This is a genomic window from Cecembia lonarensis LW9, assembly GCF_000298295.1.
GTDB classification, from domain to species: domain Bacteria; phylum Bacteroidota; class Bacteroidia; order Cytophagales; family Cyclobacteriaceae; genus Cecembia; species Cecembia lonarensis.
Map to the genome: position 1 here is coordinate 1 of NZ_AMGM01000010.1, position 57,671 is coordinate 57,671.

Consider the following 57,671-nt stretch of genomic DNA (forward strand, 5'->3'; position numbering starts at 1 on the left):
ACTTGCCTCTTGCTTCTTACTTCTTATCTCTTACCTCTTCTTCCTAAATCCTCGCCTGATAAGTATACAACTGATAATACCTCCCCTGCTTCTCTATCAATTCCTCATGCTTACCCTGCTCCACGATCTTTCCTTGTTCTATGACCAGAATCTGATCCGCTTGCCTAATGGTACTCAAGCGGTGCGCAATGACAAAAGTGGTCCTGCCCCTCATCAATTCCTTCAAACTCGCCTGAATCAAAGCTTCACTTTCCGTATCTAAGTTGGATGTAGCTTCATCCAATACCAGAATCTTCGGATCCGCCAAAATGGCCCTTGCAATGGCGATTCGTTGTCTTTGACCGCCGGATAACTTCACCCCTCTTTCACCGATCAAAGTATCCAAGCCGTCTTCAAAGCGGTTGGTAAATTCATTCACATGGGCAGCTTTAACTGCCTGCATCAGTCTTTCTTCATTCGCGTCAGGACGGGGAAAAAGAATATTTTCCCTGATGGTCCCCTCAAACAAAAAGTCATCCTGAAGCACTACACCCAATTGAGCGCGGTAGCTTTCCAGGGTGATATTTTTTAAATCCACGCCATCCACCGTTATCTTTCCTGAATCTGGATTTAAAAAAGAAGCTGCCAAGCCCGCTATGGTTGTTTTTCCCGAACCGGATGTACCTACCAAGGCGGTCACAGATCCTTCGAGAGCTTGAAAAGAAATACCTTTGACTACTTCTTTACCTTCTTGATAAGCAAAGCTTACATTTTGGAAACGGATATCTCCTTTAATGAGCGGCAATTGGATGGTTCTTTCTTTAGCATCACTCTCCAAAGGCATATTCATGATTTCTTCTGTCCTATCCAGGCCTGCAAAGGCCTCTGTAAACTGACTGCCAATATTGCTCATTTGCACAATGGGAGCGATCATAAAGCCCAGATAAAGTGTGAAAGCCAGAAAATCACCAAAGGTCATTTGTTCTTCCATGATCATATAGCCACCGATACCCATGATCCCGGCGGATGCCAAACCTAAAAGAAACGTGGCTGCAGAGGTTACAAAACTCGTAGCAGTCAAACTTGCCTTTACGTTAAGAAACAAACGCTCCACACCAATTTCAAAACTTTTGATTTCCTGAGCCTCTGCATTAAAACCCTTGATTACCCTGATGCCCCCCAATGTCTCGGTCAACCTCCCGGTTACTTCTGCATTGATTTTCCCTCTTTCCCTGAATATTGGACGTATTTTACCAAATGCCTTTAATGAAATAATTCCAAAGATGATGACAGGAACCAAGACATAAAGGGTCATTAAGGGGCTGATATAAATGAGCAGGGCAAGAGAAATAACAGCAGTAAGAATTCCTCCTATCATTTGGGCAAAACCGGTACCGACCAAGTTCCTTACCCCTTCCACATCTGTCATGATTCGGGATACCAATTCCCCCGTTTTGGTATTGTCAAAAAAACGGATGGGTAATTGGATAATATGCTTTTGCACCTTAGACCTCAATTTGGCAATCAGGTGCTGGGCTTCCACACTTAGGATCTGGGTCAGGGCATAGGAAGTGCTCGCCTGAATGGTAATGGCTGCAACTACCACCAATACCAGCCACTTGAGATTTTCCAAATTACCGGAGGGTATTACGTCGTCAATCAAAAATTTACTTGCACCGGGAAGAACCAGACCTGAAAGCCTGGATATGATGATCAAAAATAAGCCAAGAAACAGATGATTCTTTCTGGGCCAAATTATGGTTTTGAAGACATGGGCCATTGTGACCCTGTTTTCATTTTTTTGTGCACTTGACATGGGTCAAAAATAAGGAATACTTTTATTCTCTTCTCACAAAACCTATATTTGCAGCTTTAAAAACCGAAAAACACATGAATGATTTTATAGATGAATTGCAGTGGAGAGGAATGCTCCAGGATATGACGCCGGACATAGAACAGCACCTTAAAGAAGGCATGCGTTCTGCTTATCTGGGTTTTGATCCTACTGCGGATTCATTGCATATCGGTCACCTTGTGGGTGTGATGACCTTACTTCACTTCCAAAGGGCCGGACATAAACCTTTTGCACTCGTGGGCGGGGCGACAGGAATGATAGGAGATCCAAGTTTCAAGTCTGCCGAAAGAAACCTGTTGGATAAAGCTACGCTTGATCACAATGTGGCATGCCTAAGAAAACAGCTTTCCAAATTTCTAAATTTTGAAGAGGGGATGGCGAATAAGGCTGAACTGGTAAACAACCACGATTGGATGGGAGAATTTTCCTTTTTGGACTTTATACGTGATGTGGGCAAGCACATTACGGTCAATTATATGATGGCCAAAGACTCTGTAAAAAGAAGGCTGGAAGAAGGTAGCGGGCTTTCTTTTACTGAATTCACCTACCAACTTATCCAAGGCTATGACTTTTTCCACCTCTGGAAAAATGAGGGAATCAGCATACAGTTGGGAGGCTCTGACCAATGGGGAAATATTGTGACAGGAACTGAATTGATCCGTAAAATGGAAGGCGGCCACGCTTATGCCCTAACCGTACCTTTGATTACCAAAGCGGATGGCTCTAAATTCGGGAAAACCGAGAGTGGATCAGTCTGGCTGGATCCAGAAAAAACATCCCCTTATGCCTTTTATCAGTTTTGGCTGAATGTTTCCGATGAAGATGCCAGTAAATACATCCGGATATTTACGCTTTTGGATCATAAAACCATAGAACAACTTGAAAAGGAACATCTCGAGGCGCCTCATTTAAGGATTTTACAGAAAGAAATTGCCAAAGAAGTCACCACCATGATCCATGGAAAAGAAGAATATGAAATGGCGGTCAAAGCTTCCAGTATTCTTTTTGGGAAATCTTCCACAGATGACTTAGCAGCTTTAGACGAAAGGACATTTCTCCAGGTCTTTGATGGCGTACCACAGGTGCAACTCAGCAGAGAAATTTATGAAGAAACAGGAAACCTTGTGGACCTGCTTTCTGATAAGTCTGAGAATCTTATCTTCTCATCAAAAAGTGAAGCCAGAAAAATGATCCAAGGTGGCGGTGTATCTATTAATAAGGAAAAACTCACAGATCCAATGGGTGCTGTTGACCATACTTTGCTGCAGGATAAATACCTTCTTGTGCAAAAAGGCAAAAAACAGTATTTCATTATCTCCGTAAAGTAAAGTTAAAAAACCATCTCATTTCCATTATTATAGGTCTGAAAATCAAATTTTTAGGTTTGATTTTCAGCCGAAAAATAATATTTAATTTTAGATGGTTTTTTTTAAATTTTTCATCTTTTCTTCATCTGTTTTTTATAATTTGTCTGTTTATTAAGCATTATTTCTTATGAAAAGCCCTGTAAAAATATTCCTCATATTGGCTGTCTTTAGCTTTATAGTATTTTCCTGTCAGGAAAAAGAAGACAGTCTGACCCAGAGAATCAACACTGAAATTGATACCGTTGCCGGTATGTTGGCAGAAGAATTGCTTACTGTGGAAATACAAGGCGGGGATGAAAATAGGTCTTTTGGTTTTAGGGTTTTGGAAACTGAATTTAAAACCCAAAGCGATGCAGGCAAAAATAACAACATCCAACAGGAATGGCACAAAAATCAAGTGCAGCAGAGCAGATTGATCAAATGTTTACAGGATTTAGACCTTGATGCGGATCAAATCAGAGAAAGCAGAAACCTTATTCTTGGCATGGTGGAATGCCGAATAGATGCCTTTCAATCACTTAGGGAAGAATTGACAGATATCATTTTGGCCATGGAAATCCAACGCTTAACCTTATTGGAAAAACTCCTGAAGAGGGAAATCAATAGGGATGAATTTATGGCCGGTTTGCAAGGTATTAGGGAAAGCTTTAAAAATGAAATTCAGGAAATCCGAAAAAAACACATTGACCTTATAAAACCCTGTCTGCGGGATATGGTCTCCAACCTACGGGAATTAGTAGGTGAAGAAAAATGGAATTCCCTCTATGATTGTGTAACAAGTTAAAGTTGAGCTTATTGGTCATTGAAAGTGTATTTTTTTCCACTCATTCAATCAAAATTTGACTGGCGTTTAATATCTTTGACTAAAAGTCAATAAATTATTTTGTTATGCCTAATACAGCAAGGGAGAAAAAAACCAAATTGATTCTAGATGTAGCCATTAAGTTATTTACTGAAAAGGGATATGCAGCCACCACCATGGAGGACGTGGCCAAAACAGCAGGCATCAGCAAGGGTTTAAGCTATTTTTATTTTAAGAATAAGGAAGACCTGTATATGGCCGTTACCAAAAAGGCTTTTGATGAATTGAAAAGTATTTTTCGTGAAATTTTCAAACAAAAAGGCAGATCAGGGCTGGAAATGTTAACGGATCTCGCCTCTGCCTATATCGTTTTTGCTAAAAGCCACCACATGTACAATGATGCCATCCTGAATTTTATGGGGATCATGCAATTGTATACCCAAGAACAAGGTAGAGATAAAATCCATCCTTTAATTCTTGAAAGTGAACATTTCCAAAAATTACTGGACATTCATCATGATTGCGGTAAACTTGGTATTCAGATGGTTTCCCATGGAATCAAGGACGGAAGCATACGTCCTGAATTACAACCTGAAATCACCTTCTACACCGTTTGGTCCATGATTATCGGTTATGAGCGCCTTACAGGACCTGTTGCCTATGAGGAAAAAGAAATAAAAATCCACTTGGACAATTGGAAACCCGGCTTTATAAAACTCCTTCAGGACATGCTGAAAGGTACCATTCAGGCACAAAAACCTCAGGTCGTACAAACTTCTCTATTTTAATTCCCACTCCGGGAATGCTGTAAAATAGTAACAATCCCCGAGTGGAAATTTTTCTTGCCATGATCAGGAAGTAAGAATAATTTTCCCATTCCTGCCTTCTATCTCATAAGCGGCTAAGGCCTCTTTGAACTGCTCCAATGGATAAGTGCCTTCTACATCCACTTTGACTTTTTGGGAAAGTAAATGGGTAAACACTGTCTTAAAAGCTGTTTGTGTGGCCTCAGGACTGAGACTGTTCATCCATGTGGTCAACCAAAAGCCTTCCACTTTCAAATCTTTAAAAATCAATAATCCTGAATTCAGCGGAATATTTTCCAAACTCAGCAAACCAAAAACCATCATCTTCCCTCCTGTTTTTAAGCTGGCCAATGCCCTCGCCCCCAAAACACCACCAACAGCATCAAATACCACATCTACACCTTCACCTGTTTTTTCCATGACCACTTTTTGGAGTTTTTCATTTTCAGTGTTAATGACCAAGTCCGCTCCCAATTTTTCAAGGATTCCTTTTTGCTCTTCCCTTCTAACTGTACAGGCTACATTGATCCCTTTTTGTTTGGCCATTTGAATGACCAATTTTCCATAAGCAGAAGCACCGGCGGTTACCAATAGCCACTGCCCTACCTTTAATCCACTACTTTCCAACATACCGTAAGCAGTCAAAGGATTGACAAAAGCCTGGCAGGCCACTTCATCACTCATGCCTGCAGGACTTGGAATCACCAAATGTGCCGGCACGCAGACATACTCTTTCCAAGTACCTATGGAAGTAAAAATCACCTTTGTCCCTGTTGGAACAGTCCCTTTTTCATCGGATTTATCCACTACACCTACTGCCTCAAATCCAGCAGAACTGGGTAGTTTTGGAGTGATTCCGTACATTCCACGGACAAACATGATATCAGATGGGTTGATATTTCTGGCAGTAACTTTTATTCTTACTTCATGTGGTTTTGGTTCAGGCATGGCAACTTCCTCCAGCTGCAATACCAGTTCAGGCATCCCGGTTTCATAAAAAACTACTTGTTTCATTTCTTGCTCGAATTTTTAAGGTTATGGATCGGAAGATAGAAAAAAATACTCGGTATGCATAACATTTTCCGTGTTTCCATTGGCTTTCATGGGCAAAATTCTTATTCTTGTTAAGGAACACAAACGCAAAAATTTATAAAAATGGACCTTTCGACGTTATTTTCTCTCATGGGCAAAGTAGCCCTAATTACCGGAGCCAGTAAGGGCATCGGATTTGCCATTGCTGAAGTATTTGCTGCCGCAGGTGCCAAAGTGGTCATCAGCAGCCGTAAACAGGAAAGCTTGGATGAAATGGCCAACTTATTAAAATCTAAAGGTTATGAAGTCACTGGAATAGCCTGTAATGTAGGTAAGATGGAGGACTTGCAAACTTTGGTATCAAAAACCATTGAAACCTACGGAACCATAGATGTACTGGTAAATAATGCGGCCTCTAACCCGGTTTTTGGACCAGTACATGACACCTCATTGGAGGCCTATGATAAAATTATGGATGTCAATGTGAAAGCACCATTTCATTTGATGAAGTTGTGCTTTCCTTACCTCCGTGAATCATCCAACGGGTCAGTCATAAACATTGCTTCCATAGGAGGTCTTTCTCCTGAAACTGGTTTGGGTATCTACTCAGTCAGCAAAGCAGCTTTAATTTCGCTGACCAAAGTTTTTGCCAAGGAATGGGGAGACCATAAAATCAGGGTCAATGCCATTTGTCCAGGCTTGATCAAGACAAAATTCTCGGAAGCCCTTTGGAGCAATGATAAGATAATGGCCCATATGATGAAGGCATTGCCCATCAAACGGGTGGGTGAGAGTGAAGAAATCGGAGCCGCAGCCCTTTATTTGGCCTCACCGGCATCATCTTATACTACAGGAGCAGTATTGACTGCAGATGGAGGCTTTACGATTTAAAAACAGATCTTATGGAACTCAACGTAGATAGCAATAATACTGAGATTAAAAACCTGCTGAACCGTTACGAAGATTTTTTAACACAGCAGGTTTATCCTCTTGAAATGGAAGCCATATATGGAAGTTTTAAATCAACACTTCCCAAATTGCAAGAGTTAAGAAAAAAAGCGATAAATGAAGGTCTTTTTGCTCCCCATTTATCCCCTTCCGAAGGTGGTTTGGGACTGAGCTTGCAGGAGTTTGGCAGAATCTCTGAAATTTTGGGTAAAAGCCCATTAGGGCATTATGTTTTTAATTGTCAAGCGCCTGATATCGGAAATATGGAACTCATGCATCGATTTGCCAGCAAGGAGCTAAAGGAAAAGTACCTCAGTCCCCTCCAAAAAGGGGAAATCAGAAGTTGCTTTGCCATGACTGAACCTGAAAATGCCGGCAGCAATCCTGTGCATCTTTCAACCACGGCCGTAAGAGTGGGAGATGATTACATCATCAACGGGCATAAATGGTTTACATCTTCTGCTGATGGAGCAGCTTTTACAATTGTCATGGCGGTAACGGACCCACAACATCCTAACCCTTACCAAAGGGCAAGTATGATATTGGTACCCTTGGACAATCCCGGATATCAGTTTGTCCGGAATATTCCTATCATGGGTGATGTGGGAGAAGACTACATGTCCCATGCTGAGGTGAAATTTGTGGACTGCAGGGTACCTGCCAGCAACCTGATCGGAGAATCGGGTCAAGGCTTTGCTTTGGCTCAGGAAAGACTTGGACCGGGAAGGATTCACCATTGCATGCGCTGGATTGGTATTTGTGAGCGTGCCATAGAAGTGATGTGTAAAAGAGCTTTGAGCAGAATGCTGGATCCAGGAAGGCCCTTGGCCCAACAGCAAACCATTCAAAACTGGATAGCTGAGTCTGTGGCAAGCGTGAAAGCCTCCAGATTAATGGTGCTGGCCACAGCAAAAAAAATCGACGAGGAAGGTGCCAAAGCTGCGAAGGAAGACATTTCCACGATCAAATTTTTTGTTTCTGATGTACTGATGAAAACCCTTGACCGTGCCATTCAGGTACATGGGGCTTTGGGGATAACAGACGACACCTTACTTTCCTTCTGGTACAGACATGAACGTGGCGCAAGGATATATGATGGACCGGATGAGGTGCACAAAACGGTACTGGCCAAAAGGATACTCAAACAATATGCTGCAAAATGATGAACAAAGAACCCAAAGGTTTGGAAGGTCTTTTCCCATACCTTGAAGCTGAACTTCACCTTGAGCCGAGTTCAACCGTTATTACCCAATTTAAAGGGGGGTATTCCAATCTCACTTATTTAATAACTTCTCCTGAAGGCGAATTTGTATTAAGAAGACCACCTCTGGGATTAAAGATCAGTAAGGCACACGACATGGTCCGGGAATTCATGGTCCTTGAGGCCTTAGAAAGGGCGGGTTATACCAAAATACCCAAGCCTATTTTAGTTTGTGAAGATGAAAGCCTGATTGGGGTCCCATTTTTTATCATGGAAAAAGTGAACGGCCTGATTTTAAGAAATAAAATCCCTGAAGGCATGGACCTTGATTCAGATTTCTTTGTTAAATTAAGCATGTATTCTTTAGATGGACTTTTGGCCCTACACCAATTGGAATTGAGCTCATCTGGACTTTTGGCACTAGGAAAACCAGAAGGTTATGTGGAAAGACAGGTAATAGGTTGGTCTGATAGGTATTTTAACGCCAAAACTGATGAAATTCCTGAGATGGAAAAGGTATCGGACTGGTTAAAAGAAAACATGCCCGCTAAAGAAAATGTGGGCTTTATCCATAACGACTACAAGTATGATAACTTGGTGCTCGCTGGACCTGATAACCCGGAAATTAAAGCGGTATTAGATTGGGAAATGGCTACTGTTGGTGATCCTTTGATGGATTTAGGTACCAGTTTGGCATATTGGGCAGAGGAAGGGGATCCTGATATTCTGAAAATGTTTAACCTGACCTATCCAAAAGGTAACATGAAAAGGGCAGAAGTGATTGAATATTATGCGCAAAACAGCAGGTTGGACTTGAGCGACATGCTGTTTTATTATGTTTTTGGAGTTTTTAAAGTGGGTGTTATCGCCCAACAGATTTATAAGCGTTATTCTTTAGGATTTGCACAGGATCCAAGGTTTGCAGCCCTGATTCATGTGGTCAAAGCCTGTGGAACTACTGCCATGAAAAGTATACTAACCCATAAAATTTGAACGGATGAAAATCAAAAGAGTATGCATTTTAGGAGCTGGCACACTGGGTACCCGTGTGGCCCTCCAAGCTGCCCTATCAGGCTATCAGGTTGCCATTTTTGACATCAGCCCAAAGGCTTTGGAAACCTCACAGAAATTAATGGAGAAAATAGTACAGCATTTGGCGAAGGGAAGCGGTATGGATGATACAGCTGGACGAAATGCCATTGCAGCCATTACTTTTACCGATAATCCCAATGTGGCCATTTGGGATGCTGATCTGATCAACGAAAGTGTTACCGAAGATGTGGAAATCAAAAATGCGGTATGGGAGCAATTTGGCAAAATTGCCCCGGAAAAAACCATTTTCACCACCAATACCTCTTTCCTGCTCCCTTCTATGTTTGCAGAAATTTCAGGCAGACCGGAAAAATTCTGTGCGCTTCACTTCCATGATGTTTTTTACTCCAAAGTGGTGGATATTATGCCCCATCCGGGAACCAACCCTTCACTGATTCCTGTCCTGATGGATTTTGGCAAAAGCCTGGAGCAGGTTCCGGTTTTGGTGAAAAAGGAAAATCACGGCTATCTGTTCAACAGCATGTTAATGGCCTTCATTGGGGCTGCCGGTAAGCTTTTGACTGGAGAAGTGGGCTCTGTGGAAGACATCGACAAGTCCTGGATGGTCAATTTCCATATGCATATGGGGCCATTTGGTATATTAGATTCCATTGGTTTGGATACTGCTTGGCATGTGACAAAAAATTTACCTGATAATGCATCCCAAAGATTTGCCGCCCTCCTTAAATCCTACATAGATGAAGGGAAAATGGGTGAGAAATCCGGTCAAGGTTTTTATAAATACCCTAATCCGGCATACAAGCAACCAGGTTTTTTAGATTAAACCCTAAACCAAAAGCAATTTGTATATGCAGAGAAATATGGATTACCCGATGGTTCCGGATATGGGTTTATCATGTTGAACAAAAACTTAATCAGGTTGGAAGTGCTTAACTATGAAAATGATCCGGAAGGTAAGTTTCGAAAAGTGAGACTTGGCGATGAAACGATTGAAGTTTGGCTAAATCTTGATATTATCAAATATCCGGATCCTGAGGTACTGTCAGTAACAGGAAACATACAAATACATAAAGAGGGTCAACCTGTTTTAACCGAAAAGATTATCGGGACCTGTGGATGTTGATTCCAAAAACTGGAATCAAATGATATCCTGTTCATTGATTCATCACATATCATACATTAAAATTTAAAGAATGTATTCGCCAGTTGGCGTTTTTCAGCACGCCCTAAATACAACAATAAAAGACCAGAGCAGTAATACCTTAAAATAATACCGCTCTGGTCTTTTTCACTTTTAAACTTTTCTGGGAGGCAGATCGAATGCTACTGCCTCATGCTCAAATTTACCTCTATGTGAACCATCACAAAAAGGCTTATTATTGGAATGTCCACAGCGGCAAAGGCCCAGGGTAGTTCTTCCCTGAAGTCCATAAGCATTGCCTTGATTGTCAACAATTTCAAAATCCCCTTCAATTTTCAATGATCCATTGGGGTTAACAGTGATTTTTGTATTGGCCATATTTAATAATTAGGTTTGGTTAACAATTAAAAATTAACATACACAAAAATCAAAAAATTCAAAAATATCCTTACCTGAAAATAAAACCCTTTATCCTTTTTCCTTTTGCCTTGGCTCTTATTATTCCTCACCTGCATCCTGGCCCCTCACTACCCCAAAGCTTTCGGGGGTCCCCTGGATATTTTCTTAACGTCCGGTCCTGAAATCCACTTTAATTGCACCCTTATCTCAACCTACCCACCATAATTCCGGATTGGGATTTAAAAGAAGCCAAATAATCACTCAATGGCTTTTCCGAAACCTCAACCTGCATGGTTCCAGAACTTGCATGCATTAAATGAATCCTGCCGTTTATTTCCATGGCAAAGCCTACATGCACCATGTCAAGGTTACTCATTGTTGCCGTGATAGCGATCAAATCTCCAGCCTGAATCAAATGCTCCCGCTGCCTTATTTCTTCTTTCGGGATGTAGGAATAAGTTCTACTAGCAATGGTCTTTTCCGATGCTTTAATCTGAGTTACATAACCTGGATTGCTCAAGGGTGGATAAAATTGTGGATTGGAGGACATAAAAGTTGGATGATTGGGATAAGGCTTTCCTCCAATGTTGGCGGTAACATCTTTAATGATACCTTTTTTCTCATTTTCAAACATCCAATCTGAAAAGTAGTGTAAACGGGAAGGGTAACCTGTATTGACCGAATTCCGGTACCTTATCTTTTCCAGTTCAGCCTCATAAGCTTCAAAGGTTAATTTAGATTTTGAAACCAACCTGCTTAGGGTGACCACCGTTTCCAGAAAGGTGGTACAATCTAAGCCCTGAAGATTGATCACCAGTTTTTCTTCACCAGGAATTTCCAGGGTTTTTTCTACATAAGGCGTTCCTAAAAACCATTCTCCAATTTCTACATTAAGGGTATTCAAAGACTTTCCTGAGTGATCTTTTTGAGACAATTCAAATAAGAGTCGCTCAAGTCTTTCTCTACTCTCGGGTGAACAGACCGTTTGTGCATTGGAAGTAAATGGAAAAAAGAGTAGCAGGAATAAAATAGCACGCATAAGGGTAGCAATGATTACTTTTGAAATTTGAGTCAATTTCACTTATCTTCTGTTCCCATCAAAACCTATTCCCAATTCTTTTATCTGCAGCGTGTAATGATCGGTACTGTCTGGAATATAAATTTGCATGGTGTGGTTGCCATTTAGTTCCTTGATGGGCATATTGTATTGAATGGCTTCACCAATGTAAAAATCTTTACCCTTTAGTGCAGGGTCAATGATGATCTCCTTTGGTAAAATGGATTTCAATTTTATTGAATCGTTTTGGTTGTCAGATTCAATGGGAGCAATAAGTATGGAATTGAAATCTGATTGATTAGAATCTGATATTACCAATTTCTTCTTGGAATCAATTGTAATATTTTGAAATTGTCCATAGCTTTCTCTTATGGTCATTACCATAACCATTATAAAAAATACGATTTGCATTTTTTTCATAACGATAAATTTTTGATTAATATTCTTCTTCATCTTCATAAGCTTCAGACGCCTCCACCAATCGGTCCATGGTATCCTCCGCCCAAGCCACAATCAATCGACGCTGCGCATCAGTTAACTTTGCCTCCCGATGCATCTTCACATAAATATCCATGGGCATTCGACCTTCATCTACCTCTATAGCTATATCATCTAATTTTCCCAATTGCTGCATCAGATTTAAATCTTCCCAGTGGGAAAAATTCAAAGATTCCCTTCCTTCCTTGACATCCTTGGCAACCAACCAGGAACTTGGAGCCACTTTAGCATACCAAGGAAAGTGAGTTTCATTGCTATGGCAATCATAACAGGCAGTCTTCAACAAGGCAGCAACATCTTCACTTACCAGTCCCGATTGGATCAAATCCCCGGAATTATAAATATGTACCTCGGGCAACTCATTGGGCACAAGTTGGATTCCTAATAAAAGCAGGGCCAAGAGGCCCAGCAGATAAGTCCCCCACTTCATTGTTTGGGGGCCCTCTTTTTACCCGAACTCCAATCCAATAAGGTCTGTAATTCTTCAGGACTCAATTTTCCTTCCGGTTTGCTTTCCAAAAATTTCGCAGGAGGCATTTCTCCCTCTACCAAGGTCTCATTGATTTTTGCCATGGTCGCCAACTGCTTGGCCTTTCTGGAAGATTCAAAATCATCCCAATCCAACTTCTTTTTTCCTTTTTCATTTTTTGACTCTGCATTATGGCAACCATAACATTTTTGGTCTATGACAGCTTTTACATGAGCCGGTATTTCATTGTCAAATTCCACGGATACAATTGTGGTTTCATTGGCCTCCTTGGATGTGGCCTGTAAAAAGAGAAAGACAGTCAAAGCCAATGCAGGAATAAGAAGTAATTTTTTCATAGTGTGAGAGGTTAAGGTTGAATGGGAAATTTGCACATTTTGCCATGAAAATGCAACGAAAATGTGATGATTTAAATCCTGATCAGTATAAAGTCTGATGCAATCTGCGCATGGCTTCTACAGGGAATTTGATCACCTTCCTATCGTAAGTCATTAAGCCATTGACCTCAACTTCCACATCAGTGGTTTGGGTATAAACGGCAGCCGCCAAACCCTTTGGCATCAGGTATTTTAGATCAGCAATAAGCTTTTGATACCGGGTCCATAGTTCCTCTTCATTTTTAAAACTCTGATAACCCCAATTGTCTTTTTCCTGCCAGGTGTGGCCTTCTACAGGTAATCCCAATCCTCCATATTCTCCAAGTACAAGAATATTTACCTTTCCAAACAAATCAGGGGATGGCATCACCGGATCGGGGTAATTGTGCACATCAAATATATCGCCGACCAATTTGTTACCTTCCAGCTCAAAGTTTCCTCCAGATGCGGAATTGACCAATCGACTGGGATCATAAGCCTGAGTCCATTCAGTGATTTCCTTGGTTTTGAACTGCCCCCAAGCCTCGTTAAAAGGAACCCAAACCACAATGGAAGGAAAATGGTGGAAAGCATCCATGATGGCCTTCCATTCTCTTGTGAATATGGCTTCTGATTCAGGTGTCCTTTCCCTATCCAAACCCTTTCTGTAAATTCCCGGTTTTGGTTCCCATACATTGCCCATATCTCCACTGGGCATGTCCTGCCATACCAACATGCCCAAGCGGTCACAATGGTAATACCAACGGGCCGGTTCTACTTTCACATGTTTTCGGATCATATTAAAACCCAATTCCTTGGTTTTCTCAATATCAAATAACAATGCCTCGTCCGTTGGCGCAGTGTAGAGGCCATCAGGCCACCAACCCTGATCCAAGGGGCCATATTGAAACAAGGCTTTCCCGTTTAGAGCCATCCATTGCATGCCGTTTTCATCATAAGTGACCTCAATTTGCCTTAAAGCCCCATAGGATTTCACCTCGTCCACTACCCTATTTCCTCTCATCAACTTGACCTGAAAATCATACAGGTGGGGATCATCAGGAGACCAGGATTTGGGGTCATTGATTTTTAATGTAATGGCTTGATCTGATCCAGCCTCTCCCTGTCCTACCAATTTTTCCCCATCAAAGGCCTGAACCAGCCACTTCAGGTTCTCTTGAACTGTATTCAAATCCGCTTGGATAACAAATGCTCCATTGTCCCAATCAGGGCTTACCTTTAAAGCCGAAATATGGGTTTCCGGTACAAACTCCAGCCAAACGGTTTGCCAAATTCCTGTAACCGGTGTATACCAAATCCCCCGGGGCCTATTGACCTGCTTGCCCCTGGGTTGAGGTCCTTCATCTGTCGGATCCCAAACCCTGACCACAATCTCTTGTTGTTGACTTCTATTCAAATAGTCGGTAATATCAAAGGTGAAAGGGTCGTAGCCTCCTTGATGCTTACCGGCAGATTTTCCATTGACAAATACTTCCGCCTCCCAATCTACGGCGCCAAAGTGCAACAGTACCTTTCCTCTCCTTTGGCTATTGCTGACTTGAACTGACTTTCGATACCACAACTCCTTGCTGGCCCCTACGGGTTTCATCACACCAGAAAGGTAGGATTCCACAGGATAGGGAACAGTAATTTTCCCCTGAAATTCAGAGGGTAAGGCAGTGCCTTTCTCCAAAATGGCATAATCCCAAGATCCATTCAAATTACTCCAATTATCCCTGACCATTTGAGGTCTTGGGTATTCGGGAAGTGGATTGTTAGTATCCACTTTTTCTGCCCATGGACTGAGAATGGGATTGGTATTTAATTCTTGGGCATTTGTCAAGAAGTTGAAGCAACATGCCAGCAATAGGCCAATAGCTAAGTTTTTCATAGTAATCTGTTTATGCTAGGTTATTTAGGTTATAGATCTTCGAAAGTAATCCTCAGTTTGATGCCAAAAGCCTGATCTCCTCCATGACTCACGGCCCTGATTTTATTCCCACTTGGCCCCATGGTTTCAGGACCGGCAAACTTATTTCCTATGGGACTGATCTGATGAAGAAAATTGAGATCACCTTCAGGCATTTCAGGGGTAACACCTGGTGTAGCATGCGGTGAATTTTCAGGGTTATATAACTTGAAATACATGCCCGGACTTTTAGATACAATTTGGATGATCCCTTCTTCGGTCAGCAACTGAAGGGCGTATAAATTGGCATGATAACCCTTAAATTCAGGATAAACCAAATTGTCATAGCTGTATCCGGTGATGGTATTGTTATAAGCCTTCTCCCAAAGTCCAAACTCGACACCTTTTTCACGGTTTTTCCATACCCTGTATGGTCCATTTCCAATCCATTTAACTCCTTTTACTTTGTTTTCAGGATAGGTAAATGACAAACCTAAATAGCTTACCATCTGACCGTTCAATAATGGCCCATCCGCTTCTAATTCTAAGGTACCATCCGGTAATACCCTCCAGGTACTTCTTTTAGGATAGGAAGTATAGCTGCTTTGGATATTGATACTGCCATCAGGGTCTGTCTCCCAATTTACCCCTTCCACCTCAGAATTGACCCCAACTGCGATTGGACCATCCTTGAAGGCAATATCCTTATCATTTTTCTGCACAAGCTTCAATTGACCGTCATTCAAGGAAAACTCAAAATACATCTCCCCTGCCTTAACCTTCAAAAGCCCATCTTCCTCATCCACTTCTGTTAAACCGTACATATCAAATGAGGAGGCAGACAAACGGTCAGCAAACTCACTGATACCGGAGATAGCCCAAGACCAGGTATAAAGCTCCATTCCGTTCCAATCATATGCAGCCACTCTCAAAAAATCAGCTTCCTCAAATTCCGCCGAAAGGGGAATTTTAACCCTTTTCCTTTCTCCCAATCCAATATCCGGTAAATACAATTTTCCTTCGTCCAGATTTATTTCCTTGTCAAAACCTTCCAGCTTATGCAAGCTCCATTCTAATCTGCAGCCTGTCAAAGAGGAATAGAGGTAATGATTTTCTATCCATAAATTCCCATCAAAATGCCTATTCATCACAAAAGGAGCAATCTGAATGGGAGACCAAATATTTTTAATGGTATAAAAACTTCCCTCTTTTTCTTTGTATGGGCCTAAAATTCCATCCGGAGCATGGTTCCCATCGGCATCCAATGCTCCATCCCTATCGGTTCTGACCACAGCTTCATCAGCAAATACCCAAAGAAAGCCACCTGCAGCCACAGGATTACGCATAAAATCCCGCCAATAATCCTCCAGTCCTGCACCGTGCCCACCATCATATAGCCCATGCATAAATTCAGTGGGGAAAAAAGGAGTTATACCATGGGTCAACCTTTGTACACCTGCATTGTATTGAAAGTAATGATGGGTATCCACCCCATTTCGAATAAGCCAAGGATAAATTACCGGACGCTTTTGAATGTCATATTGGTGAAACCACTTTTCATTCTCAAAATCCCAACCTCCTTCATTGCCATGGTCCCATATAATCACAGAAGGATGGTTGGCATCTTTCCATACAGTCGCCTTAATCACCTTTGGACCTATCTCAGTATCATAGCCCTGTTGCCAACCGGCCACCTCATTCAATACAAAAAGCCCCAAGGAGTCACATAAATCCAAAAATCTTTCATCTGGAGGATAATGGGACATGCGGACAGCATTCATATTCATCTCCTTCATCAATTGAATATCCTCTAAATGATTGGCATCTGATAGGGCTCTTCCCGAACTGGGATAAAAAGAATGCCTATTTACTCCTTTAAAAATTACCCGCTTACCATTCACATATATGCCATCCTGTTCCCGAAGTTCTACTGTCCGGAAACCAATCTTTTCAGATTTCTCAAAAACAGTTTTTCCCTTTTCTTTTAAACTTAATACTGCTTTATACATTTTCGGTGATTCAGGATTCCAGGATTGAATCCCTTCAAATACCCCGTCAATTTGGATTTCCTCTCCTGTAATTGGTGTATTGATTTTGCCCAGTGATTTTTCATCTCCTAATTCAAATAGTTCTACCTCCAATAGCCCATCTTCTACACTTTTATTCAATACCACCAAAGCCTCAAATTCCCCATTGGCTTGCGGGTTTACCGCCACCCGCTGAAAATGCAATTCGGGCAATATCTCCAAATACACCGGGCGGTAAATTCCTCCAAAAATCCAATAATCTGCTTCCCTTTCTGCCCGATTGACCGAGGCATTTGCAGAATGCTTGGCCACTTCCACTTCCAAGAAGTTTTCTTGACCAAAATTCAAGAGCGGTGTAATGTCATGACTGAACCTGTAAAAACCTCCTTGGAAAACATCTCCGGCAACTTTCCCATTTACCTTCACTTCAGTATCAGTCATGGCCCCTTCAAAGACCAATTGGACAACCTGTCCTTTCCAAGCATCCGGTGCATCGAATTCCAGTTTATAAAACCCCTTTTCCTTTCCCAAAACCCTATCAGAATTTCTATGGTCATGTCCATAATTATAGGTTCCAAAACCATGCAGCTCCCAATTGGAGGGCACGGGAATCTTCGCCCACTCTCCTGCCCTGCGGCCACCATCTACCATAAAATCCCAGGCTACAGCTGTGGCCGCATCTTTTCCAGATAAATAATGTCTTTCATAGACTTGGGAGTAAGCATTTGTTTCAAAAAGAAAAAAAGCAATGGAAGACATCAAAATGGGTAGCCAAACCGTGTAATGGAAGGACTCATTGGTCTGTTTTAAACATTTTTTATAGGTCATTTTATTGGCAAACTGGCTTCTGATCAATGGATTATTTGTCTTTATCAAGATAATTCCTAATTTAAAAAATTTAAATTTGAAAATACCCAAAACACGAAATCGATTTCGTAAGTATTGGCTGTAGTAATTAGAAATTTTGGGTGAAATAAAGAATTTCAACACATTGGAAATTTACTAACACTTAAACCCCAAAAAATGAAACCAAAATATTTTAGCTACTTTCTCATTAGTCTTGCGATGGGGCTATTTTCTTGTCAAACCAGTACAAATGATAAAAAAGAAGAAAACTGGACCAATTTATTCAATGGCGAAACCCTGGACGGTTGGAAAGTTGTGGGCGGCAAAGCAGAATTTGAAGTGAAAAATGGAGAAATCATAGGCTATGCAGTAGCCAATACACCAAATACCTTTTTGATTACAGAGATGGATTATTCCGACTTTATCTTGGAATTGGAATTGAAAATTGAAGATCTGAGCAGCAACTCAGGGGTAATGGCAAGGGGACAGTTTGATCCAACAGCCAGAGATGGACAAGGGTTGGTATATGGTTATCAGATAGAAGCCGACCCCAGCCCAAGGGCTTGGTCAGGTGGCTTATATGATGAACAAAGAAGGGGTTGGCTGTATCCTTTGGACCTTAATCCAGCGGCCAAAGCTGCTTTTAAAATGGGTGAATGGAACCATTACCGCATTGAAGCCATAGGCAATGAAATCAAGTCCTGGATCAACGGACAGGAAGTAGCCTATGTGGTCGATGACATGGACAGTAAAGGGCATATTGGACTTCAGGTCCATAGCATCAGAAGTGCAGAAGATGAAGGAAACAAAACTTATTTTAGGAATATCCGCATTCAGACAGATAACCTGCAACCTAAACCCTTTACTGGGGATGTTTTCGTGGTCAGCACAGGCCTAAATGAGTTGACTGAATTAGAAGAAAACAATGGTTGGAGGTTACTTTTCAATGGAGAAAATACTACAGGTTGGAAGGCTGCTTACAAGGAGGAATTCCCCTCTGAGGGATGGTTTGTCCAGGACGGCATTCTTACCATCAAAGCTTCTGATGGCAGCGAGTCCATGAGCTATGGGGACATTGTCACTACAGAGAAATTCAGTGCCTTTGATTTGGCCTTTGATTTCAAATTTACAGAAGGAGCCAATTCCGGTGTTAAATATTTTGTTACCTTGAGTGAAGGAAATGTGGGTTCAGCCATTGGCTTGGAGTATCAGATCCTTGACGATGAGCGCCATCCAGATGCCAAAATGGGCCGTGAAGGCAATAGAACCTTGGCTTCCCTGTATGACCTGATCAAAGCCGATAAAAACCCTAGATTTATAAAGGGACCCGGTGAATGGAACAAAGGAAGATTGGTTGTTTATCCGGACAACAGGGTAGAACATTACCTCAACGGGGTGAAAGTTGTAGAGTACCTGAGGGGCTCTCAAGCCTACAGGGAACTGGTGGCGAAAAGCAAATACCATATCTGGGAAAACTTTGGAGAGGCAGAAGAAGGATATATTCTGCTTCAGGACCATGGTGATGAAGTGCATTTTAAGAACATAAAAATCAGGACATTACAATAAAATCCTTAACGAAATGGACAAAGAAATGAACAATCGAAGGGAGTTTTTGAAAAAATCCACCTTAGCTACAGTAGGGCTCTCTTCCTTGGGTGCACTGGGCTTTTCTGCCAAGAGCTATGGCAATATCATTGGAGCCAACGACAGCATGCAGGTGGCTATTGCAGGTCTTGGAAGAAGATTAGGCGCCTTTTACGCTCCAATTGCCAGAAAGGAAAGCAATGTACGCTTACACACCCTATGCGATGTGATGGAATCCCAGCGAACCAAGGCTGCTTCCAGTTTTTCAAAACACATCGACTACAGTCCCCTGTTGGAAAACAGCATCATAAAGGTCATCGAAAACAAAGAGATCGATGTACTGATCAATGCTACTCCAGACCATTGGCATGCACCGGGGACATGGATGGCTGTAGCCGCAGGAAAACATGTGTATGTGGAAAAACCCTGCAGCCATAATCCCAGAGAAGGAGAATTGCTGATTGAATTCAAAAACAAGTACAATAAGGTCATTCAAATGGGAAACCAGCAAAGATCCTCTTACCATACCATTGAAATCATCAAAGAAATCCATGATGGTGCCATAGGGAAGCCCTACCGAGCAGTGGCTTTTTATGCCAATAATAGAGGACGGGTTCCCAACCAAGTGGAGCAAGCTCCTCCAGTAGGATTGGACTGGGAATTATTCCAAGGTCCTGCACCAAGAAGAAAATATACCCATGATACCTGGGACTACAATTGGCATTGGTATGGATGGGACTATGGAACAGCAGAAACAGGCAATAATGCCACCCATGAACTGGATGTTGCCAGATGGGCACTTGAGGTAGAGTTTCCTAACCATGTTGGGGTAGATGCTGGTAAATACCATTTTTTGGATGATGGCTGGGACATGTACGATACCATGTATGCCACTTTCAAGTTTGACGATGATAAAACTATCGTTTGGGATGGACAAAGCCGCAATGGTTACTTGACTTATGGGGCTGATAGGGGTACCATCATATATGGTACAGAAGGTTCTGTTTTTGTCAATAGAGGCCTTTATAGGCTTTTTGACAAAGGAGGAAAAATGATCCGTGAAGTCAAATCAAGAGGAGAAGAAGGCAGCACCAACTTAGGTGGTGGGGGCGATAACACCACAGACCATGTGGTCAATTTCTTTGAGGCTATCCGAGGGAAGCAGAAACAAAATTCCACCATTGAAGAAGGCGCAGTATCCACTTTGCTCTGTCATCTGGCCAATATTTCTTACAGGATTGGGGAAAACTTTGACTGTAATCCAGCCAATGGCCATATCTATAACCGAAAAGGTATGGAGCTTTGGTCCAGAGAATATGAGAAAGGATGGGAGCCCAAACTTTAAATGGAAAGAATTTTGGTATATAATTTCTCATAACAATACATCCAAAAAAGGCTGCTTTTTAGACAGCCTTTTTTAGCTTTCCATAATTTCTTTTAACCTGTTCAGACCAAAATCTAAATTCTCTCCTACCATTTTCCCATATTCATTATCAAAAGCAAGACTTTCATGGGGTTATTCATTTTGCCAACAAAATTCCATTTCACCAATGTCGCATTATCATTAAGTAAAGTGGTAGTGATAAAGGCTACAGATCTAGACTCGAAAGGCTTTATAAACCACAATTCATAATCGATCCTTTCTCTATCTATGATTCCAATTATTTCCTGTACTCCCTCCCCCAACTCATCATTTCCTTTCCAAGAGAATATGAATCCAATGGTTCCATCCGTTCCATTATATAATGTTTTTTGGTTTGGGTCTAAGGTTGCCCATTTGCTAAAATTTTGTTGGTCTTTTAGATGTTTCACATCATCAAAATCATTACATAAGATTTTTTTAATATTTACCACTCTTTCTTCAACATAATCTCTAGCTGTAGAAAGTGACAATATGAAGGGAATAGTAATCAAAAGAATAGTTGTTCCTAAAATTTTTTTTAAATTTTCATAGTGTTGGTTGATTTTGGGTGAAAATATATACCGCAAACCATTGAATTTCAATAAGTATAAGTAATCGTATTGTAAGCTCAAACTTATAATTTTTATTATGTTTTTTGTAAGTGCAATCGATTCCGTAAAATAAAAACAGAAACAAGTCGCTTTTCGGAATTATTTTACAAATTTCGGTAAATCAACATAATAAGATAATCCATTTTATAGGGAATATAAAATAATATTCCAAGGAGTATCTTTTTGTCTAATCTAAATATAGACCAACCTTTTAATTAAACAATAAACCTAAAATTCTATGAAACGGAAGTTTTACCAGATTGCAGGATGTTTACTGTTCCTGTTAATTCTGCACCAACAAAGCTTTGGACAAAGCAGAGTTGTCCAAGGAAAAATTACAGATGATACCGGTGAACCCATTCCCGGAGCCACAGTGCTTTTGAAAGGAACTACCTCTGGTACTGCAGCGGATTTGGATGGGAATTATTCCATCACAGCACCTGAAACAGGAGTTCTTATCTTCTCTTTCATCGGTTTTATGCCAATGGAAGTAACCGTTGGCAATCAAAGCACCATCAATGTAACTTTAAAACAAGACCTTTCTGATTTGGAAGAGGTAATTGTAGTAGGTTATGGTACCCAAAAGAAAAGCCAACTAACAGGTGCTATTTCTTCAGTTGGTGCCAAAGAAATTCAAGAATTGCCGATATCCAATGCGAGGCAGGCCTTACAAGGAAGAGCTGCCGGTGTGGATGTTACAATAGCAGGTAGTAAACCTGGAGCAGGTCCTCAGGTTAGGATACGGGGTAGAAGGTCATTTACAGCGGGCAATGATCCCTTGTACGTAGTAGATAATATTCCCATAGTTGGAAATATTGATGATATCAACCCCCAGGATATTGTATCAATGGAAATCTTAAAAGATGCCTCAGCTACAGCAATTTACGGTTCCAGAGGAGCTAATGGTGTAGTACTTGTAACTACCAGAAGAGGTAATGTCGGAAAAACTGTTGTTTCCTTCGACATGTTTACTGGTTTTAACGAATCTCTGGGCAGGATTGAGGTTTTTGATGGACCACAATTTGCCGAATATAAAAGAGAATCAAGAAGAGCCACTGGTAATTATCCAGAAGGCCCTGCAACGCCAGAGGCAGATGCCACATTGTTTGAGCCCGTTGAATTGGATGGAATAGCTAGGGGAAGAACCACAGATTATGTTGGGGCTTTATTAAGAACTGGAGTAATACAAAATTATCAAGTAGGTGTTCAAGGCGGAAGTGATAAAACCACATTTTTTGTTTCTGGAAACTACTTTAAAGAAACGGGAGTAGTAAAAAATCAGGATTTTTCCAGGTATACTTTTAGAATAAATTTAGATCATAAAATTACTGATAAAATTTCAATAGGAACTTCGACGCTTTTGGTAAATAGTTTGAGAAATGGGGAAAACTTCAATCCAATCGGAGGGGCCATGCAGGAAAACCCCTTGGGTATCCCTTTTGATGAAAACGGAAATTTGATATTCCTACCGACTAACGATGGCTTAAGAACAAACCCTTTTGCTGAAATCGTACCGGGAGCACAATTAGATGAGGTTCACAGATACAGAATGTTCAACAGTATCTACGGCGTATATAAAATAACTGATAACCTGACTTTCAGGACAAATTTTGGCCCGGATTTCTCCTTCCAAAGGGCGGGTAGATTTACAGGATCACAAACCAATGCCAGAAGGGGGGCACCTCCAACAGGCAGTATCAACGAAAGATGGGATTTCAATTATACTTTGGAAAACATCCTTACCTATGATAAGAAAATGGGTGACCATGCTTTGAATTTGACGGGACTCCAGGCCATCCAGCAAGACCGGTCAGAAAGAACCTCAATTTCTGTATTGGGAATTCCGGCGGCTTCTCAGCTTTACCATAGATTGGGTGATGCAAGTCAGATTACAGGTGCCAACACAGATTTGATTGAATGGGCACTCTTATCCTACATGGGCCGTATCAATTACAGCTATAAAGAAAAATATTTACTGACTGCAACAATGCGGGCAGATGGTTCTTCACGGTTTGGTGCGAATACTAAATTTGGCTATTTCCCATCCGTTGCATTTGGATGGAATATTACCAATGAACCATTCTTGGTAAACTCAGGGATTGATTTATTAAAGTTCAGAGCAAGTTACGGATCTATTGGAAATCAGGCCATATTTCCTTATCAAACCCAGCCATTACTTGGTAGAACGGTATATGCTTTTGGTACTACGCCAGCATTCGGGTATAGACCCAGTACCATTGGAAACCCTGATTTGAGATGGGAATCCAGTACTACCTTGAATATAGGTTTGGATTTTGGAATATTTCAGGGAAAATTGGGAGGTAGCTTGGAATTTTACCAAACAGAAACCAGTAACTTATTGGCACCGCAGCCATTACCCAATTCCATTGGTTTTGGTGCTTTTACGACCAATATTGGGGTCACTAGAAATACTGGATTTGAAGTCACTTTGAACTCTATCAACATAGATAAATCGAGGTTCAGATGGTCCACTGACTTGATATTCAATACAAATAGAGAGCAAATCCTCAGTTTGGCCAATGGAAGAGTAGACGATATTGCTGCAGGAAGATTTATCGGACAGCCGATCACAGTTTTTTATGATTTGAAAAAAGTAGGCATTTGGCAGACTAATGAGGCTGATGTAGCAGCCTCTTTTGGAGATAGGCCTGGAGAGATAAAAATTGAAGATTTTAACGGTGACGGCAGAATCAATGCGGATGATAGACAAATTTTAGGTTCTCCTGTTCCTAGGTTCATCCTAGGCGTTACCAATAGATTTACCTATGACAACTTTGATTTTTCCTTCTTTGTATTTGCAAGGGTGGGGCAAATGTTACGTAGTCAGTTCCATGATGCCAATAATTCCCTCTTTGGAAGGTACAATAATTTGGCCATTGATTACTGGACTCCCAATAATCCGACCAATGATTTTCCAAGACCCAATCAGAATCAGGAAAGGCCTAAGTATGCATCTTCTATGACTTATTTTGACGGAAGTTTTGTAAAAATCAGGAACATTAATTTTGGATATACATTTCCAAATGTAGTTACCAAAAGGATGAAAATGGAAAGTTTAAGGATCTATTCCAGTATTCAGCAACCATTCATTTTCGCAGAATACAGATCTAGGTATAAAGGTATTGATCCAGAGACCTTTATTGACAGTGAACAGGGAATAGAAGGTGGTGCAGTAAGTGCCAATGTGGCACCGGCCATTACCACTTATACCATTGGAATTAATGCAAGATTTTAATTTCAAATAAAAGAGCCATGAAAAAAATAAATAACATAAAACTAAATTATATAAAGCTGTTCACAGTAATCAGTTTGTTAACAGGTGCTTTCTCATGCCAGGATATCTTGGAAGAAGATGTCATTTCGAGAATTGGCAATGATTATCTTAACACCCCTAATGGTTTTAATGATGGGGTTAATGCAGCGTATAGTACCCTAAGGATGTGGTATGGAACCGAAGCAGGTAACAACTTTACTGTTTTTGGTACTGACACCTACAGGATGGGTTCAGATGGCAGTTGGAAGTTTATCAACGAGTATACCAATCAGTTTGACTCAAGAACAGGCCAATTAAACCAAATTTGGGATGAATTTTACAGAGGAATCAACACCTGTAATGCAATCATCGAAAGAGCTCCGGATGTACCTAATGTTCCAGATGCTACAAAAAGATTGCGGGTAGCTGAAGTAAAGTTCCTCCGAGCCCATCATTACTTTATTCTTGTTCAATTATTTGGTGGGGTTGACCTAAGACTTACCGAAACACTTGTTCCTACCAAAGAAGCTAGCAGAGCAAGTGTACCACAAATCTATGAGGCTATTATTAGGGATCTTGAAGAGGCCATTGCCGATCTACTTCCTGAGATGAGGTCCAATAATTACGGTCGTGTCACGAGGCCAGCCGCAGAACATTTATTAGGCAAGGTCTATCTAACCAAAGCCACTTCAGAAGCAGGTTCACCTGATGACTACAGCAAGGCTGAAGTTTTGTTAAAAAAAGTAATTTCTGATTATGGCTTTATCCTTCTTCCGGATTTTGAAGATGTGCATAGATTTAACAATGAAGTCAATGATGAAGTGATTTTTGCAGTCCAATACACAAGAGATCCTTTGACAAATGGAGGGGGCAACAATGGTCACGTTTTCTTCTTAATGGAATATGATATCCAGCCAGGTATGAGGAGAGATACCCAAAATGGCCGGCCATTTAAGAGATATCGTCCTACTGATTATACACTAAATGTAATCTTTGCAGATAGGGAAAATGATTCTCGGTATGACAAATCATTTAAGCATGTTTTCTTTTCCAACAGGCCAGGAAATTTCAATACTACTTTTGATACTTCCAAACCTGAAGTTAGCTTCAGTGAGGGAGATACGGCCATCTATCTTCCAGGAGTAGAATGGTCTGAAGCAGAAAGGGCTGCAAAGCCTTATCAGGTACTCACTCCTAGCCTTTATACAGATAAGCTTTATCCAACGCTAAATAAATTCCTGGATCCAGGTAGAGCTGATCTGACACAGTTTCAAGGAGGAAGAGATTACCTTGCCTTTAGACTGGCAGATACTTACTTAATGCTTGGAGAGGCATTGTTTAGGCAGGGCAAAACTGCAGAGGCTGTGGAAGCGATCAATACAGTCAGAAGGAGAGCTGCTTTTCCAGGCCGTGAGGCCCAAATGGAGATTACTGCTTCCCAATTGGATATGGAGTTTATCATGGAGGAAAGAGAGAGAGAACTTTTGGGTGAGCAGATGAGATGGTTGGACCTGAAGCGTTGGGGATTATTGGTAGAAAGAACAAGACTGCATAATCCAGATGCTGCTCCCAATATCAGAGATTTTCACATATTAAGACCTATTCCACAAAATCAGATTGATAGGGTTGACGGAGGAGAAAGTAGTTTCCCTCAAAATCCTGGGTATTAAATGTTTATTTTAAATAAGGCCAGTTTTCTGGACTGGCCTTATTTCTATGATGATGTTCGCTTATGGAAAATGGACGGTATAGTGATAACTTGGTCTTCTATAGGAGATGGCTTGGTTTTAGTAAGCTTACTCATCAGCAATTTGGCACATTCCCGACCGATTTCCTGTGCTGGCTGGGATATGGTAGAAAGTGGTGGATCCAATAAATCCGCAATTTTCATATTGGAAAAGGTGATCAGTTTGATATCCTCAGGGATTCGAAGTTTGGTCTCTTTGATGGCCTGATAGGCTGTAATGGCCAATTTTTCTACCGAAGAAAGTATTCCGTCAGGACGGTCCATTGGAAAAAGGAAGGATTTGAACAAATCTATATTTGGTTTTTCCTCTTGGGCACAGTGAATGACCCAATCTTCACTAAATGATAGATCAGAGGCCTTAACTGCATCCAAGTAACCTCTTAGGCGCTCTTTGCCAATGGTGATTTCCTTAGAAAGTAACAAAAAATAAATTTTCTTACAGCCAATTTCAATTAAGTGATGTGCAGCATCAAAACCGCTTTGGTAATCATTGGTGATAAACTTGGTTGTCGGCAAATCCTGTGCAATTCTATCAAAGAAAATGATCGGAATGCCCTGTTTCTGAACTTGTTCCAAGTGCTCTGTGCTACTGGTCTGACTCGAAACAGACATCACAATGGCATCTACCCTTCCGCCCAACAGGTAGGAAATGATTTTTCTTTCCTGTTCAACGTCCTCATGGGAATTGTAAACCAGAAGATGATAACCGTATTGTTGGGTAATTTCCTCAATGCCATCGATCACCTGGGCGAAAAAGTTATTGATCCGCTCGGGAATGATTACCCCAATGGTTTTGCTTTTATGGGCCCTCAAACTTCGGGCATAGGGATTTGGCTGATAGTTGAGTTCCTTGGCCAATGACAATACCTTATCTTTGGTCTTTTGACTGATCTCGTAACTGTCATTCAAAGCTCTTGAAACCGTGGAAGGTGCCATATTGAGTTTCTCCGCCAAATATTTGATATTTACTTTTGTCATTATGCCTGATCAAACTGTATAAGCCACACTTGATTTTATTCTCGAATGAAATATAATTATAAAAATACCAGTTTAGCCAATAATCAATTTGATAATTGTTTTATCGAAAACGATTTCACAATTAATTGTACTAAAATGGTTCAAATACTGCATATAAATCCTTAAAATTAGACTTGATAATCTTATTGACCTGTATTATAAATGACAAAACCCAGCAAAATGACCTTTTTAGATGATGATTTCCTTTTGGAAACAGATTTTTCCAAAAAACTCTACCATGATTATGCAAAGGATCTTCCCATCATCGATTACCATAACCACCTGCCCCCAGATCAAATCGCTTCCAATAAGGTGTTTGAAAATATCACGCAGATATGGTTAGCAGGTGACCATTACAAATGGAGAGCAATGCGCACCTTGGGTATAAAAGAGCATTACATCACAGGGGATGCATCGGACCAGGAAAAATTTCAAAAATGGGCAGATTCAGTTCCTTACACGGTAAGAAATCCTTTGTACCATTGGACACATTTAGAGCTGAAGCGGTATTTCGGGATTGAGGAACTTTTGAGTGGAAATAATGCCAACGAAATTTATCAGGCTACATCGGAGATGACCAATAGTAAGGAATTCAGCACCAAAATGCTATTGGAAAAAATGAAAGTGGAAGTGGTCTGCAGTACGGATGATCCCATTGATAATTTGGAACACCACCGGCACTATCTTAAAAACCGTGCTTCATTTGGACTTTTTCCGGCTTTCAGGCCAGATAAGGCCTTTGCTGTCGAAAACCCCATCAGCTACCGGCTTTATTTACAAAAGCTGGGCGATGTGTCAGCTGTGAAAATTCATTCTTACGATGACTTACTTCAAGCGTTGCAAAACAGAATCAACTACTTTGATAAAAATGGCTGCAGGTTGTCGGATCATGGACTAGAACAGCTTTATTACTTCAGTAATTCGCCTTATGATATCAACACCCTTTTTAAAAAAGTATTTTCCGGTGCACTTTTGGACCAAGAAGAAATTCGTTATTTTAAATTTAAAACTCTCTTGGAGCTATGCAGAATTTACCATACAAAAGGATGGACCCAACAGTTCCACCTTGGTGCCATGCGTAACAATAATAGCCGCATGTTCCAACAATTAGGTCCAGATACCGGATTTGATTCCATAGGAGATTATGCCCAGGCTACTGCCCTTTCCTCCTTCCTCAATGAATTGGATAGCACTGACCAACTCAGTAAAACAGTGCTTTACAACCTTAACCCTAAGGACAATGAGGTCTTTGCTACCATGTGCGGCAATTTCAATGATGGCAGCATCCGAGGCAAAATACAGTTTGGCTCTGGATGGTGGTTTCTGGATCAAATTGATGGCATGGAAGCCCAAATGAACACCCTATCGAATATGGGGCTGATTGCAACCTTTGTTGGTATGTTGACAGACTCCCGGAGCTTCCTTTCCTTTCCCCGGCATGAGTATTTTCGCAGAATACTTTGTAACTTGTTTGGAAAGGATATGCAAAAAGGTAATCTGCCACAAGATGAAAGGTGGATGGGTAAGATTATCCAAGACATCTGTTATTATAATGCCAAGAACTATTTTCAGTTTCCCGAAACACCATGAAATTATTTTCAGTAAAAAATAAAAAAATCATCATCACAGGTGCCACCGGCGTACTGGGTACAGCGATGGCCCTACACCTTGCCAAAGAAGGTGCTCAAATCATCATCATTGGTAGAACTGCCTCGAAAGTGGAACAACTCGTTGAGGAAATCAGGTCTTTGGGAGGCAAAGCTGATGCCTTTCTTGCTGATGTTACGTCTGAAAACCATGTAATCCAGGCTGCTGAGCAAATTCACAAAAGGTACCAAAAAGTTGATATTCTGATCAATCTGGCGGGTGGCAATATGCCCAATGCAGTAGTCAGGCCTGATCAAACCATAGCCGATCTCTCGGCTAATGCCATGAAAAAGGTTATGGATCTCAATTACCAAGGCACCTTCATTCCCATCAAACATTTCTTGCCGCTTATGCTTACCAATGGCTCAGGAAATATCATCAACATTTCTTCCATGGCAGCCAGCCGGCCAATGACCCGGGTGGCCGGTTATGCTTCAGCAAAGGCAGCTATTGACAATTTGACCAAATGGTTAGCTGTGGAATTGAACCAGAAATACGGTCCTGATTTTAGAGTAAATGCCCTTGCCCCAGGTTTCTTTTTGACAGAACAAAACAGGGCATTACTCACCGAAAATGATGGCAACCTCAGCCAAAGGGGCCAGCAAATCATCGACCATACCCCTATGAGAAGGTTTGGCAATCCCGAAGATTTGTTAGGAACCCTTCAATGGCTTTGTTCAGATGCTTCCAAATTTGTAACGGGTACAGTAGTAGCCGTAGATGGAGGGTTTTCGGCATATTCGGGAGTTTAGGAATGAATATTTACTGTTCCAAGTACAATGTATCATGTAATGTACGATGTACCAAGAACTAATTGTCTGGAGAAACCAATTAACCAATGTCTAATCAACCAATCACCCATTAACTTAAGTCCACCTTATGACATACAAAATGGAGCAGACCATGCGCTGGTATGGTCCCAATGACCCGGTAAGTTTATCCGATATCAGACAGGCCGGTGCCACAGGTATTGTGTCTGCCCTTCATCACATTCCCAATGGAGCCATTTGGCCAAGGGAAGAAATCAAAAAAAGAAAAGATATAATTGAAGCAGCAGGGCTAACTTGGTCTGTGGTAGAATCTGTTCCCGTACACGAAAATATCAAAACCAGGTCAGGTCATTTTTTGGAGTACATTGAAAACTACAAACAAACCATCGTCAACCTGGCAGAAGAGGGCATTCATATCATTTGTTACAATTTTATGCCCATCTTGGATTGGACCCGTACCGAACTGGCCTGGACACTTCCCAATGGCGCCAAAGCCCTGCGCTTTGAGAAAAAAGAAGTAGTAGCTTTTGACCTATTTATCTTACAAAGACCTGGCGCAGAAAAAGATTATAATGAGGATGAAATTCAAAGAGCCAAAACTTTCTTTGAAAATGCTCCTGCACAAGATATTAAAAGGATTCAGGACAATATCCTGAAGGGTTTGCCTGGATCGGAAGAAGGCTATACCTTGGAAGAATTCCAACATGCTTTGGATACGTATAAAGGTATTGGTCATGAGGAATTGGCTAATCATCTGAAACTCTTTTTAAATGAAATACTGCCTATAGCGGAAAAGCATGCGGTAAAAATGGCCATTCACCCTGATGATCCACCATTTGATATTTTTGGGCTTCCAAGGGTCGTAAGTACAGCAACCGATATGCAGAGAATTATTGCGGACAATAGCAGTCTTAATAACGGTTTCACTTTCTGTACTGGTTCTTACGGGGTCCGGGCAGATAATGACCTACCGGCCATGGTAAAAGCTTTTGGTGACCATATCCACTTTATTCATCTCAGGGCTACTACAAGAGATGCTGAAGGGAACTTCTATGAAGACAATCATTTGGAAGGTGATGTTCCCATGGAAGCGGTCATCCATGAAATCCTGAAAGTACAGCAAAGCAGAGGCCTTTCCATTCCTATGCGCCCGGACCATGGGCATCAGATGTTGGATGATATTCCCAAACCCATCATCAACCCAGGCTATACCGCCATTGGCAGGCTCAAAGGCTTGGCTGAAATAAGGGGTGTGGAAGCAGGCTTGATTTACGCTGGATTGGTTTGATTTTTTTTTAAATAAAGCTTTGCAAACGAATGCATCAGGCTCAAAGCCCATCCATCATAAAAATCAAATATTTAAAAAGCTTTTAGTAACCCAAAATCCCTTCCGTCGTTAGAAGATAGTAATAATTAGCAATGACGGGAGTTGATCCCACTGCTCATACGGAGAGTGAGGCTTTTCTCTTTTAGTTTAGTTGATATTGTCATTGTAGCATAATGGGCCCTTTATGGGCCCATTCTCTTTTTTATCCCATTATACCTTCTTTTTCAACACCAATGCTGTTCTGTTTGGCAGGTAGATCTTGATCTTGTTTTTCTTGTCGCTGGGATAGAGAAACTCCTCTGATACACGCTCAAAACCTCCAAAGTTTTTATTATCGGAATTCAGGACAATTTGATATTCACCCGGTGTAGGAACTACAAACTCAAAGCCAAAAATGGATTCAGAAACATGGAAATTAAAGATAAAGATCAAGCTGGCCCTTTGAAAAACCAATATCTTTTTATCTGCATCCAAGAAAATCTGCTCGGCATGAGGGGCGACCAAGAGTAAATGCTCTTTGGCCATTTGAATCATGGCCTTGTCCCATTCATCGAGTTCATGGTAACGCAAGTGCTCTGTATCCACCAAAGACCATTGCCTTCGGGCATATTGGTAACTCCAGTCATTACCTTCCCTGGGGAAGTCCACCCATTCAGGGTGACCAAACTCATTCCCTATAAAATTCATATAGCCTTCTCCTCCCAATGCAATGGTAATCAAGCGGATCATTTTGTGGAGGGCCACTCCCCTGTCAACTACCAAACTGCTTTGCAGCTTGCTCATGCCTGTGTACATTTCCTTGTCCATCAGCCAAAAGGCAATGGACTTGTCCCCGACCAATGCCTGGTCATGGGATTCGGCATAAGCAATGGTTCTTTCCTTCTTAGGCCGATTGCTCAGCTCATGCCACATTTCAAACATGTCCCAGTGCTCATCTACTTTGTGCTTTAAGGTTTTGATCCAGAAATCAGGGATACCCATCCCCAGTCTGAAGTCGAAGCCCAGTCCCCCATCTTCATGCCTCCTGCACAAACCTGGCATGCCACTGACTTCTTCGGCAATGGACAATGCCTGTCTGTTAAAATCATGGATCAGTTTATTGGCCAATTGCAGGTAAATGACCGCATCCCAATCTACTCCCTCTCTGAAATATTTTACCGGATTGTCAAAGGTAACATGGCCATGGTGCAGGTAAAGAATGGAGGTGACTCCATCCCAACGGAAACCATCAAAGTGGAACTCTTCCATCCAGTACCGGATGTTGGAAAGGAGAAACTGTATCACTTCCTTTTTTCCATAATCAAACAGTTTGCTGTCCCAGCCTTCATGGTATCCTCGCCCACCTGGGTGAAAATATTGGTGATCTGAACCATCAAATTCATTCAACCCTTCATTCACATTTTTCACCGCATGGGAATGTACGATGTCCATGACCACAGAAATGCCCATCTCATGGGCTTTATTGATCATAAACTTGAGTTCCTCAGGCGTGCCAAAACGGGAGGAAGGACTAAAGAAATTGGATACATGGTAACCAAAGGACCCATAGTAAGGATGTTCCATGATGGCCATTACCTGTATGGTATTGTAACCTGATTTTTTGATCCTTGGCAAAATATTTTCTGCAAATTCCAAGTAGGTACCTACGCCTTCTTTCTCTTGGGCCATTCCTACATGACACTCATAAATCAACGGTTGCATGAGATTGTCCGATGGATCAAAACCATGATCAGACCAGATGAATGATTGGGACGGAAACCAGAGTTGCCCTGCAAAGTCATGACTCTCCTCATCCTGTACTACCCTCCTGATATAGGCCGGTATCCTATCAAGCGCTCCATTGACCGCCTCAACATGAACTTTGACCTTGGATCCATGAACAAATGACGTTTTATAATCCGCATAAGGCAAAAAAATCTCCCAGTCTCCCCTGTGGTTTTTACGCATGGGATGACTATACCGGTTCCAATGGTTGAAATCCCCCATCAAAAAAAGATTGTATGCCTTTGGTGCCCATTCCCGATACACCCAACCATTTCTCAGTGGATCAAAATGAATTCCATAGTATTCATGTGCTCTGGCAAATTCCAGCACGCTGCCATAGCCATGTTCAATCTCTTTCAAGGCATATTTATACCTGAAGTACCTTTCATAAATATCTTCTGAATAATCCTTGAGCCAGTCTTCTTCCTTGGCCAAGGCTAAAATTTTCTGATTTTCCACAAAAAATCCGGAGTTAGTTTGATTTAAAGATAAAAAATAAATCACATCACAGAACTACAAGTAAGGTTATTTTGCATGTTGTTTTACCAAATACTTTCTGTTTTCTCCCAAGGCTAATAGTGATTAAGCCCTTTAGGGCTGGTCCTCGTAAATTTACACATATAATGGGTACTGTGGTTCTAGGAAATTCGCAAGCTCTGCGTATAATTCATTTTCCCATGCTGCTTTGATGAACGAAAAGGGCCAAGATTATTTATAACCCAAAATCCAGGTAATTTGTGAAATTGGTGTCATTCCTGCCTTCTGAAGGAAGGAGCGGTTAGTTCCCCAAAAAGCAAAGCTTTTTTATCCAAGCCTTAATCTAGCAGGTGTCTTTGTCCTAGTTAATCGTTAGTTAATTCCAAAATCGATCTCCTCAAATTCTCCTTTGCCTTTTGTCTAAAATCAGGACTTGAAAAATCCAAATCCGGTAAAACCAGTACCTTTTTGAATCCTGCATCCCCAAAATCATCCCCTGCAGTAACTAAATAACAGGGCTTACCTGCTTGTTTACATAACTGTAATAGTTCATAACTCCCCTTTCCTCCCGCAGATTGATGGTCATACTTTCCCTCACCGGTGATCACTAAGTCTGCCCAGGCTACCTTTTCAACCATACCAACTTTGGAAAAAAACCACTGTGCCCCCATTTTTAATTCAACTTGAAAAAAATGGGCCAATCCAAAAGCAATTCCTCCTGCCGCCCCAAAGCCTTTTTGATCCGGAACCGCTTTCTTGGCTTTTTGGGACAAAATGGTCAAAACGCCCTCACAAGTTTTTTCAAAGTTGGGGATTTCATCAGGTGGTAAACCCTTTTGTGGGCCAAATACAGGAATGGCTCCCTTTGGACCCCAAAAGGTATGGTTAACATCACAAAGACAGGTAAAACGGATGTCCAATGAATGGACCGGTCTTTGGATATGTTGGATTTTACTCAAAAATGTGTCCGAGAACAAGGGAATTTCCCTGCCCTTTTCATCCAAAAACCCAAATCCCAAAGCAGCTAATATTCCAATGCCCAAATCCACCGTGGCCGAACCACCCAGACCTAGAACAATATGATTGGCACCTGCCTTGACAGCTGCTTGAATCAGTTGTCCTGTCCCGTAAGTACTGGCCACCCATGGGTTTCTTTCTACGGTTTGAAGATCTTTGATTCCTGAAACCGTAGAAACATCCAAGTAGGCGGTTTTGCTGTTGGCATCAAAAAAGTAATACCCCCTGACAGATCTGCCCAAGGCATTCAGCGCCCAGATTTGCTGTGATTCTAATCCTAATGCTTTCCCCAACAAATAACAAGTACCATCTCCCCCATCTGCAATGGGCAAAACCGCTGTTTCCGCATTCGGATTTACATCCTTAATTGCCCCTCGGATGATTGCTGCAGCTTCATCTGCTTCAATGGTTCCTTTAAAGGCATTGGGGGATATCAGGATTTTCATTTCCGAGTCAGTGAAGGTGTTTGAAAAAAAGATTTTTTAACCGCACAGAAAGATAGAAAACTTAGTCAGGAAAAGCCAATTCCAGTAGCTATCCAACAATTAAAGGTCGGCTAATACAAGTTAGTGATGTCTTGATTCTTGTTTCTTGATTCTTGTTTCTAACATTCCCGCTTCTCGCCTCTCGCCTCTCGTTTCTCGTTTCTCGCTTCTACTTCCGCACCCTCCCAAAATACTCCTTCGTCGCCGCCTTTACTTTAGGTGCCAGGTAAATCGTGGAAATCATCGTCGGAATCGCCATTACCGCATACATCCCATCTATAAAACTCACCACTACTTCCAAAGACACCACAGCACCGCCAACAATGGTGATCAAATAGAAATAATTGTAATATTTGGCCTTTTCCGCACCAAAGAGGTAATTGAAGCATTTGTGTCCATAGTAGGAATAGGTAAACATGGTGGACAAGGCAAAAACAAGCACAGCCACCATCAACAAGTATTTGCCGATGCCTGGTAAACCCATTTCAAAGGCCGATAGGGTTAACCTTACACCATCATTGTCCGTAGACTGCCATACGCCGGTCAACAGGATCACCAATGCGGTCAAAGTACAAACCACCACGGTATCAATAAAAGGTCCCAACATGGCGATCAAACCCTCCCTTACCGGTTCATTGTTTTTGGAGGCACCATGCACCATGGGTGCTGTACCAATACCAGCTTCATTGGAAAAAGCGGCCCTTCTAGCACCGATCACCATCACCGCTCCCACAGCGCCGCCCATGACTGCATTACCTGTAAAGGCATCTTCCACAATCAACCATAACATGGCCGGAACCTGATCATAAAAACGAAACATGATGATCAGAACAGTAGCAAAATACAAAAGTACCATAAAGGGGACCAATCGGGATGCTACGGCGGCAATCCGTTTGATTCCGCCTAAAATCACAATGGCAACAATGATCATCATAGATATACCCAATACCCATTTGGTAGTTTCTCCGTTATCCAAACCATTAGGAATTAATAGGACAGAACGCAGGACAGCAGTCAACTGGTTTGCCTGAAATATGGCCAAAAGTCCCAATACACCCGCAACAGAAAATAGGATAGCCAAAGGTTTCCACTTCTTTCCCATACCTTCTTCTATCACATACATAGGCCCACCTTGTACCGTTCCCTGGGTATCCTTGCCCCGGTACATGATGGCCAAAGTACAGGTGAAATATTTGGTTGCCATGCCCACAAAAGCCGAAATCCACATCCAGAAAATGGCCCCAGGTCCCCCCATATTGATGGCAATGGCCACTCCTGAAATATTGCCCAAACCTACGGTTGCCGCAATGGCCGCTGAAAGAGCCTGACGGGAGGAAATCTGCCCGGGCAGGTTTTCATCGTCATATTTTCCCCTGACTACTTTTAGGGCATGCCCAAAATGGCGGAAGGGTAAAAAGCCTGAATAGGCAAAAAGGATAAAGCCTCCTCCCATCAATAACAGGAGCATGGGCGTATCCCAAATCCAATTGCTAAAGTCTATGATAAATTGTCCCATGAATGTTCTTAATAATTCAGCATATTAATGGCATTTTTGGTAAAAGGCAAATTTGGTAAAAGGCAAATGAGAAGTGGAATTTGATGTCTTATGAATGTTGAACCAAAACGGTCAATGATTTTTAGGGAATGACAAGTTGAAGCCTTTGACCCTAGCAGCCCTTCTGTAAATTGAACACTACTTTTTATCCCACCCTGCACCCTGGCCCCTCACTAAATCAGTCCACTGGACTGATTCTTAACGTTCGGTCCTCTTTTTACTTTTGCCTTGGCTCTTTTCAATTAACTACCATTCCACCTTCGGTGACCTGTAGAAATTCTTCCCCTGAGCCTCCCAGCGTTGACCATGCCAAGCAATCCTTCTGCTGAAATCTTCCCAATTTCGGGCAGTCTTTGGAGACCAGGCAATTTCGGCAATAGCTGCCAATCTAGGGAAAGTCATGTATTCAATATCTGACATGGTCGTGATGGTCTCCGTCCACAATGGCGCTTCTACTCCCAGGATATGTTCTCTTCTGATTTCAGCTTCCAATTCAGTAGGATCCCAGTTATATGCCTCATCCAACTCAATATAAGCTGCCCAATGCAAACCCAAATGGGTGGTAGAATCATACTGCATATCCAAATAGGCTTTTACTGCAGGTGAAATCAAAACTTTTGACCCTTGGTCAATAGCCATGATGGCATTCTCCGCCTTGGCCCAGTATTGGGCTACAGAGGTAGGAAGTAATTTAGCATGGGCCACTTCATCCCAACCCAAGGTTTTCTTGCCATATTTGGTGACAATTTCCTGTGCTTTTTCGATAAATGGGATGTAATCCTCCATGGCTGTGACATGGGATTCATCTCCCCCAATATGGAAATAAGGTCCTGGGGTGAGTTCTGAAATTTCCCGGATCACATCATCGATAAACTTATACGTTACCGGACTGTCTGTATCTAAAGTGGAGAAACCCACTTCAATGCCCGTGTGATAAGGTGTTGCATCCGGATCCTCTTCATCCACGCCTAAAGCCTTTCTGTCCACAGGAACAGCGGTAGCCTCCGGAACAGTGATCCCAGGGTTCAGAATACCATAGGCATTCAAGGCAGAATTGGTATGACCCGGCATATCAATCTCCGGAACGATGGTAATGAATCTACTTTGCGCATAGCGCACGATTTCCGTGTAATCATCTTGGGTATAATAGCCCCCTTTGCCCCCTCCTACTTCATTGGCGCCACCAATGGTGGTCAACAAAGGCCAGGATTTGATCTCAATCCTCCATCCCTGATCATCAGAAAGATGCAGATGCAAATGATTGATCTTATATACCGCAATCTGATCGATCAGTTTTTTTACATCTTCCACAGAAAAGAAATGCCTGGCCACATCCAACATCATACCTCTGTAACCGTATTCCGGATAATCTTCGATGGATCCCTGTGGTAAGGAAAACTGATTGTTTACACCTGGAATTTTACCACCATGGGCAGGAATCAATTGCTGCAATGACTGAATGCCATAAAACAATCCTGCCGGTTGCGGGGCACTAATCAGCACCTTCTTATCCATGATGGCCAATCGGTACCCTTCCTCCTTATCTGAGGCACTGGCATCCAAGGCCAATACAATGGCATTGTCCCGATCTTCCTGAGCGATATTCAGGTTAAGACCAGTCAGTGCGCTTATGGAAGATTTTAAATATTCTCCGATCAACTGCACTTGGGCGGGATCAGCTTGCAGCACGATGGCTGTTTTCCCGTCCAAGGTAAAACTGCCCGCTGCAGGTACCACGGAAACAGGAATAGGTATGATACTGTGCTGATCCATAGGTACCGTTTCCTGCTTTTGGCCACAGGAAAATGCCAAGATTATCACTGCTGCCGAGAACAGCAGGCTTTTTAATTGCTTCATAGTCGAAATGTTTTTGGGATTAATCAAACTCAAACTTACTTAATTTTTTTAATTAAGCGTTGACCAATTAAATAAAATTATATCAATTGGTAATAGAGGGCTTATTTGTATTATCTATTGACACATTTATAAAAAAAAATTGATTTTTTTGACGGATTCATCATGAAAATAAATTTAAACTCACCCCTTTGAGTCATTGATCCTTAATACATCTGCAAGAAAACCCATTTCTCTTAAAATTTGAAAGATCTCCAAAGTATAGATAAAGATCCCCAAAATCTGAATTAACTCCTCGTCCCCAATTAGGAGAAGGGTTTGTGGCCCACCAAGTGGTTCCAAACCCAATTGGTACTGGAAAATTACCCCAAACACCATTCCTACTGCTAGCAGGTAAAGCCGTAAAACCACTTTCATTGGTAGCTTCACGATTTGGTTCTTCCCATCCCGATACAGATTTCATTTTTCCTCCTGCTATACTTCTTCCACCTAAATAATCTGTAAGAATGCCCCATTCCTGATCGGTGGGTACATGCCAACCTTCCGGGCACAAATCCCCAGATTCTACGGCAAAATAGTTGTACAATTTCCCATAAATCACCCCATTTGATGCATCATTTTCATAATGACACCATGCGGGAGTACTAAGCCCTCTCCATGCATCTCCGTCTTGGACTTCTGGTATATCTCCACTGAAATTTAAATTCTCAGCAAACCAACACTGACTCCCGATTTCAATAATATTGTAGACTGTACCATCTCGGGGGTCAATAAATATTTCAGCTCCTTCGCAACCCACAATTTCCTCCTCTACTTCTAATTTCGCAGAAACTTTCTTTTCTGTTTTATCAAAAAATTGATTGTTGTACACAATAGAAAATTCAAAATCCTGTGGTTCTTTTTCAGTCGTGGAAAAAGTAATGAAAAACTTACCTGCTTCCTTTTTTTCGCTACTGGAAACCTTAGCATTAGAAATACCACTTACGCTCAAATGATCACTGTGAACCCGTAAATTTTTATTGGTAAACGAAGGTAATTCCGAAAAATTACGGCTTTCGTATCCTATTTCAACCATCAGCTTGCTTTTTAATTTGTTCCAGCTTTCAAAAAGCTGATCGGTATTGGAAATCAGCTCCTGAATAAATGGATAAGTGGAATTTTTATCACCAGCATAAAGCGTTCGGTACTCTCTGTTTAGAATAAGCTCATTGCTTTCATCGTTTTCAAACACATAATCGGCCTTAAAACTCACCCCCAACTCACTATCCTTTACCACCAATATTTCATCCCCAAACCTATCAAGAGTTGAAAAGACATTCAAAATATCGGGTAATAAATATCCTAAAGAAATTCCCAAACCTACAGCTGCGCCTAATGGTCCACCCGCCAGAAAACCCGTTCCAGTACTAGCTAAAATTGTCGGTATTTTACCTACCACAATAATGATGGATTTTACAAAAGCTTTGGAAATTTCATAAGCTCTTTGCTCATAGTTGCTGACCCCATTGCTTTCCAGACGTGAATTAAAATTAGATGCTATCAGTTCATTGACGGCATTGTTGAGTTCTTCTATCCATTCCCTATTTGCCTCCACAAAAAAGGCCAAATCAACCAGTTCCTCCTCCGTAAGCAAAGCAGCTTTTGCCCACTGTTCTTCTGAAAACATCTTCAGGCTTTGGATGTCCTGAGCCAATTTCGTTTGATCTTCTTTGGATAAAAAAGTAATATTTGATTCCAGCGCATCGAAACTTGCCTTTGAAACCACTTCCATACGTTGGAGGTATGTTTTTGGATCCTCTTTTAAATCATGTGGCTTGACCTCGAATTCTAAATCGAACAAACGACTACTTTGACTGAATTGTAGGGTATATTTCCCTTGGTTGAGCTTAGGAACCACAAAGGACAAATTCCCCTGTGAAAGAAAAAGGTCAAGCTTACTGCCATCTGATAAGGTGCCTTCTTCTATTCCCTCAGAAAATTGCTCCCCTGAAATGTCGATAGATACCACTTCAAAAATGGAGAACCGCATGTTTTGATTGCCAACATTTAATAACTCACCCTGAGGAGACTCCTCTTCAGTGATGGCGTCATTGTTCCCATTTTGATCTATAAGCTGTCCTTCCTCTGTATCAAGATTACAGGAAAAAACCATTAAACATAAAATTGAATTGAATAGAAAAAACTTTTTCATTGAATCTGTAAGTTAAAAGAAAGTTAAAACAGGATCTAAAAGTAATATAAAATTACTTTTTATAAAATTTTATTTGGAAATATTGAATTATACCTATTTTTTTAATATTTGAAAATTATAATTGAACAATGATAAATGCATTTTTTTACGCTATTTTTGCTGTTTTTCACAAATAATATTTTTCAATAAATTGCATAGCCTATCCGTTTATCCTATCTTTTTCCCTCTTTAACTAAGTAAAATTCTTATTGAGTTAACATCAGATTAATTTAGAAATCAGGTTGGTCGAAAATCAGCATTTGTAAAATTTTATAAGTATATGAAAAAAAATAAACCCAACAATTCCAGAAGGGACTTTATCAAGGCATCGGCCACAGCCCTGGCCGGATTTTATTTTGTACCTAGACACGTACTCGGAGGACCGGGATATATCGCCCCCTCTGACCGCTTAAGAGTCGCCGGAATAGGTGTAGGTGGCATGGGTGGTGGAGATGTGAGAGGGGTATTTGCTTCTGGGAAGGCGGATTTTGTGGCCCTCTGCGATGTGGACACCAATAGGGCCAAAGGCAGTGTAGACGCCCATCCCAAAGCCAAATTCTATAAAGATTACAGAGAAATGCTCGAAAAAGAGCATAAAAATATCGATGCGGTGACCATCTCCACCCCTGACCACATGCATGCAGTGCAGGCCATGGCCGCCATGCAACTGGGCAAACATGTGTATGTACAAAAACCTCTCACCCATAACATTTATGAGGCCAGGATGCTGACAGAAGCGGAGCAAAAATACAAGGTAGTCACCCAGATGGGTAACCAAGGTTCCTCCGGTGACGGCGTGCGCCAAATGGTAGAATGGTACAATGCCGGACTGATTGGGGAAGCTACCCGGGTCTATTGCTGGACAGACCGTCCCGTATGGCCTCAGGGTATTCCCTGGCCAACAGCTACTGCCACGCCTCCAGCCAACCTGGACTGGAACCTATGGCTCGGAGTAGCGCCCTATAGGGACTATGTAGATAACCTCCATCCTTTCAACTGGAGGGGTTGGTGGGATTATGGCACAGGCGCCCTGGGTGACATGGCCTGCCACAATATGGAAGCACCTTTCCGGGTGCTCGGACTGGACTATCCTGTGGCAGCGGAGTGTAGCGTAGGATCTGTCTATGTGGGCGAATTCCAAAGAGGTTACTTCCCTGAAAGCTGTCCTCCCTCCTCCCATATTACCCTACGCTTCAAGCGGGAAGGTAAGGAAGACCTGCGATTCCATTGGATAGACGGGGGCATACAGCCCAGCAGGCCGGATGAACTGGGACCGAATGAGGTAATGGGCGATGGCGGCAATGGGGTCATTATCGAAGGCACCAAAGGCAAGATGATGTGCGGCACTTATGGAGCAAATCCACAACTCCTTCCGACTTCCAGGACCAAGGAAGTCGATGTTCCCCAGACCGAGTACAGAGTACCTGGAGGTGCTGGTGGACATTACAACAACTGGGTGGAAGCCTGTATAGCTGGTTATGGCAGCAAGGAATTCGAGCGTTTGAGTTCGCCCTTCTCCGTAGCAGGGCCCCTGACCGAGTCTGTGCTAATGGGCAACCTGGCCATCCGCAGCTATGACTACAGGGAACCCAGGAATGACGGTTCCAACCGCTTCAATTACCCTGGCAGAGGCATTCAGTTGGTTTGGGACGGTCCCAATATGAAAGTCACCAACTTCGAACCAGCCAATCAGTTTGTAAAAAGGAAGTATAGAGAAGGTTGGAGTTTGTAGGACTCGATAAGATAACAAAAATCCTTTCCTAGATATTGATGAAAACTAGGGATATTTGTGGATATTGATTGATATTGAGGGATATTATGTTAGAAAAATTGAAAGCCTGGAGTGGATGCTTCGGGCTTTCAATTTTCTATTTTCAGTTTTTAAGACCCTAAAGAGCTCGATTTCTAGATTCGACCCCATCGGGGTCGCATGTTTGTAGCAAGCGCGTTGATCCTATAAATATATGACCCCTTCGGGGTCAAACCTCCCATTCTTGATCTGTTCAAATTTTCAAGAACTACCTCTCTACCCCTTAATCCATAAACTCTAAACCAATCCTCTAACTGACTTTTGTTTTCTTTTGTATCTTTTGTGGTTAAAAATATAATTTGTAGTGTTTTAAAGTTTGGTATGCTTTGCGATCGCTGCGCACTCCTTTGCACTCGCTGCGTGAACCCATCCTTTTGGTTTCTTTCAAGGACCGCCATATTAAAATGTAACGGACACAACGGAAATCCTCATTTTACCTTTTACATTTTGAAAAACTCAGTGCATCACTTTTGTCCTGGCGCTTATGGCCTAACCATACAGCCATTTTCAATCACAGGTTCGTCTCCAATCCTTCTTCTTTCTTTTGGAGGTTCAGCATCAGGAGGTAATGCGGGAAATTGGTCTGTATCCAGTTCCAGGCGCTGCCCGTCTGCCATTAATCTTTCTCTCAACCTTGGATAAGGGAGATCATGCAAGTCCGTGTTTGTTTCCAAAGCCATGCCCGCTGCTATTGCTGCCGACTGCCCTAAAATCATAAAAACAGGCTCCATCCGAATGGAACCATAAGCAATATGGGAAGAGGATACCGCACAGGTAACCAATAAATTGTCACATTCATTTTTCTTGGGCAGGATACAGCCATAAGGAATAATATAAGGTCCGCCTGTACCTTCTTCTATATTGCCCTCATTCTGCACACAGCCCATAGGGGTGATATAGCGTTGTACATTGTGGGAATCCATGGTATAGGAACCCATACCAATGGCCTGATCCGACAATTTCACCCTGCGGCAATCCTGCTCGGTCATTACGTACTCCCCTACCATCCTTCTCGCTTCCCGCACATAGATGTTTGTGGGCCAATGTCCGTTATCAGTAAACTCATCCATGGCCAAGCCCCATTTGCTTACTTCCACTCGGACCTCGCTCGGAATCCTGGGATGGTTGGCCAAAGTCCACATCAACCCTTTTTGATAATGCTCCTGTTCGGCTATGATGCTGGCCCTTTCTGCATAATTTCCATTGGGATAGCCATAGTTGATCCCGATTTTATTGGTAGAAATTCCCCAGCGGTTGTTGGTGTCTGTTTTCCGGTTGGGCATCATATGGGGCAACCAGGGAATACGATTCTCCCCTGCCTCGAAATTGCGGAACAGCAGTTCATACTCCAGTTCCTCATAGCCCTCCGGTTTTTCAAAAGGCACCTTATTGGCTTCTACATCTGTTAGGCACATGCGGAAACAATAAGCCTGAATGCGGTGGTCTCCTTCAAAATCCTTTCCCGGATCTTCACCGGAGACACCCGGTAAAATACCACTGCGCGGATTGCCGGTTTCCACATAAGGATCCACAAAACCTGGAATGATATGGTAATGGGTCCTGACCTTTTGAATTCCATTTAAGGTTTCTCCATAAACGGCATTGGCTTCTCTACCAACGTGATAGGAAACACCCGCCATCGCCATTAGGTCTCCCTCATAGGTGGCATCGATAAAAATTTTGCCTTCATACACATTCCCACTTTCAGTAACAATGGAGGAAATACTGCCTCCTCTTTTATTGACTCCATTACTGCCAAGAATCAAGCGCTCATTGATCAAAAGGGGGATATTATGTTCCTGCAGCATGGCCTGATATACCGCCATGGCTGCACTGGGTTCAAAAAACCAGGAGGTATCATTGGCCCCGACAATTTTGGGTTCCTCATACTTCCAGATGGATTCATCTTTATAATACTCCCGGAGTCTTTGGTAAAATCCCCTGGACATACCCCCAATCGCATCTGCATACCCCAAATCCGTGGCGCCCAAACCAGCAGTGGTCAAACCTCCAATATGGCTGGATGGTTCTACCAAGATACAGGAAAGGCCCATTTGTGCTACTTTTACAGCAGCGATGATCCCTGCCGAGGTGGCTCCATAAATGACCACTTCATACCTGTCTTCCGGAGATTGACAACTTTTTAAATAAGCAGGGACTATCAGTCCACTGGACAAAATGGCGGTGCTTTTAAGGAATGCTCTTCTGTCTAATTTTTGCATAATATGTCGAGGTATTAATGGCTAAAGCTCTACGCTAATCAAAATATTGAAAAATTAGCTGAGGACAAAGTATGGCTAAATTCTAAGTGAGATTTGCTAAAAATTTATGGAATTCCTACCGTTCCATTGGCAGATAAGAGTAACCGTCATTCTGAGTGAGGAACGAGCGAAGAATCTCCCATAGTTTAGGAGATGCTTCGACTCCGCAGGCTCCGCTCAGCATGACGCTTCAACAACAGTCATTACCCTTTCTGTACATTTTCTCTAATGTTAAAGACTCGGTATGACAAGAAAAGGCCTATCTAAATAGCCATCCATAGGATAGCTAATCAGATAGGCCTCTAATCTTCTTTAAAATTGAATTCTTATTTCTTGTGTCTTGTGTCTTATGTCTAATCTCTCGCTTCTCGCTCCTACTTGCAGCAGGCAAGGCTAATCTCCTACCTAAAGGCAGGCAAGCTCGCCTCTCTCCTACCAGTACTTCGCTGGCTGATCCTTTGGAGGAATGGTTTTCAAGATAAACTGTCTAACGTCCTCATTGGAATTCTTCAAATCTTCCGCTCTCAGGTACATCATGTGACCGCTTCTGTAACCTTTGAAGCTCATTCTGTCCTGCAATTTTCCCGCAGGGTCCATTTGCCACATGTTGTATTTGGCATTGAAGTAATCCGTACCGCCGTCAAAATAACCGGATTGGGTCATCACATGCAGGAAAGGGTTCTGCAACATAGCCTGAGCCAATTGCATCCCAGTATTGTCATTGCTTCTGTCCCAAGGATGAACTGGACCAAAGAGATAATAAGTCAGGTCAGTCTCGTATTTCAGGATATTTTTAGCATAGTAGTTCATCGCTGGAGAAAAAGCATGGTTCCAAGCAGTCAAGGCAGGATCATAATCGTATCTTTCACCCGCATCGGTCTGGTCAATACCTCTATAACGGCTATCCAATCGACCAACAGTCAATCCTTTATCACGCATCAATTCCTTCCAGTAGAAGCTGGTAGGCACTGCCAGGGCATGCTGCAGGAAAACCTCCTCTTTGATACCAGAATAATAAGCCATCTTTTTGGCGATAGCCTTTCTTTCTGCCTCAGGCAATGCACCTCCTTTGGCAATAGCAGGCAATACCACATCTAAAGTGTATTGCTCCACTTCAGGCAGGATATCATCTAGGTCTTTTGCCTGAAGGTCTGCTGGCAATACTTTATGGTACCAAGCAGTAGCCGCGAAATAAGGCAAGTAGTTGGCTTTGGCCACAGGACCACTTCTGTCCAATCCTAATCCTGTCGGAGAAACCAAAATCACGCCATTAAGGTACATCCAATGGGCATTCTGTAATTCACTTGCCAAGCCGGAAACCCTGGTGGTACCATAACTTTCACCAATCAGGTATTTTGGAGAAGGCCAACGGTTTTGTCTGGTCACAAAGGTCTTCACCCAATCAGCCAAATACTTCACATCAGAATTGATGCCAAAGAAAGTAGACCTTGGTGTTTCCTTGTCTACAATTCTGGAGTAACCGGTATTGACCGGATCAATGTACACGATGTCCGCTACATCCAGGATAGAATGTGGATTTTGCTTCACTCCATATGGTTGCAAAGGGTAACCCTCATCATCAATGTTCAACACATAAGGGCCAGTATAGGCCAGGTGCATCCAAAGAGAACCTGAACCAGGTCCTCCATTAAAGGAGAATACCAAAGGACGGGTGCTTTTATCCGTTACATCGGTTCTTTCATAATACGTATAAAACAAGGTGGCTACGGCTTTGCCATCTTCATTCCATACGGGCATGGTACCGGCAGTAGCTTTATAAGGAACTCTGTTACCTTTGATGGTCACGGTACCATTGGTTACTGATGAGGATTCTACTTTGATGTCTCTGGTTTCCTGTGCCTGCGCATATAGCACGGCAAAAACCAGCATAAATAACGTCAGTAAGTTTCTTTTCATAGTGTTTTTTTCATTTAATACTGTTTAAATATACCAACACTGGATTTGAAACGCATCTGATTTATATGGAGGGGAAAGAGATTGTGATAAGTGGGATTTCGAAAGGTGGAAGTTGGAAGGATGTGTCAAGTAAAACCAGGCCGTCAAGGCACCATTAAGAAGGTAAAAGGCTAAAGGTAAAAGGGGGAACATGGTGAGTTTTAAAGGTTGGTTCATTTTAAGGCAAAAGTTTTTTGGGGGAATTGTGCCAGAGGCAGCGGGTGTGGATAGTTTTCATGATTGCTAAAAACCTAATTTTCCATCAGCGGTTATCCATTAACCCGACTTTGTTTTAGTTTCGGGGTCATAAAATTGATGAGTTATGAAGAAAGTTTACCTCTTATTCTTTTGCTGGTTGGCAATAGGGGCAGTACAAGCCCAAATTTCCCCCACTGAAGGTAATTATGAATTGGCCGCCAGGTTCTCTCCTGAGAAATTGAAAAAAATGATTTTCAGTACCTCCGTAGATGCCCACTGGCTGAAAAAATCAGACCGCTTTTGGTATGAATACGAAACTACCGAAGGCAAAAACTGGTATATCGTTAACCCTGCGACGAAAAGCAAAGCCAAGCTGTTTGACAACGACAAGTTGGCTGCTGAAATCACCAAGGTAGTCAGAGACCCCTTTGATGGACAGCATCTGGACATTTCCAACCTGAAATTTCTGGAGGATGAAAACACCATTGAATTCAAGGTTAAAAGTACCCAAGAAGTACTGAAGAAAGACTGGGAGGAAATCAAGGCCAAAAATAGAAATGCCAAAGATTCCCTGGAGAAGAAAACCTTTGTTTTCCGCTATAACATCAACAGTCAGCTGTTGACCGAAATCACCGATCCTGAAGAAGAAGCCAAAAGGCTTTCTTGGGCAAATATCTCCCCCGACTCTTCCAAGGTGGTTTTTGCAAGACACCATAACCTGTATTGGATGGATAAGGAAAACTTCCTGAAGGCGGTTAAAGATGAAAAAGACAGCACCATCGTAGAGCACCAACTGACCACTGATGGGGAAAAAGACTACACCTATGGCGGTTGGGGCCGTGGGGAAGACAATGTGGAAGAGGAGAAAAACAAAGACAAAAGAAAAAGAGCTTCCATCCTTTGGTCAGACAATTCCAAACAGTTTATCCTGACCCGTTCTGATGCAAGGGAGGTAAAAGACCTTTGGGTGATACACAATACAAGAGACCCAAGGCCCACTTTGGAAACCTACAAGTATGCCATGCCTGGTGAGAAAGAGCAACCCATTGCTGAGCTGTACCATTATTCTTTTGATACAGAGAAATTATCCAATCTGGATGTCAATACTTTCAAGGACCAAACCATTGGACTTTGGTCTAAAGATATTCCTGCTTCTAACAGGGATGATGATTTCAAACCGGTAAAGTGGTTGGGAGACAACGATTATTTTTATTTCTCCATTACTTCCAGGGATTTGAAACGCATAGACATATGCCGTTGGAACATAAAAGAAGGCAAAAAGGAGATCATCGTAGAAGAAAGAAGCAATACCTACATTGACATCAGCAAACCTGAAATCATCAACAATGGCACGGAAATGATCCATTGGTCTGAGCGGGACGGTTGGGGTCATTTTTACCTCTATGGTACTGACGGCACTTTAAAAAGACAACTTACCTCAGGCCCTTACCACACGGAATCGGTGGCACGGGTGGATGAAAGGGCCAGAATGCTATACTTCGTTGCCAATGGCAGAGAAAAAGGAGAAGACCCTTATTATGAGCATTTGTACAAAGTCAGCCTCAATGGAGGAGCGGTTACCCTGCTAAACCCGGGAGACTATAACCACAGCGTGTCCATGAATGACAGGGCTACTTTCTTTGTGAATAATTTCAGCAGGGTAAACACAGTTCCAGCCTCTGCCTTATATGACAATATGGGCCGAAAGGTCATGGATTTGGAAACGGCAGATCTGAGTTCCCTCTTTGCCGCAGGCTACCAGTTCCCACAACCCTATAAAGTCAAAGCCGATGACGGAATTACTGATTTATTTGGGGTGATGTACCTGCCTTTTGACTTTGACAGCACCAAAAAATACCCAATCATCCAATACGTATATCCAGGACCGCAAACCGAGGCTGTAAATAAATCCTTTGGCCGATCCATGGACCGCATTGACCGATTGGCGCAGTTTGGCTTCGTGGTGGTCACCATTGGTAACCGTGGTGGGCATCCTGCCAGATCCAAATGGTACCATAACTATGGCTATGGCAACCTAAGGGATTATGGTCTGGCCGATAAAAAAGCAGCGGTAGAGCAATTGGCTGACCGACATGCCTTTATTGATAAGTCCAGGGTGGGTATACATGGCCATTCAGGTGGTGGTTTCATGTCCACAGCGGCCATGTTGGTGTACCCTGACTTCTTTAAAGTGGCAGTATCCTCCGCAGGAAATCATGAAAACAACATATACAACCGCTGGTGGTCTGAAAAGCACCACGGCGTAAAAGAAGTAGTGAGCCCTAAGGGTGATACCACCTTTGTTTACCAAATTGAAAGGAACCCGGATATTGCCAAAAACCTCAAAGGTAGGTTGCTTTTGGTAACGGGAGATGTGGACAATAACGTCCACCCTGCCAACACCATCCGCATGGCCAATGCCCTGATAAAAGCCAATAAGCGATTTGATTTCATTATTCTTCCAAGCCAGCGCCATGGCTTTGGAGACATGACGGAGTATTTCTTCTGGAGAATGGGTGATTATTTTGTGCAACATTTATTAGGAGACAATACACCTCCTCCGGTGGATATGTTGGAGATACAACGGGAAATCCCGAAGACAAAGTAGGAATCAACAGGATACCTTTACCCTCAAAACCTCTGTCCGCAGTATGATGTGGGCAGAGGTTTTTTTTAAAGAAGCCCCTTGGCGTATTACGGAGAATTTGAAATTTGGTATTAACTGATGAGGGAATGACATGTATTGCAAAACCCCCAAAGGGGGTTAAACCTTGAATAGCCCCAGGTGGCAACCTGGGGGATAATTGTTATGCCGATTTAGGTCAACCCTGAAAGGGGTTGAACAAATTCTAAAGAGAAGGAGTCTGTCAATGGTTACCTGGAGTATGGTGGAGTCAGATGTCTGCCCCTTAGTATTACGGGGGATCTCCTTTGGTAAAGAAATCCTTCTCCGAATTGGGAAAATGACCTATAAAACAACTTGTTCCATGCATTGTGGATAAATTGGCGACACCCAGCCTTTTTTAAAACCAGACAGTTGGCTCTTGGAAAACTATAGGTACTATGTTTGGGGTTAAAAAAATCTGCCACAAATGTCCCTCTGCGGTAGAGAGGGATGAAGCTTCAATGGCTGTCATTTGTTTTTCTTAACATTTTCCTAAATGTTGAATTCTCAGAATGACGGTTACTCCTAACTGTCACTGGAAGATTCAAAACGAAATTTCCACACACAAAAGGAAACTATTATGGAAAAAACCTCCTTATAAATAACCAATAATATAGTATAATGGCAATTTCCGTTCATTTTTACGATATTAGTAACTCAGAATTCCTTCAATATGCTTATAGACCAACACAACCGTATCCACGACTACCTGCGCATTTCCCTGACAGACAGCTGTAATTTCCGTTGTGCTTACTGCATGCCCAATGAGGAAATAGAGGTACTCCCCCAATCCCGGCTGATGTCCACAGCCGAAATTGATCAGATTGCGGGAGTTTTTGTGGAACAGGGGGTTAAAAAAATCCGATTGACCGGTGGAGAACCGTTGGTGAGAAAAGCATTTCCTGAAATCCTAGACCGCCTTTCCAAATATCCGGTTGAACTGACCATGACTACCAATGGTATTTTGGTGCATAAACACATAGATCAGCTAAAGCAGGTAGGCATGCGGACGCTAAATGTGAGTTTGGATTCTCTCAACAGGGAAACCTTTTTAAAACTCACCAAAAGAGATCAATTGGATCAGGTGTGGAACAATATACTCCTGCTCCTGAAAGAAGGGTTCAGGGTAAAAATAAACGCCGTGGCACTCAATGGCATCATAGAAAAAGAAATCCTGGATTTCGTGGCTTTGACCAAGGAATATCCACTCCACGTACGCTTTATTGAATTCATGCCCTTCGAAGGCAATCATTGGAAAGTGGACAAAGTGATCACAGCCAAGCACATGCTTGACATGGTCAAAGAGGCTTATGATGTGGTCAAACTACAAGATGAACCGCATGCCACGGCAAAAAAATACATGGTTCCGGGCCATCAGGGGACCTTTGCCTTTATCACCACGATGAGCGAGCATTTTTGTGGAGATTGCAACAGGATGCGCCTCACGGCAGACGGTAAAATGAAAAATTGCCTCTTTGGCAAGGAAGAAATGGACTTGTTGGGAACCTTAAGGCAAGGAAAGGATATCCTACCCCTCATCAAGCTTTCTGTACATCGGAAGCATGCCATTTTGGGCGGTCAGTTTACACCTGACTACCAGAAGACAGATGCAGAAAAAATTCAAAATAGGAGCATGATCAAAATTGGCGGGTAATAAATGCCATCTTTAACATACATTCGCATTAATCATTGGGTGAATGCATTAAGCCGAGTCATCAACATGGAATTGATAAAAAATAAAATAAAAGTAATTGCCTTTGGTATGGTTGCAGAAAAAATGCAGACGGCTGAACTGCAGCTAGAGGGCATACCTTCCACAGATGTACTGAGGGGTTATCTTTACCAACAGTATCCCGGTCTTGAAGGGATTAAATTTGGCATTGCCATCAATAAAAAACTTACTTCTGGCAATCAGATAATCCCCCATGAGGCCGAAATTGCCCTGCTCCCCCCATTTTCAGGAGGATGATATGAACAGGTTTGCCAGACAGATCATATTACCGGGTTTTGGGCAAGAAGCCCAGACAAAACTGGAACAGGCCAAAGTTTTGGTCATCGGTGCCGGTGGGCTTGGCTCCCCTGCCCTGCTTTACCTTGCTGCCGCAGGCATTGGCACCATTGGCATCATGGACGGCGATACCGTAGCAAAGAGCAATTTAAACAGACAGGTCATCTACGGAGATGCGCAGGTGGGCATCAACAAGGCAGAAGCCGCAGCACATTACCTGAAATCCAAATACCAGGACATCAAAATCGAGTGCATTCCGGAATTCATTACTACCGCCAATGCAGCCGCTAACATCGCGCCTTATGATTTGATCATAGACGGCTCTGACAACTTCCCAACCCGATACCTGGTCAATGATATTTGCATCCTCTTAGGGAAACCTTTGGTGTTTGCAGCCATTTATCAGAATGAAGGACAAATAGCCCTTTTCAATACCAAAGAAGGAGATATAAATTACAGAGATCTATTTCCTGAACCACCCAAGGATTCAGAAATTCCAAATTGTAGTGAAACAGGTGTTATTGGTGTGCTTCCAGGTATCATGGGCACCCTACAGGCTGCTGAGGCCATCAAATTTTTGACAGGATACGGAGAAGTATTGGTGGGGAAAATGCTGTATTACAACCTGCTCAATCATCAGACATACACCCTGAATTTGGATAAGCATCCCTCATCCGAAGGAATGCTGCCCAAAAATCTATCGGCATTCGAATCCAGGGATTATGCCTTGTTCTGCGATGAAAGGGAGGTGATCAGCTGGAAAAAAGCGCTGGAATTGATGCAGAAAAATACCTCCTCCTTGCTCATTGACGTCAGGGAACTCAACGAACAGCCAAAACTCCAAAGCCATGCCCATCTTAAAATTCCATTCACCGGCCAAAATAAAGTGATTCCGGAGATGCAGGAAGCAGATGACATTTACCTTTTTTGCCAATCAGGCATCAGGAGCCTGAGGATGGCAAGATTATTAAGTCAAACTCTAACTGGAAAAAAAATATATTCAATAATCGGAGGTATTGAATCTCCTGATGCACCTTTAAACTGATCAACATGGAAAAGCAAAGAAAACCCAAAAACATATTTGTAGAAGGTCCAATTTCACCTGAGAAAATCGCTAACTCTATCGCCAACCATTCCAGCAAGACAGATATTGGCGGTCATAGCATTTTTTTGGGTCAGGTAAGGGCTGATGAAAAAGAAGGTGGAAAGGTAAGGGCCATAGCCTACACGGCCTATGAAGAAATGGCCCTTGAAAAAGCCTATGAAATCAGGGAGGCCGTATTTTCCAAGTATCCGCTGACCTGCATGCACATTTACCACAGTCTGGGAGAAGTGAAAACAGGGGAAATCTGCCTTTTTGTATTCACCTCTTCCAGACACAGAAAAGCAGCTATAGATGCCTGTGAGGAATTGGTAGAGCGGATCAAAAAAGAACTGCCTATATGGGGCAAAGAACTGGTGGATAATGAAAAGGAAGTTTGGAAGGAAAACCAATAAAAATTCATTTTCTTTACGTGCTATTAAGTCCTACCCATGAAGATTATTGCCATAGGCAGAAATTATGCCGAACACATTGAAGAGTTAAAGAATGAGCGTCCCAGTGAACCGGTGGTTTTTTTAAAACCGGATACTGCTCTTCTCAAAAATGGAGACCCTTTTTATCACCCTGACTTTTCCCAAAATATCCATCATGAGGTAGAACTGGTCCTCAAAATCTCCAAAGAAGGCAAGTTCATCCAAAAACAATTTGCCCACCGCTATTTTGAGGAAATAGGCATTGGTATTGACTTTACAGCAAGGGATTTACAGGAAAAATGTAAAACTAAAGGTTTACCTTGGGAAATTGCCAAAGCCTTTAATGGATCTGCGCCAATTGGAGGTTTTTTGCCTGTGGATGAATTTCAGAATCTTCAGGATATTGCCTTCCACCTCCATATCAATGGAGAATTGCGTCAAAAGGGCAATACTTCCATGATGCTTTTTGACTTTGGTGATATCATTACCTATGTTTCGCAGTTTTTTACCCTAAAAAAAGGAGATCTGATCTTTACTGGCACCCCTGCAGGCGTCGGAAAGGTCAACATCGGCGACCAGTTGGAAGGTTTTATTGAGGATAAAAAACTCTTGGATTTTGAAGTCAAGTAAGTTTCTCCTTGTATTTCTTTTATTCTTTTCCTTTAAGCTTCAGGCGCAGGAATACCTGTTTCCCGTCAAACCCGGTGAGCGGGCTTCCCTTTCAGGTAATTTCTCCGAAATAAGGCCCAATCATTTCCATTCAGGCATAGATGTAAAAATCGGAGGTGTGGATGGAGAACCTATTCTCGCCATCAGCGATGGCTATGTACACCGGATCAAATTGTCCACCTATGGTTATGGCAATGTCATTTACCTCAAGCATACCAATGGACAATCCTCCGTATATGCCCATTTGAGGAACTTTTCTCCCAAAATTTCCCGATTCATGCGGGAGGAAATGTACAAAGCCGAAAAAAATGAATTGGAGCTTTTTCTAAGTCCTGAAACCTTGCCTATCAAAAAGGGCGAAATCCTAGGCAATGGCGGAAATACCGGCAGTTCGGGTGGACCCCATCTGCACTTTGAAATACGGGACAGCCTGGAAAGGGCTTTGGATCCTTTCAGCTTTGGGTTTGCTGAGGTCGTGGATAATACGCCTCCCCAACTCTATCGGGTAGCCATCAGGCCTATAGGGCTTGATTCCCGTGTGAATGGCAAGTTCCAGCGACAGGAATTCAATCCCGTTTTGGAAGGTGGCCGTTATGTACTCAGGGAACCGATTAAAATCACCGGAAAGATAGGTGTGGAAGTCTATGCCATTGACCGTATGGATGGCGTCAACAATATTTTTGGTGTGCCTACCTACGAACTTTGGGAAGGAGGCAAAAACAGGTTTAAGGTTCATGTGGACCATGTAGATTTTGCACATACCCGTTTCTTGCTACAGCATACCCATCAAAACCGCTTTATCAAACTGTACTTAGAGCCCAATAATCCCATGCAGCTGTACCGGCCGGACAGTTTGGGCGCTGGACTGATTGGGTTGCTACCGGGCGAACATAGTGAAGTCACCGTTCAGATGATAGATTTCTTTGGTAATGGCAGGGCTTTGTCCTTCCAAATGGAAGGGGAAGAGCCTAAACATTTCTTCAGCCCTGCAAATGTGAACAGCAGTGGAAGGACCCAGGTAAGCTACCACCGGGAAATCATGAAAATAGAGGCTGCTCCCTCCTATTTTGGTAATTTGGCTAGGGTCTATGTCAACAGCCGGGAAATGGAGCTGCCACCTGCATACATGGAACAGGGAAAGCGCATATACCTTTGGGACATGAATTTTGGTATCCCTGACTCTGTGGATTTGTGCACAGAAATCCTAAAAACCTCAGTGGTTAAAAAAATTCCTTTTGGGAAGGAAATTTTCTTTGCCAACCGGGACATTGCTATTCATTTTGCTGAAAACAGTATGCTTGATGATCTGTTTTTACGGATAGAAAAAACTAACAATACCAAAATCAGGATCAACAGCCCACAGGAATACCTCCAGGCCAACATGGAAGTATTGTGGAAAAATCCTGGCAAAACAGAGCTTTCAACATTCACTCATGTCTATTTTCAGGCAGGTAATGGACGGAAAAGTTTTGTTGGTGGTGAATGGGAAGGTGAAGATATCCGTTTCAAAACCAGAAATTTTGGTACTTTTGTGCTGGAAGAAGATAGAACTGCGCCAAGCATTCGCCCTGTCCGCATCAATAGAGAAGAAATTCGTTTTCTGATCAGGGATGACAAATCAGGAATCAGGGACTTTGAAGCTTATGTGGATGGAAAATGGCTCCTGATGCGCTATGAGCACAAGCAAAATCTGATCTGGTCTGAAAAATTGGATAAACAACCTTTGAAGGGAGAAGTTTTATTGAAAGTACGTGATATGGCAGGCAACGAAGCCCGGTATACCGCGGTCATTAATTAAATTATTCACCTTAAAAAAAATAGAAAAATGTCACTAGAAGTAGGAAACACAGCACCTGACTTTGAAGCAAAGGACCAAAATGGAAATTTGATCAAGTTATCGGATTTTAAAGGAAAAAAGGTTGTACTTTATTTTTACCCTAAAGACAATACCCCTGGATGTACTGCTCAGGCCTGTAACCTTAGGGATAATTACGAAGCCTTACAAAATGCAGGATATGTAGTGTTAGGTGTCAGTTCTGATTCTGAAAAATCTCACCAAAAATTCATCGAAAAACAAGGTTTGCCTTTCTCCCTTATCGCAGATGAGGATCTCAAAGTACATGAAGCTTATGGTACCTGGGTAGAGAAATCCATGTATGGCAGAAAGTACATGGGAACTGCCAGAACCACCTTTGTCATCGATGAGGAAGGTAAATTGGAAGAGATTATTGACAAAGTGAAAACCAAAGAGCATACAAATCAAATTCTCAAATAATTCCAATCCAATGGAAACACAATCAATCGATCAACTCAAGAAAATCTGTTCTCAAGTAAGAAGGGATTGTCTCCGCATGGTACATGCCGTACAATCGGGACATCCAGGAGCAGCCTTAGGTCTGACAGAGTATTTTGTGGCGCTATATTTCAAAGAAATGGAGCACAACAACAGCTTTGACATCGACGGAAAAGGTGAAGACCTGTTCTTTTTATCCAATGGCCACGTCTCTGCACTTTGGTACAGTGTATTGGCCAGAACCGGCTACTTCAGCACAGATGAATTGGGAACTTTCAGGAAAATCAACTCCAGGCTTCAGGGACATCCGGCGACGGAAGAAGGTTTGCCGGGCGTAAGAATTGCCTCCGGCTCATTAGGTCAAGGTCTTTCTGTAGCCATTGGAGCAGCACAGGCCAAAAAACTCAACCAGGATGACAGAGTAGTTTATGTCATGATGGGAGATGGTGAGCAGCAGGAAGGACAAATTTGGGAGGCAGCCATGTATGCAGCCCATTACAAAATTGACAACCTGATTGCTGCAGTGGATTATAACGGTCAGCAAATTGATGGGCCTACTGAAAAAGTAATGGACCTGTTAAACCTAAGGGCCAAATATGAAGCTTTTGGCTGGGAAGTGATCGATATTAAAAAGGGGAATGAAATAGAGTCTGTTTTGGAAGGATTGACCAAGGCCAAATCGCTTATAGGAAAAGGAAAACCTGTACTGATTCTACTCTACACAGAAATGGGTTATGGCGTAGATTTCATGGTTGGTACACATAAGTGGCACGGAGTAGCTCCGAATGATGAACAACTGGAAAATGCTTTGGGACAATTAGAAGAAACACTTGGAGACTATTAAAATGGAAAAGACCTTAGATTTAAAATACACATATACCGAGAAAAAAGATACCCGTTCAGGATTTGGAGATGGATTATTGGAGGCAGGCAGGAAAAACCCCAATGTAGTGGGCTTATGCGCTGACCTTATCGGTTCATTAAAAATGGGTGCCTTTCAAAAGGAATTTCCGGAGAGATTTTTCCAGGTAGGTATTGCAGAAGCCAATATGATCGGTTTGGCGGCAGGCATGACCATCGGCGGAAAAATCCCTTTTACAGGTACCTTTGCCAATTTCTCAACCGGGAGGGTTTACGACCAGATCCGTCAATCTGTGGCCTACTCCGAAAAAAATGTCAAAATCTGTGCTTCACATGCAGGCCTTACCTTAGGCGAAGATGGTGCCACGCATCAGATTTTGGAAGATGTGGGCATGATGAAAATGCTCCCAAACATGACCGTTATTGTCCCATGTGACTATAACCAAACCAAAGCAGCGACTTTGGCTTTGGTGGACCATCATGGTCCCGCCTATTTGAGATTTGGACGCCCTAGCTGGCCTATCTTCACAGCAGCTGACCAAAAGTTTGAAATTGGCAAAGCCATCAAAATGATCGAGGGAACCGATGTGACCATCTTTGCCACCGGACATTTGGTATGGGAAGCCATTGTGGCCGAAGCCATGCTCAGGGAAGAGGGCATCTCTGCTGAAGTGATCAATATACATACCATCAAGCCTTTGGATGAGGCTGCTATCCTTGAGTCTGTTACCAAAACAGGTTGTGCAGTTTCAGCCGAAGAACATCAGGTAAATGGTGGCCTAGGCGACAGCATCGCTCAGTTATTGACTAGAAACCACCCAGCTCCATTGGAATACGTAGGTGTAAATGATGCTTTTGGTGAATCCGGAACACCTACCCAACTCTTGGAAAAATATGGCTTAAATGCAGAC

General features: G+C 42.3%; 44 protein-coding genes (1 of these 44 running past the window's edge). 26 read left to right on the plus strand and 18 right to left on the minus strand.

Annotation, left to right across the window (positions count from 1 at the left end; genetic code table 11):
- Nucleotides 1-43: 43 nt before the first annotated feature.
- A complete protein-coding gene (locus tag B879_RS04920) occupies nucleotides 44-1,795 on the minus strand; it encodes an ABC transporter ATP-binding protein (protein ID WP_009184046.1) in 1,752 nt (583 codons plus the stop codon).
- A 74-nt stretch (nucleotides 1,796-1,869) separates the two neighbouring features.
- Between B879_RS04920 and tyrS the strand changes: the two genes are divergently transcribed.
- From tyrS to B879_RS04935, 3 genes are all read left to right on the plus strand, one after another.
- Complete coding sequence (tyrS, locus tag B879_RS04925) at nucleotides 1,870-3,162, plus strand: tyrosine--tRNA ligase (protein WP_009184047.1); 1,293 nt, start codon at nucleotides 1,870-1,872, stop codon at nucleotides 3,160-3,162.
- A gap of 166 nt (nucleotides 3,163-3,328) precedes the next feature.
- Nucleotides 3,329-3,985, plus strand: a complete 657-nt coding sequence (locus B879_RS04930) for a hypothetical protein (protein ID WP_009184048.1) — start codon at nucleotides 3,329-3,331, stop codon at nucleotides 3,983-3,985.
- A 104-nt stretch (nucleotides 3,986-4,089) separates the two neighbouring features.
- Nucleotides 4,090-4,791, plus strand: a complete 702-nt coding sequence (locus tag B879_RS04935) for a TetR/AcrR family transcriptional regulator (protein ID WP_009184049.1) — start codon at nucleotides 4,090-4,092, stop codon at nucleotides 4,789-4,791.
- A 63-nt stretch (nucleotides 4,792-4,854) separates the two neighbouring features.
- Here B879_RS04935 and B879_RS04940 read toward each other — a convergent pair whose 3' ends face one another.
- On the minus strand, nucleotides 4,855-5,823 hold the full coding sequence (locus B879_RS04940; RefSeq protein ID WP_009184050.1) for a zinc-dependent alcohol dehydrogenase family protein: 969 nt from the start codon (nucleotides 5,821-5,823) through the stop codon (nucleotides 4,855-4,857).
- 141 nt (nucleotides 5,824-5,964) lie between these two features.
- On the opposite strand from B879_RS04940, the gene B879_RS04945 reads away from it, so the two are divergent.
- From B879_RS04945 to B879_RS04965, 5 genes are all read left to right on the plus strand, one after another.
- On the plus strand, nucleotides 5,965-6,732 hold the full coding sequence (locus B879_RS04945) for an SDR family NAD(P)-dependent oxidoreductase (RefSeq protein ID WP_009184051.1): 768 nt from the start codon (nucleotides 5,965-5,967) through the stop codon (nucleotides 6,730-6,732).
- Between the two features lie 11 nt (nucleotides 6,733-6,743).
- Nucleotides 6,744-7,952 carry an acyl-CoA dehydrogenase family protein gene (locus B879_RS04950; protein ID WP_009184052.1) on the plus strand — a complete coding sequence of 403 codons (1,209 nt, stop codon included), beginning with the start codon at nucleotides 6,744-6,746 and terminating at the stop codon, nucleotides 7,950-7,952.
- Nucleotides 7,949-8,983 carry a phosphotransferase family protein gene (locus B879_RS04955; protein WP_157231534.1) on the plus strand — a complete coding sequence of 345 codons (1,035 nt, stop codon included), beginning with the start codon at nucleotides 7,949-7,951 and terminating at the stop codon, nucleotides 8,981-8,983. Before B879_RS04950 ends, B879_RS04955 begins: the two co-directional genes overlap by 4 nt.
- A gap of 4 nt (nucleotides 8,984-8,987) precedes the next feature.
- Nucleotides 8,988-9,866 (plus strand): 3-hydroxyacyl-CoA dehydrogenase, encoded by an 879-nt coding sequence (locus B879_RS04960; RefSeq protein ID WP_009184054.1) that lies wholly within the window; start codon nucleotides 8,988-8,990, stop codon nucleotides 9,864-9,866.
- Nucleotides 9,867-9,938: 72 nt separating this feature from the next.
- A complete protein-coding gene (locus B879_RS04965) occupies nucleotides 9,939-10,166 on the plus strand; it encodes a hypothetical protein (RefSeq protein ID WP_009184055.1) in 228 nt (75 codons plus the stop codon).
- A 171-nt stretch (nucleotides 10,167-10,337) separates the two neighbouring features.
- Here the strand turns inward: B879_RS04965 and B879_RS04970 are convergent, their stop codons facing one another.
- The 7 genes from B879_RS04970 to B879_RS05000 all read right to left on the minus strand — a co-directional run bounded on the left by B879_RS04970 (nucleotide 10,338) and on the right by B879_RS05000 (nucleotide 17,793).
- Nucleotides 10,338-10,562, minus strand: coding sequence for a CDGSH iron-sulfur domain-containing protein (locus B879_RS04970; RefSeq protein WP_009184056.1), 225 nt, complete (start codon nucleotides 10,560-10,562; stop codon nucleotides 10,338-10,340).
- 223 nt (nucleotides 10,563-10,785) lie between these two features.
- Entirely contained in the window at nucleotides 10,786-11,622 is an 837-nt protein-coding gene (locus B879_RS04975; protein WP_009184057.1) for an N-acetylmuramoyl-L-alanine amidase-like domain-containing protein, read from the minus strand.
- 42 nt (nucleotides 11,623-11,664) lie between these two features.
- Nucleotides 11,665-12,060, minus strand: a complete 396-nt coding sequence (locus B879_RS04980) for a hypothetical protein (protein WP_009184058.1) — start codon at nucleotides 12,058-12,060, stop codon at nucleotides 11,665-11,667.
- A 16-nt stretch (nucleotides 12,061-12,076) separates the two neighbouring features.
- A complete protein-coding gene (locus B879_RS04985) occupies nucleotides 12,077-12,568 on the minus strand; it encodes a heme-binding domain-containing protein (protein WP_009184059.1) in 492 nt (163 codons plus the stop codon).
- Nucleotides 12,565-12,963, minus strand: coding sequence for a heme-binding domain-containing protein (locus tag B879_RS04990; protein ID WP_009184060.1), 399 nt, complete (start codon nucleotides 12,961-12,963; stop codon nucleotides 12,565-12,567). Before B879_RS04990 ends, B879_RS04985 begins: the two co-directional genes overlap by 4 nt.
- Nucleotides 12,964-13,045: 82 nt before the next feature.
- Nucleotides 13,046-14,872, minus strand: coding sequence for a glycoside hydrolase family 2 protein (locus B879_RS04995; RefSeq protein WP_009184061.1), 1,827 nt, complete (start codon nucleotides 14,870-14,872; stop codon nucleotides 13,046-13,048).
- Nucleotides 14,873-14,901: 29 nt separating this feature from the next.
- Complete coding sequence (locus tag B879_RS05000) at nucleotides 14,902-17,793, minus strand: glycoside hydrolase family 2 protein (protein ID WP_238542082.1); 2,892 nt, start codon at nucleotides 17,791-17,793, stop codon at nucleotides 14,902-14,904.
- A gap of 147 nt (nucleotides 17,794-17,940) precedes the next feature.
- Here B879_RS05000 and B879_RS05005 point away from each other — a divergent pair, with 147 nt between their 5' ends.
- Complete coding sequence (locus B879_RS05005; protein ID WP_009184063.1) at nucleotides 17,941-19,329, plus strand: 3-keto-disaccharide hydrolase; 1,389 nt, start codon at nucleotides 17,941-17,943, stop codon at nucleotides 19,327-19,329.
- A 13-nt stretch (nucleotides 19,330-19,342) separates the two neighbouring features.
- Nucleotides 19,343-20,692, plus strand: coding sequence for a Gfo/Idh/MocA family protein (locus tag B879_RS05010; RefSeq protein ID WP_009184064.1), 1,350 nt, complete (start codon nucleotides 19,343-19,345; stop codon nucleotides 20,690-20,692).
- 125 nt (nucleotides 20,693-20,817) lie between these two features.
- Here the strand turns inward: B879_RS05010 and B879_RS05015 are convergent, their stop codons facing one another.
- Nucleotides 20,818-21,381, minus strand: a complete 564-nt coding sequence (locus B879_RS05015) for an SRPBCC family protein (protein ID WP_009184065.1) — start codon at nucleotides 21,379-21,381, stop codon at nucleotides 20,818-20,820.
- Nucleotides 21,382-21,598: 217 nt separating this feature from the next.
- Between B879_RS05015 and B879_RS05020 the strand changes: the two genes are divergently transcribed.
- On the plus strand, nucleotides 21,599-24,616 hold the full coding sequence (locus tag B879_RS05020; protein WP_009184066.1) for a SusC/RagA family TonB-linked outer membrane protein: 3,018 nt from the start codon (nucleotides 21,599-21,601) through the stop codon (nucleotides 24,614-24,616).
- Nucleotides 24,617-24,633: 17 nt separating this feature from the next.
- On the plus strand, nucleotides 24,634-26,304 hold the full coding sequence (locus B879_RS05025; protein WP_009184067.1) for a RagB/SusD family nutrient uptake outer membrane protein: 1,671 nt from the start codon (nucleotides 24,634-24,636) through the stop codon (nucleotides 26,302-26,304).
- Nucleotides 26,305-26,348: 44 nt separating this feature from the next.
- Here B879_RS05025 and B879_RS05030 read toward each other — a convergent pair whose 3' ends face one another.
- Complete coding sequence (locus tag B879_RS05030; RefSeq protein ID WP_009184068.1) at nucleotides 26,349-27,359, minus strand: LacI family DNA-binding transcriptional regulator; 1,011 nt, start codon at nucleotides 27,357-27,359, stop codon at nucleotides 26,349-26,351.
- A gap of 219 nt (nucleotides 27,360-27,578) precedes the next feature.
- Here B879_RS05030 and uxaC point away from each other — a divergent pair, with 219 nt between their 5' ends.
- From uxaC to uxuA, 3 genes are all read left to right on the plus strand, one after another.
- Nucleotides 27,579-28,988 (plus strand): glucuronate isomerase, encoded by a 1,410-nt coding sequence (gene uxaC, locus B879_RS05035; RefSeq protein WP_009184069.1) that lies wholly within the window; start codon nucleotides 27,579-27,581, stop codon nucleotides 28,986-28,988.
- Nucleotides 28,985-29,797, plus strand: a complete 813-nt coding sequence (locus B879_RS05040; RefSeq protein WP_009184070.1) for an SDR family oxidoreductase — start codon at nucleotides 28,985-28,987, stop codon at nucleotides 29,795-29,797. The genes uxaC and B879_RS05040 overlap by 4 nt, the downstream gene beginning before the upstream one ends.
- A gap of 127 nt (nucleotides 29,798-29,924) precedes the next feature.
- Nucleotides 29,925-31,103: a mannonate dehydratase gene (gene uxuA / locus B879_RS05045; protein ID WP_009184071.1), complete on the plus strand. Its 1,179-nt coding sequence runs from the start codon at nucleotides 29,925-29,927 to the stop codon at nucleotides 31,101-31,103.
- 249 nt (nucleotides 31,104-31,352) lie between these two features.
- Here the strand turns inward: uxuA and B879_RS05050 are convergent, their stop codons facing one another.
- From B879_RS05050 to B879_RS21735, 5 genes are all read right to left on the minus strand, one after another.
- A complete protein-coding gene (locus B879_RS05050) occupies nucleotides 31,353-33,365 on the minus strand; it encodes an alpha amylase C-terminal domain-containing protein (protein WP_009184072.1) in 2,013 nt (670 codons plus the stop codon).
- A 383-nt stretch (nucleotides 33,366-33,748) separates the two neighbouring features.
- Nucleotides 33,749-34,846: a glycerate kinase family protein gene (locus tag B879_RS05055; protein ID WP_009184073.1), complete on the minus strand. Its 1,098-nt coding sequence runs from the start codon at nucleotides 34,844-34,846 to the stop codon at nucleotides 33,749-33,751.
- A gap of 208 nt (nucleotides 34,847-35,054) precedes the next feature.
- Nucleotides 35,055-36,401, minus strand: coding sequence for an alanine/glycine:cation symporter family protein (locus B879_RS05060; protein WP_009184074.1), 1,347 nt, complete (start codon nucleotides 36,399-36,401; stop codon nucleotides 35,055-35,057).
- A 285-nt stretch (nucleotides 36,402-36,686) separates the two neighbouring features.
- Nucleotides 36,687-38,297 (minus strand): beta-N-acetylhexosaminidase, encoded by a 1,611-nt coding sequence (locus B879_RS05065; protein ID WP_009184075.1) that lies wholly within the window; start codon nucleotides 38,295-38,297, stop codon nucleotides 36,687-36,689.
- A gap of 193 nt (nucleotides 38,298-38,490) precedes the next feature.
- The gene (locus tag B879_RS21735) at nucleotides 38,491-40,485 is read right to left on the minus strand and encodes an FISUMP domain-containing protein (protein WP_009184076.1); all 1,995 of its coding nucleotides are present in this window, start codon (nucleotides 40,483-40,485) and stop codon (nucleotides 38,491-38,493) included.
- A 319-nt stretch (nucleotides 40,486-40,804) separates the two neighbouring features.
- On the opposite strand from B879_RS21735, the gene B879_RS05075 reads away from it, so the two are divergent.
- Complete coding sequence (locus tag B879_RS05075; protein ID WP_009184077.1) at nucleotides 40,805-42,256, plus strand: Gfo/Idh/MocA family protein; 1,452 nt, start codon at nucleotides 40,805-40,807, stop codon at nucleotides 42,254-42,256.
- Nucleotides 42,257-42,816: 560 nt separating this feature from the next.
- Here B879_RS05075 and B879_RS05085 read toward each other — a convergent pair.
- Together B879_RS05085 and B879_RS05090 are read right to left on the minus strand one after the other, a co-directional pair.
- Nucleotides 42,817-44,556, minus strand: coding sequence for an FAD-dependent oxidoreductase (locus B879_RS05085; protein ID WP_009184079.1), 1,740 nt, complete (start codon nucleotides 44,554-44,556; stop codon nucleotides 42,817-42,819).
- Between the two features lie 471 nt (nucleotides 44,557-45,027).
- Nucleotides 45,028-46,512 carry a S10 family peptidase gene (locus B879_RS05090; protein WP_009184080.1) on the minus strand — a complete coding sequence of 495 codons (1,485 nt, stop codon included), beginning with the start codon at nucleotides 46,510-46,512 and terminating at the stop codon, nucleotides 45,028-45,030.
- Nucleotides 46,513-46,873: 361 nt separating this feature from the next.
- Between B879_RS05090 and B879_RS05095 the strand changes: the two genes are divergently transcribed.
- The 10 genes from B879_RS05095 to B879_RS05140 form a co-directional block, all read left to right on the plus strand.
- On the plus strand, nucleotides 46,874-49,357 hold the full coding sequence (locus B879_RS05095) for a S9 family peptidase (protein ID WP_009184081.1): 2,484 nt from the start codon (nucleotides 46,874-46,876) through the stop codon (nucleotides 49,355-49,357).
- Between the two features lie 730 nt (nucleotides 49,358-50,087).
- Nucleotides 50,088-51,068, plus strand: a complete 981-nt coding sequence (gene moaA / locus B879_RS05100; RefSeq protein WP_009184082.1) for a GTP 3',8-cyclase MoaA — start codon at nucleotides 50,088-50,090, stop codon at nucleotides 51,066-51,068.
- A gap of 66 nt (nucleotides 51,069-51,134) precedes the next feature.
- A complete protein-coding gene (locus B879_RS05105) occupies nucleotides 51,135-51,383 on the plus strand; it encodes a MoaD/ThiS family protein (RefSeq protein WP_040400280.1) in 249 nt (82 codons plus the stop codon).
- Nucleotides 51,340-52,467: a HesA/MoeB/ThiF family protein gene (locus tag B879_RS05110; RefSeq protein WP_009184084.1), complete on the plus strand. Its 1,128-nt coding sequence runs from the start codon at nucleotides 51,340-51,342 to the stop codon at nucleotides 52,465-52,467. The genes B879_RS05105 and B879_RS05110 overlap by 44 nt, the downstream gene beginning before the upstream one ends.
- A 5-nt stretch (nucleotides 52,468-52,472) precedes the next feature.
- Nucleotides 52,473-52,919 carry a molybdenum cofactor biosynthesis protein MoaE gene (locus B879_RS05115; protein WP_009184085.1) on the plus strand — a complete coding sequence of 149 codons (447 nt, stop codon included), beginning with the start codon at nucleotides 52,473-52,475 and terminating at the stop codon, nucleotides 52,917-52,919.
- 36 nt (nucleotides 52,920-52,955) lie between these two features.
- Nucleotides 52,956-53,567 carry a fumarylacetoacetate hydrolase family protein gene (locus tag B879_RS05120; protein WP_009184086.1) on the plus strand — a complete coding sequence of 204 codons (612 nt, stop codon included), beginning with the start codon at nucleotides 52,956-52,958 and terminating at the stop codon, nucleotides 53,565-53,567.
- Nucleotides 53,554-55,404, plus strand: a complete 1,851-nt coding sequence (locus B879_RS05125) for a M23 family metallopeptidase (RefSeq protein ID WP_009184087.1) — start codon at nucleotides 53,554-53,556, stop codon at nucleotides 55,402-55,404. The genes B879_RS05120 and B879_RS05125 overlap by 14 nt, the downstream gene beginning before the upstream one ends.
- 27 nt (nucleotides 55,405-55,431) lie before the next feature.
- Nucleotides 55,432-55,881, plus strand: a complete 450-nt coding sequence (gene bcp, locus B879_RS05130; protein ID WP_009184088.1) for a thioredoxin-dependent thiol peroxidase — start codon at nucleotides 55,432-55,434, stop codon at nucleotides 55,879-55,881.
- Nucleotides 55,882-55,891: 10 nt separating this feature from the next.
- Nucleotides 55,892-56,743 carry a transketolase gene (locus B879_RS05135; protein WP_009184089.1) on the plus strand — a complete coding sequence of 284 codons (852 nt, stop codon included), beginning with the start codon at nucleotides 55,892-55,894 and terminating at the stop codon, nucleotides 56,741-56,743.
- 1 nt (nucleotide 56,744) lies between these two features.
- Nucleotides 56,745-57,671 carry the 5' portion of a transketolase family protein gene (locus B879_RS05140; protein ID WP_009184090.1) on the plus strand. 42 nt of this gene lie beyond the right edge of the window, so only the first 927 of its 969 coding nucleotides appear in the window; its start codon is at nucleotides 56,745-56,747; the stop codon falls past the right edge of the window.

Excerpts from the sequence above, each read along its gene's own strand:
- B879_RS04920 (WP_009184046.1), bottom strand. The coding sequence starts at position 1,795 with ATGTCAAGTGCACAAAAAAATGAAAACAGGGTCACAATGGCCCATGTC.
- tyrS (WP_009184047.1), top strand. The coding sequence starts at position 1,870 with ATGAATGATTTTATAGATGAATTGCAGTGGAGAGGAATGCTCCAGGAT.
- B879_RS04930 (WP_009184048.1), top strand. The coding sequence starts at position 3,329 with ATGAAAAGCCCTGTAAAAATATTCCTCATATTGGCTGTCTTTAGCTTT.
- B879_RS04935 (WP_009184049.1), top strand. The coding sequence starts at position 4,090 with ATGCCTAATACAGCAAGGGAGAAAAAAACCAAATTGATTCTAGATGTA.
- B879_RS04940 (WP_009184050.1), bottom strand. The coding sequence starts at position 5,823 with ATGAAACAAGTAGTTTTTTATGAAACCGGGATGCCTGAACTGGTATTG.
- B879_RS04945 (WP_009184051.1), top strand. The coding sequence starts at position 5,965 with ATGGACCTTTCGACGTTATTTTCTCTCATGGGCAAAGTAGCCCTAATT.
- B879_RS04950 (WP_009184052.1), top strand. The coding sequence starts at position 6,744 with ATGGAACTCAACGTAGATAGCAATAATACTGAGATTAAAAACCTGCTG.
- B879_RS04955 (WP_157231534.1), top strand. The coding sequence starts at position 7,949 with ATGATGAACAAAGAACCCAAAGGTTTGGAAGGTCTTTTCCCATACCTT.
- B879_RS04960 (WP_009184054.1), top strand. The coding sequence starts at position 8,988 with ATGAAAATCAAAAGAGTATGCATTTTAGGAGCTGGCACACTGGGTACC.
- B879_RS04965 (WP_009184055.1), top strand. The coding sequence starts at position 9,939 with ATGTTGAACAAAAACTTAATCAGGTTGGAAGTGCTTAACTATGAAAAT.
- B879_RS04970 (WP_009184056.1), bottom strand. The coding sequence starts at position 10,562 with ATGGCCAATACAAAAATCACTGTTAACCCCAATGGATCATTGAAAATT.
- B879_RS04975 (WP_009184057.1), bottom strand. The coding sequence starts at position 11,622 with ATGCGTGCTATTTTATTCCTGCTACTCTTTTTTCCATTTACTTCCAAT.
- B879_RS04980 (WP_009184058.1), bottom strand. The coding sequence starts at position 12,060 with ATGAAAAAAATGCAAATCGTATTTTTTATAATGGTTATGGTAATGACC.
- B879_RS04985 (WP_009184059.1), bottom strand. The coding sequence starts at position 12,568 with ATGAAGTGGGGGACTTATCTGCTGGGCCTCTTGGCCCTGCTTTTATTA.
- B879_RS04990 (WP_009184060.1), bottom strand. The coding sequence starts at position 12,963 with ATGAAAAAATTACTTCTTATTCCTGCATTGGCTTTGACTGTCTTTCTC.
- B879_RS04995 (WP_009184061.1), bottom strand. The coding sequence starts at position 14,872 with ATGAAAAACTTAGCTATTGGCCTATTGCTGGCATGTTGCTTCAACTTC.
- B879_RS05005 (WP_009184063.1), top strand. The coding sequence starts at position 17,941 with ATGAAACCAAAATATTTTAGCTACTTTCTCATTAGTCTTGCGATGGGG.
- B879_RS05010 (WP_009184064.1), top strand. The coding sequence starts at position 19,343 with ATGGACAAAGAAATGAACAATCGAAGGGAGTTTTTGAAAAAATCCACC.
- B879_RS05020 (WP_009184066.1), top strand. The coding sequence starts at position 21,599 with ATGAAACGGAAGTTTTACCAGATTGCAGGATGTTTACTGTTCCTGTTA.
- B879_RS05025 (WP_009184067.1), top strand. The coding sequence starts at position 24,634 with ATGAAAAAAATAAATAACATAAAACTAAATTATATAAAGCTGTTCACA.
- B879_RS05030 (WP_009184068.1), bottom strand. The coding sequence starts at position 27,359 with ATGACAAAAGTAAATATCAAATATTTGGCGGAGAAACTCAATATGGCA.
- uxaC (WP_009184069.1), top strand. The coding sequence starts at position 27,579 with ATGACCTTTTTAGATGATGATTTCCTTTTGGAAACAGATTTTTCCAAA.
- B879_RS05040 (WP_009184070.1), top strand. The coding sequence starts at position 28,985 with ATGAAATTATTTTCAGTAAAAAATAAAAAAATCATCATCACAGGTGCC.
- uxuA (WP_009184071.1), top strand. The coding sequence starts at position 29,925 with ATGACATACAAAATGGAGCAGACCATGCGCTGGTATGGTCCCAATGAC.
- B879_RS05055 (WP_009184073.1), bottom strand. The coding sequence starts at position 34,846 with ATGAAAATCCTGATATCCCCCAATGCCTTTAAAGGAACCATTGAAGCA.
- B879_RS05060 (WP_009184074.1), bottom strand. The coding sequence starts at position 36,401 with ATGGGACAATTTATCATAGACTTTAGCAATTGGATTTGGGATACGCCC.
- B879_RS05065 (WP_009184075.1), bottom strand. The coding sequence starts at position 38,297 with ATGAAGCAATTAAAAAGCCTGCTGTTCTCGGCAGCAGTGATAATCTTG.
- B879_RS21735 (WP_009184076.1), bottom strand. The coding sequence starts at position 40,485 with ATGAAAAAGTTTTTTCTATTCAATTCAATTTTATGTTTAATGGTTTTT.
- B879_RS05075 (WP_009184077.1), top strand. The coding sequence starts at position 40,805 with ATGAAAAAAAATAAACCCAACAATTCCAGAAGGGACTTTATCAAGGCA.
- B879_RS05085 (WP_009184079.1), bottom strand. The coding sequence starts at position 44,556 with ATGCAAAAATTAGACAGAAGAGCATTCCTTAAAAGCACCGCCATTTTG.
- B879_RS05090 (WP_009184080.1), bottom strand. The coding sequence starts at position 46,512 with ATGAAAAGAAACTTACTGACGTTATTTATGCTGGTTTTTGCCGTGCTA.
- B879_RS05095 (WP_009184081.1), top strand. The coding sequence starts at position 46,874 with ATGAAGAAAGTTTACCTCTTATTCTTTTGCTGGTTGGCAATAGGGGCA.
- moaA (WP_009184082.1), top strand. The coding sequence starts at position 50,088 with ATGCTTATAGACCAACACAACCGTATCCACGACTACCTGCGCATTTCC.
- B879_RS05105 (WP_040400280.1), top strand. The coding sequence starts at position 51,135 with ATGGAATTGATAAAAAATAAAATAAAAGTAATTGCCTTTGGTATGGTT.
- B879_RS05110 (WP_009184084.1), top strand. The coding sequence starts at position 51,340 with ATGAGGCCGAAATTGCCCTGCTCCCCCCATTTTCAGGAGGATGATATG.
- B879_RS05115 (WP_009184085.1), top strand. The coding sequence starts at position 52,473 with ATGGAAAAGCAAAGAAAACCCAAAAACATATTTGTAGAAGGTCCAATT.
- B879_RS05120 (WP_009184086.1), top strand. The coding sequence starts at position 52,956 with ATGAAGATTATTGCCATAGGCAGAAATTATGCCGAACACATTGAAGAG.
- bcp (WP_009184088.1), top strand. The coding sequence starts at position 55,432 with ATGTCACTAGAAGTAGGAAACACAGCACCTGACTTTGAAGCAAAGGAC.
- B879_RS05135 (WP_009184089.1), top strand. The coding sequence starts at position 55,892 with ATGGAAACACAATCAATCGATCAACTCAAGAAAATCTGTTCTCAAGTA.